A 56832-nucleotide genomic window follows, 5' to 3' on the forward strand; every position below is an offset into this window, starting at 1 on the left:
TAGCGCTGAGGAGTTGCCACAGTGCGAGGAGGAGGGCCGGCCCAGAGGTGCGGCGCAGCCAGCGGGGGAAGCGGACGCGGCGGCTGGAGGAGGGGGCGAGGGTTTCGAGTTCGGGGCCGGGGCCAGGATCGACGCTGAGGCCGGGGTCACCGTCGGCGGTTGAAGTACCGGATATAGGCGAAATGTCGGTCGAGGCATGCGGAGAGGCATGGCTGACGCTCATAGGCGCTCCATGGCAGGTGAAAGGAAGGGAAAGAGTGGAGAGGTGGGGCGTGCGTCCGCGACCCGAGCGAGATCAGGCGAAAGGGGGCGGACCGAACGGCCTACGGAGAGGGGAAAGCGGGTGAGAGGGCGTCAGCAGCCGCGGCGACACGCGGAAGAGGCCACCCGCAGCAGGTCGATGTGACCGCGCGTGGTGAGCAGAGCTGAACGCGACATGCCGCAGAACGTAGCGAGATCGCGTACGCAGGGTCAATGGCGTCTCGAAAGCCGGACGCCCCGTATCGCCCGCTGGGCGGCGGCATGAGAGAGGATGGGGGTATGTCCGATGCGTTCACCACCCGAGTCCTGCGGGTCGCCACCGGTTCGAGCGAGCGGGTCCTCGACCTCACCCGTGACTGCGAGGCCTTTCTGCGTGAGGTCGCGGCCGGCCGCGACGGCCTCCTCAACGTCTTCGTCCCGCACGCCACGGCGGGCATCGCCATCCTGGAGACGGGGGCGGGCAGCGACGACGACCTCCTCGCCGCGCTGCACACCCTGCTCCCCGCCGACGACCGCTGGCAGCACCGGCACGGCAGCCCCGGCCACGGCCGCGACCACGTCCTGCCCGCCCTCGTCCCCCCGCACGCCACGCTGCCGGTGGTGGGCGGCGGCCTGGAGCTCGGCACATGGCAGTCGGTGTGCCTGGTCGACACGAACGTCGACAATCCCGACCGGCAGGTCCGCCTGAGTTTCCTCGGCTGAGCGAGCCCGCGGACGGAGCGGTTCCGCGGGAGTGGGGGGCAAGGGGTGAGGCGCGTCTCACCGAGTCGGCGGCTCTTGTCTATGCAACGAATTGCATAGAAGGATCGGCGCATGGCGCTAGAGCACGCGATCCTCGTCTCGCTGCTGGAGAAGCCGGGCTCCGGCTATGAGCTGGCCCGGCGGTTCGAGCGGTCCATCGGGTACTTCTGGACCGCCACCCACCAGCAGATCTACCGCGTCCTCAAGCGCATGGAGGGCGACGGCTGGATCGACGCCCGTGAGGTGGCGCAGCAGGCGCGGCCGGACAAGAAGGAGTACTCCGTCACCGCCCATGGGCGCTCCGTCCTGTCCGCGTGGCTGCACGAACCCATCGCGCCCGAGAGCGTCCGGCACGAACTCGCGGTGAAGATCCGCGGTGCCGCCTTCGATGACCCGGTCGCGCTGATCCGCGAGGTCGAGCGGCACCGCAAGGAGCACGCCGACCGGCTCGCCCGCTACCTCGCGGGGGAGCGGCGCGACTTCACCGGCCCCGAGGCTCCCACGCCGCCGGACGCCGGGCAGGAGCTCCAGCATGTCGTGCTGCGCGGTGGCATCGCGTACGAACGCATGACGCTCGCCTGGCTCGACGACGTGATCGACACCCTCCACCGGCTCGGCCCCCAGGGCTGAGCCGCACCCGTACCTCGACTCCCTCAGGAATAGGCGAACCCCCATGGCCGACGCGCTGCTGTTCAACCCCCGCACCTACGACCCGACGCACTTCGACCCGGAGACCCGCAGGCTGCTGCGCGCCACCGTCGACTGGTTCGAGGCCCGCGGCAAGCGCAAGCTGATCGAGGACTACCGCTCCCGCGTCTGGCTGGCGGACTTCCTGGAGTTCGCCGCCAAGGAGGGGCTCTTCGCGACCTTCCTCACCCCCGCCTCGGCCGCCGAGGACGGCTCCGACAAGCGCTGGGACACCGCCCGCATCGCCGCCCTCAACGAGATCTTCGGCTTCTACGGGCTCGACTACTGGTACGCCTGGCAGGTCACCGTCCTCGGCCTCGGCCCGGTGTGGCAGAGCGACAACGCGGTGGCGCGTGAACGGGCGGCCGAACTGCTCGCCCAGGGCGAGGTGTTCGCCTTCGGTCTGTCGGAGAAGGCCCATGGCGCCGACATCTACTCGACCGACATGCTCCTTGAACCGGACAGTGACGGTGCCGGCGGCTTCCGGGCCACCGGTTCCAAGTACTACATCGGCAACGGCAACGCCGCCGGGCTCGTCTCCGTCTTCGGCCGCCGCACCGACGTGGAGGGACCCGACGGGTACGTCTTCTTCGCCGCCGACAGCCGCCACGAGGCGTACCACCTGGTCAAGAATGTCGTCGACTCCTCGAAGTACGTGAGTGAGTTCCGCCTGGAGGACTATCCGGTCGGCCCCCAGGACGTCCTGCACACCGGCCGCGCCGCCTTCGACGCCGCGCTGAACACGGTCAACGTCGGGAAGTTCAACCTCTGCACCGCCTCGATCGGCATCTGCGAGCACGCGATGTACGAGGCCGTGACCCACGCCCACCACCGCATCCTCTACGGGCGCCCCGTCACCGCCTTCCCGCACGTGCGCCGCGAGCTGACCGACGCGTACGTCCGTCTCGTCGGAATGAAGCTGTTCAGCGACCGCGCCGTCGACTACTTCCGCTCCGCCGGGCCCGACGACCGCCGCTACCTCCTCTTCAACCCGATGACGAAGATGAAGGTGACCACCGAGGGCGAGAAGGTCATCGACCTGATGTGGGACGTCATCGCCGCCAAGGGGTTCGAGAAGGACAACTACTTCGCCCAGGCCGCGATCGAGATCCGGGGGCTGCCCAAGCTGGAGGGCACGGTCCACGTCAACCTCGCGCTGATCCTCAAGTTCATGCGCAACCACCTGCTCGACCCGGCCGAGTACGCCCCCGTGCCGACCCGTCTCGACGCGGCCGACGACGCGTTCCTCTTCCGGCAGGGACCGGCCCGCGGGCTCGGCTCCGTGCGCTTCCACGATTGGCGCGCCGCCTACGACGCGTACGCCTCGGTGGCGAACGTGGCCCGCTTCCGGGAGCAGGCGGACGCCCTGTGCGAGTTCGTCACGACCGCCGCCCCCGACGAGGAGCAGAGCCGGGACCTGGACCTCCTCCTCGCCGTCGGTCAGCTGTTCGCGCTGGTCGTGCACGGCCAGCTCATCCTGGAGCAGGCGCGTCTGACCGGGCTCGACGAGGACGTCCTCGACGAACTGTTCGCCGTCCTCGTACGCGACTTCTCCGCGCACGCCGTCGAACTGCACGGCAAGGACTCCGCCACCGAGGAGCAGCAGCGCTGGGCCCTGGGCGCGGTGCGCCGTCCGGTCGTCGACGAGGCCCGGTCGGCGCGGGTGTGGGAGACCGTCGAGTCGCTGGCCGGGGCGTACGAGATGGCGCCGTAACGGAACCGGGGTGCGCCCGCGCTTCAGGCGCGGGCGCAGTCCGGGCAGTGGCCCCGGTACGTCACCTCGACGTCGGAGACGGTGAAGCCGAACCTCTCCGAATCCGGCAGCGCGCTCAGCGGATCGCCGGTGGGGTGGACGTCCCGGATCGCGCCGCAGTCCGAGCAGATCAGATGCTGGTGGGGGCGGTGGGCGTTCGGGTCGTAGCGCTTGGCACGGCCGTCCGTGGCCACCTCGAGGACCTCGCCCAGCGAGACCAGTTCGCCGAGGGTGTTGTAAACCGTGGCCCGGGAGATCTCCGGCAGCCGGTCGGTGGCACGCGCGAGCACCTCGTCGGCGGTGAGATGGACATGGTCGCCGTTGAGCACCTCCGCGACCACCCGGCGCTGAGCGGTCAGCCGCCAGCCGCGCCCCCGCAGCCGTTCCAGCAGGTCACTCATTGCCACCAGCCTTAGTGTGCGTCGTCCGACAACTGACTTCTCATGGGCTTGTCTGCCGTATTGACTTGGACTTGGTCCATCGTAGGATCGGTTCCGGCCGTAGCCAAGGGACAGGGCAACAGCAGGGAAAAGTACGTGACTTCAGGAGCCGGGTCCGTTCGCCGCGGAGCCGGGTACCCCGCTCACGGGCGATCCATGCGGCGAGCAGCCCGCCCCGTCCCGATGACCTGCGACCACCGAGGCTTCCGTGCCGGCGGGGCCGAGGTCAGCCATGGGCCTGTGCTGCGGCGGTGCGACCGTCCGCAGTTCCCGAGCATTGTGATCCGCCCCGTCCGGAAGGATTCCCATGACCGAGAACCACGACGCGATCGTCACCGACCCGAAGCCCGAGGAGGTGACCGGCTGCCCCGTCGCGCACAACCGCGCCCCGCACCCGACCCAGGGCGGCGGAAACCGCCAGTGGTGGCCGGAGCGGCTCAACCTGAAGATCCTCGCCAAGAACCCCGCCGTGGCCAACCCGCTCGGTGAGGAGTTCGACTACGCCGAGGCGTTCAAGTCCCTCGACCTGCCGGCCGTCAAGCGGGACATCGCGGAGGTCCTCACGACCTCGCAGGACTGGTGGCCCGCCGACTTCGGCCACTACGGCCCGTTCATGATCCGCATGGCCTGGCACAGCGCGGGCACCTACCGGATCAGCGACGGCCGCGGCGGCGCGGGCGCCGGTCAGCAGCGCTTCGCGCCCCTCAACAGCTGGCCGGACAACGCGAGCCTCGACAAGGCCCGCCGCCTGCTGTGGCCGGTCAAGAAGAAGTACGGCCAGAGCATTTCGTGGGCCGACCTCATGATCCTCACCGGCAATGTCGCCCTGGAGTCCATGGGCTTCAAGACCTTCGGCTTCGCCGGTGGCCGAGCGGACGTCTGGGAGCCCGACGAGGACGTCTACTGGGGCCCCGAGACCACCTGGCTCGGCGACGAGCGCTACACCGGCGACCGCGAGCTGGAGAACCCCCTCGGCGCCGTCCAGATGGGCCTCATCTACGTCAATCCCGAGGGCCCCAACGGCAACCCCGACCCGCTCGCCGCGGCCCGCGACATCCGCGAGACGTTCCGCCGCATGGCCATGAACGACGAGGAGACCGTCGCCCTGATCGCGGGCGGCCACACCTTCGGCAAGACCCACGGCGCGGGCCCGGCCGATCACGTGGGGCCCGACCCCGAGGCCGCCCCGATCGAGCAGCAGGGCCTCGGCTGGAAGAACACGTACGGCACCGGCAAGGGCGCCGACACGATCACCAGCGGCCTCGAGGGCATCTGGACGAACACCCCGATCACCTGGGACAACAGCTTCTTCGAGATCCTGTTCGGCTATGAGTGGGAGCTCTTCAAGAGCCCGGCGGGCGCGCACCAGTGGCGGCCGAAGGACGGCGCAGGTGCCGGCACTGTCCCCGACGCCCACGACGGGTCGAAGACGCACGCCCCGACGATGCTCACGACGGACCTGTCGCTGCGCTTCGACCCGGCCTACGAGCAGATCTCGCGCCGCTTCCTGGCCAACCCCGACGAGTTCGCGGACGCGTTCGCCCGCGCCTGGTTCAAGCTGACCCACCGCGACATGGGCCCGGTCGCCCGCTACCTCGGCCCCGAGGTCCCGCAGGAGACGCTGGTGTGGCAGGACCCGCTGCCCGCCCGCACCCACGAACTCGTCGACGCGGCGGACGTCGCCGCCCTCAAGGCCCAGATCCTCGCCTCGGACCTGTCGGTGTCCCAGCTGGTGTCGACCGCGTGGGCCGCGGCCTCGTCCTTCCGGGGCAGCGACAAGCGCGGCGGTGCGAACGGCGCCCGCATCCGCCTGGAGCCGCAGAGCGGGTGGGAGGTCAACCAGCCCGACCAGCTGGCCACGGTGCTGCGCACCCTGGAGGGCATCAAGGCCACCTTCGACGCCGCGCAGAGCGGCGGCAAGCGGGTCTCGCTCGCCGACCTGATCGTGCTGGCCGGTGCCGCCGGCGTCGAGCAGGCCGCCAAGGACGCGGGCTTCGACGTCGAAGTGCCCTTCACGCCGGGACGCGTGGACGCCACGCAGGAGCAGACGGACGTGGAGTCGTTCGCCGCGCTGGAGCCGAGCGCCGACGGGTTCCGCAACTACCTCGGCAAGGGCAACCGGCTCCCCGCCGAGTACCTGCTGCTCGACAAGGCGAACCTGCTCACCCTGAGCGCCCCCGAGCTGACGGTCCTCGTCGGTGGCCTGCGCGTCCTCGGCGCGAACCACCAGGGGTCACAGCACGGCGTGTTCACCGCCACGCCCGGGACGTTGACGAACGACTTCTTCGTCAACCTCCTCGACCTCGGTACGGAGTGGAAGTCGACGTCCGAGGCCCAGGACACGTTCGAGGGCCGCGACGTCGCCACGGGCGAGGTGAAGTGGACCGGCACCCGTGCCGACCTCGTCTTCGGCTCGAACTCCGAGCTGCGGGCGGTCGCGGAGGTGTACGCGAGCGATGACGCGCGGGAGAAGTTCGTGAGGGACTTCGTCGCGGCCTGGGACAAGGTCATGAACCTCGACCGGTTCGACCTGGTCTGATCCTGTCTCCGCTCCTCCTCTCCGCTCTTCCTCGGTGACGATGTCCGGGGCGGCCGCCCGGCCGCCCCGGACATCGTCGTCACCTTCACCGGATCTCGACCACACGCGCCCACTCGGGCGGCGCATCCGGCACGTGGTCGGGGTCGTCCTCGTCCCACGCGTCGTCCGCCCCCGGCCGGGGGAACAGGCCCACCACCGTCCGGCACGGCGGCCGGCTGTTCGGCCACGGCGTCTGCCCGTCCGTCAGGACCACGACGACATCGGGGCCCGGACGGACCCCGAGCGCCTTGGCGAAGCCCGTACGGAGATCGGTCCCCCCACCGCCCACCAGCGGGATCCCCTCGCCCCGGCACAGCGGGTGCACGATCCGCGCCGCCGCGTCGCACGGCACCACCGTCACCAGGTCGCGACGGCCGCCCACGGCACGGCCGATCGCGGCGACTTCCAGGAGCGCGCCGCCCAGTTCGGCGTCGCTGACCGAGCCCGACGTGTCGACGACCACGCAGACCCGCGGCGGCCTGCGCCGCAGGCTCGGCAGCACCATGCCGGGCACGCCGGCCGAGCGCCGAGCCGGCCGGCCGTACGTATAGTCCTCGCCCACGCCCGGCCCGGAGGCCGCCGAGCGGACGGCCGCCCCCAGCAGTTCCCGCCACGGCTGCGGCGGATGGAACGCCTCCTCCGCCCACCGCTGCCAGCCCTTCGGGGCGCTCCCGGGCCGCCCGGTGATGCCTCGCGCCACCCGGAACCGGACCGCGTCCCGCTCCTGCGCGCTGAGTCCGTGCGCGCCCTCCGGGCCCAGCTCCCACTCCCTCGCCAGCCCGTCGGCGCCGCTTCCGCAGTCCAGCCAGGCCAAGTGCTGCGTGCGCGGCCCCAGCCGGAACTGGCGCAGATAGTCCTCCATCAGCTGCCCTTCGGGAAGCCGCAGGTCCGCCGGTCCGACGGCTCCTTCGGGGCGTACGAGACCGTCGCCGAACACGTCGTCGTTGATCTCGCAGTCGGCGGCGATGTTCATCCGCAGCCGTTCGCCGGGCCCGGTCAGTCCGCGCTGCCGGGCGACCCGGTCGCTGCGCCCGTGATGGTCACGCAGCAGGTGCGACACCTCGTGCACCCACACCCCGGCGAGCTCCTCCACCGGCGTCCGGTCCACGAACACCGGTGAGACGTAGCACCGCCAGTGCCGGTCCACGCCCATGGTCGGCACCTGCCGGGACTCGACGGTGTGCAGGGCGAAGAGGGCCGTCGCCAGGTAGGGCCGGGCCCGCGCGGCCTGGAGCCGGGCGGCGAAGAGCTTGTCGAGGTCCAGCGCCCCGGACGCGTCCGGGGTCATCGGCCCGCCTTGGCCCTGGTCGCCACCGCGGCCCGGGCCGCCGCGCGGTCGGCCCGCAGGGACAAGGACACCGTTCCGGTGAGCCGTTCGATCGACGCCGGCACGTCCCAGTCCGTGCGACGCAGCGAGGCGAGCGTCGTCGCGGGCACGACGACCAGGTCAGGCGCCCCGGTCTCCACCGCCCGCACCAGGAGCGCCCAAGCCGCGTCCCATCGGTCCTTCGACGGATCCCTGCGCACCGCTTCGACGACCCCGTCGAGCGTGGCCTGGCGCAGATCGCCCCGCTCGGGCAGGGCGGCACCCGCCGGGTCGGCGAGCAGCGCCTCGGGATCGGGGAGGTCCATCCGGTCCAGGCTCGCCAGCAGTTCGAGTCCGGGGCCGTCCCCCACCGCGCCCCGGACGAGCAGGGCAAGCACGTCACGGGAGGAGCCCGCGGCGGTCGCGAAGGCGATCAGGCGCAGCGCCGTCTCCCAGCTGCGGGGGGAGGGCCAGGCACCGCCCCGGCGCGCTTCGTTGCCCGGCATCTGGTGGACGAGCCGGGGGCGGGCGGCGAGGAGTCCGCACACCGCGCGGCGGGCGAAGTCCACGGCCTCGGGCAGCTTCCGCGGGTCCAGCCGCGGCAGGGTCGCGCGGGGCCAGACGCCGCCGAGGCCGCGTACGACGACGTCGTGGTCATGGGTCCACTGGAGATGGACGAACCGGTTGGCCAGGGGCGGGCTCAGCTCCCATCCGTCGGCCGCCGAGGAGCGGGGGTTGGCGGCGGCTACGATGCGCACGCCGGGCGGCAGCCGCAGGGCGCCGATCCGCCGTTCCAGGACGAGGCGGAGCAGGGCGGCCTGGACGGCCGGGGGAGCGGTGGACAATTCGTCGAGGAACAGCAGTCCCCGGCCGGCCCGCACCAGGCGCACCGCCCAGTCCGGCGGCGCCATCGGGACGCCGTGCTCCGCCGGGTCGTCGCCCACGATGGGCAGGCCCGAGAAGTCGGACGGCTCGTGCACGCTGGCGATCACCGTGGTCAGCGGAAGGCCGAGCGACACGGAGAGCTGGGTCAGGGCCGCGGTCTTGCCGATGCCGGGCTCGCCCCACAGGAGCACGGGCAGATCCGCGGCGACGGCCAGGGTCAGCGCCTCCAGCTGGGTGTCGGGACGTGGCTCGGTGGTGGTGTCCCGGAGCAGGTCCAACAGCTCGTCGGCGACGCCGAGTTGAGTGACGGGCCCGGCGTCGGAGGCGGTGTCGGTCGGCGGGGTGTACGTGGGCATGGGTGATCACCTTTGGGTCCGTGATGTGGAGACTCGGCACGGCCGGTGGCCGGCGCCGAGCAGCGGTCAGTTGGCTCGGAGGCCGAAGACCCGCGAGGTCAGAGCTCCGAGCTGAATCGAGTGGCGCGGCCCCGTCGGCGCGTGCGGCGGTCGCGGGGGCGGTGGCGGTCAGCGCGGACCCGGTCGGGGGAGGGGCCCAACAGGCCGGCCCTGTACAGCCCGTAGGTGATCCGCCCGAGCGCGGCCTTCTCCAGTTCGTCCCGCAGGGCGCCGTCGCGCAGCACCGCTTCGGGGCCGAGCAGGTTCTCGACGACGGTCAGCGCTCCGGTGAGGTCGCCGTGGTTCAGGCGTTCGCGGACGTCGGTGAGACAGGCCGGACGACGGTGGGCCGTGTCGATCGCCTGTAGGCAAGGGAGAGGCGTGCCGGTCAACGCGGCCAGCAGATCCTCCCGCCGGACCTCGTCGGCGTCGTGGTCCAGCGCGGTCAACACCCCGCCCACCAGGGCGATGTGGTGCACGGCGCCCCGGCACTCCACCGGCCGTGGCCGCTCCGCCAGGTCCAGAACGGGCGGCGGGCCGGTCGGCGAGCAGTCCGGTACGAGTGCGGAGGCGACCAGCGGGTGCAGCTGTTCGGCCTCGATCGAACCGGAGCGGAGCAGCTCCAGGTCGGGCGGTGTCCACGTCGCCGCGTAGGGCAGGACCGGCAGCGCGGAAGCGGCGGGGTCCCCGCACACCGACGCGCGCCGCGATCCGGGCGGCCGGGCGTCGGCCGCGTCCTCGCCCCCGTCCGCGGCCGGTGTCAGGACCAGCCGCTGCCGGGCACTGATCCGTACCAGGACAGGCTGGTCGGCGGGCCGCTTCTCGGCGCGGAGCAGGAGGTCCGCCTCGGCCGCCCACCGGCCGGTGGCGCACTGTTGCCCTTCGGGCAGCGTCTCCAGAACATCAGCGCCGACCACGACGGGGCGGTTGTCACCGGAGGGCCGGTCGGCCGAGGACCGCAGCCGCAGCTCGTCGGTCCTGCGCGCGTCCCACAGGTGACGGTGCAGGTCGAGACGGAACCGCCGACTCGGCCGCGGGTGCGGGTGGCGCGAGCCCTCGGCCCCGGAGCGGGATCCGTCCCAGAGCGCGAGGCTGATCCGCTGCCCGGACTCCGCCCACGCGGGCGCCGTCCTGGCCACGAGGTGCAGCGAGCGCCTGTCGCCGCGCTCCGGATCGGCGTAACCGGCCAGGGCGATGGTCAGCCCGGGGCGCAACAGCCCGTCGGGTGCGATCCTCGGCATGTGCCAGCGCAGGAGGTCGGGGGCCAGGTGGCGCAGATCGGCCCGGAGGCGGGCGGCGACATCCGCGCCGTACGTGCGTGCCACGGCACGCGGGGCGAAGTCGACGTCGAAGCCCGCGGCGGCGCAGGCCCCCGCCCAGTCGCCCGCACGGCGACGGGCGGTCGCGGACTCGATCATGGAGAGCGGCACGGCGAACCGCCGCGCGCGCAGCCAGAAGGAGAGGCGGGAATTCCCATACGCGGTGTCAGTGAGCATCAGCGCTCACCTTGCGCGGACGGGACCCCCAATCGGTCTACAGAGTGCGTCGAGTGAGACGAGTGAGTGGTCATCGCCGGTGAGCGTAGCGTCCGGAGGCGTGACGGGCGAGGCATTTTCCTCCCGGCTTCCCCCGGCTTCCCCCCGGCCGTGGAGGCCCGGCACCGGCATGGGATACTCATAAGGCTGCCTTATGGGGTCATAAATTCGACCCGGCTACTTACTTAGGTTTGCCTTAGTTTAGGCTTCCCGGCGAGTACCCCCATCACCGCTCGAAGGGAACCTGAACATGCCTCGCCCTCTGCGGGTAGCCATTGTCGGAGCCGGCCCGGCCGGGATCTACGCTGCCGACGCGCTGCTGAAGTCCGCGGTGGCCGTCGAACCCGGTGTGTCGATCGACCTCTTCGAGCGGATGCCGGCCCCCTTCGGCCTGATCCGTTACGGCGTGGCCCCCGACCACCCGCGGATCAAGGGCATCATCACGGCCCTGCACCAGGTGCTCGACAAGCCCCAGATCCGCCTCTTCGGCAACGTCGACTACCCGGGTGACATCAGCCTGGACGACCTGCGGACCTTCTACGACGCGGTGATCTTCTCCACCGGCGCGACCGCCGACCGCGCCCTGGACATACCCGGCATCGACCTCGACGGTTCCCACGGCGCCGCCGACTTCGTCTCCTGGTACGACGGCCACCCCGACGTGCCCCGGACCTGGCCGCTGGAGGCGGAGAAGGTCGCCGTCCTCGGCGTCGGCAACGTCGCGCTCGACGTGGCCCGCATCCTCGCCAAGACCGCCGACGAACTGCTGCCCACCGAGATCCCGGCGAACGTGTACGAGGGCCTGAAGGCCAACAAGGCGCTGGAGGTCCACGTCTTCGGCCGTCGCGGCCCCGCCCAGGCGAAGTTCAGCCCGATGGAGCTGCGGGAACTGGACCACTCCCCGAACATCGAGGTCATCGTCGACCCCGAGGACATCGACTACGACGACGGTTCGATCGCCACGCGGCGCGGCAACAAGCAGGCCGACATGGTCGCCAAGACCCTGGAGAACTGGGCCATCCGCGACGTCGGCGACCGGCCGCACAAGCTGTTCCTGCACTTCTTCGAGTCGCCCGTCGAGATCCTCGGCGAGGACGGCAAGGTCGTCGGCCTGCGCACCGAGCGCACCGCCCTGGACGGCACCGGCAACGTCAAGGGCACCGGCGAGTTCAAGGACTGGGACCTCGGCGCGGTCTACCGCGCCGTGGGCTACCTCTCCGACGAACTGCCCAAGCTGCCCTGGGACGTCGCCTCGGGCACGGTCCCCGACCAGGGGGGCCGGGTCATCCAGGAGACCGGCGAGCACCTGCCGTCGACGTACGTCACGGGCTGGATCCGGCGCGGTCCCGTGGGTCTCATCGGCCACACCAAGGGCGACGCCAACGAGACGGTCGCGAGCCTGATCGACGACCACGAGAACGGCCGTCTGCTCACTCCCGAGGCGCCCGCCCCGGAAGCCGTGGACGCCTTCCTCAACGAGCGGAACATCCGCTTCACCACGTGGGACGGCTGGTACCGCCTCGACGCCGCGGAGAAGGCGCTCGGCGAGCCCCAGGGCCGCGAGCGCGTGAAGATCGTCGAGCGCGAGGACATGCTGGACGCGAGCGGCGCCTGACCTTCCCGGCCCGGGTCGTCAGCCGAGGTGACGTGTGTCGCCGAGGCTGACGACCTGCCGGTTGTGGAAGAAGTCGTCCTCGCGCAGCACCGTGATGCTCCCGCTGGGCGCCCGGAAACTGACCGAGCCCACCGTCTCGTACGGCATCTTGATCCAGGCCGCCACGACGAACGTCAGGGCGAAGCCGTGCGTCACGACGATCTGGTGCGCGCACGGGCGGCGCAGCAGCCCCTCCATGACGTCATAGACGCGCCGCGCGCACTCGCCCCTGGTCTCCGCGCCCGCCACGCCCTCGTGGTGCCCCATCCGGTCCCCGGCCGCCGGTGGCGGGACGAACCGCCGGTCCAGCCACTCCTGCGGGCGGCCCTCCGCCTCGCCGTAGGACTTCTCGCGCAGGCCGCGTTCCACGACCACCGGCACGCCGAAGAGCTCGGCCGCCGCCTGTGCCGTCCGCCGGGCACGGCGCAGATCCGAGGAGATCACCTCCACCTCCTCGCCCTCGGGGATCTGCTTCCGCAACGCCCCGGCGATCGAGGCCGCCGCGCTCAGCCCGGCCGCCGTGAGGTCCGAGTCATGCCAGCCGCCCACCACGCGCTCGACATGGTGGGTCGCCTCCGGGTGGGCGATGACGTACAAGCTGCGCATCGGTTCCCGCCTTTCCTGTAGGCCTCCACTCTGCGTCATGCACGCGGCGCGCATGGCTGGTTCCCGCTGCTCAGCGGAGAGTTGGAGCCGCGCGGACGTACCATGTCCAGTTGATCGGGGGCGAGGCTCGGGGCGAAGGGGCGCAGCAGGGAACAGGGGGACAGGAGACAGGGGGCAGGAGACAGGAGACAGGGAACCGGGGGACAGAGAACAGCGAGCGGGGGCGGTGCGGGGCAGGGACCCATGGAGACGGGCGTGGACACGGACATGCACTTCCGCTTGCTCGGACCGGTCGAGGCGTGGCGCGAGGGCAGACGCCTGGCCCTCGGCGGCCCCAAGCCCCGAGCGCTGCTCGCGGCGCTGCTCCTGGAACCCGGCCGGGTGGTCTCCGCCGACGCCCTGATCGACGCGATCTGGGGCGACAGACCGCCCGACACGGCACGGTCCCTGATCCAGTCGTACGTGTCGGCGCTGCGCCGCGCGCTGTCACCCGACGTCATCGAGACACAGCCGCCCGGCTATCTGATCCACGCGGACGCCGACGTCGTCGACCGTGCCGCGTTCGAGCGGCTCACGGCGCAGGGCCGGCAGGCGGCGGCCGCGGGCGATCACGCTGGTGCCGCCCGGCTCCTGAGCGAGGCCCTCGCCCTCTGGCGCGGCCCCGCGCTCGGCGGCATCGGCGAGACCCTGCGGGCCATGGCCGACCAGCTGGAGGAGGCCCGGCAGGCGGCCCTGGAGGAGCGGATCGCCGCCGACCTCGCCCAGGCGGGCCGCGAGACGGAACTGGTCGCAGAACTCACCGCCCTCGTCGCCACCCACCCCACGCGAGAGCGCCTGCGCGGCCAACTGATGCTCGCCCTCTACCGGTTGGGCCGCCAGGCCGACGCCCTCGCGGTCTACGCGGAGGGTCGCGACGTACTCGCCGAGGAGCTGGGCATCGACCCCGGCCCGGGGCTGCGGGCCATGCACGAGGCGATCCTGCGGGGCGACGAGGAGCTGCTGCCCACCCCCCGGAGCACGCCGGCCGCCGGTGACGTGCCAGTGGCCGGTGGTGAACGCCCGCGCGGCCACGACGTCGGCCCGGCGCCTGCCTCGCCCGCTCCCGCCCTCCTGCCGCCCGCCATCGGTGACTTCACCGGACGCGAGGCGCAGCTGAGCGAGATCAGGGCCGCGCTGACGGATACAGGTACGGGGGCGGGGGCGCGCGAGGCCATGCCCGTCGTCGCCGTGACGGGACCCGGCGGCGTCGGCAAGTCCGTCCTCGGCGTCACCGCCGCGCACCGGGTCGCCGACGTCTATCCCGACGGGCAGCTCTACGCCGAACTGCGCGGCGCCACCGACCCCGTGGCCCCCGGTGAGGTCCTCGGCCGCCTGCTGCGCGCCCTCGGCGCCGACCCGCCCGAGGGCGACGCCGAGCGCAGGGACCTCTTCCGCAGCCTGGTGGCGGGGCGCCGGCTCCTGCTCGTGCTCGACGACGCGGGCAGCGAGTCGCAGGTCCGCCCGCTGCTGCCCGGCAGCGCCACCTGCGGTGTGCTGATCACCGCACGCCCCCGCCTCGCCGCCCTGCCCTGCACGCACCGCACCGACCTCGACGTGCTCGACACGGAGCGCGGCGCCGACCTTCTCGCCCGGGTCGCCGGTGAGCGGCGCGTACGCGACGAGCCGGACGCCGTCCGCCGCATCGTCGAGCTGTGCGGCGGCCTCCCGCTGGCCCTGCGCATCGCCGGGGCCCGCCTCGCGACGCGCAGGCACTGGACGGCACGCACACTCGCCGAACGGCTCGCCGACGAACGCCACCGCCTGGACGAACTCGCCGTCGGCGACCTGGAGGTCCGGGCCGGACTCAGCCTGAGCTACCAGGCCCTGGACGCCCCCGCCCGCACCGCCCTGCGCCGCCTCGGCCTGCTCGCCGCGCCCGACGTCGCCTCCTGGGTGGTCGCGGCCCTGCTCGACGTGAGCGAGACCGAGGCCGAACGCGTCGTGGAGCAGCTCATCGACGCCCAGCTGCTGCACTGCACGGTCGTCGACCGCGCCGGACAGCCCCGCTACCGACCGCACGACCTCGTGCAGGTGTACGCCGCCGAACGCGCCGAGGCCGAGGACACGCCCGCCGAGCGCTCCGGCGCCGTCGGCAGGGCCCTCGGCGCCGGGCTCTGGCTCACCGGCCGCGTCGCGTCCGCCACGCCGTCCGGCGCGGTCGAACTGCACCGCGGCTTCCTGGACTCGGGCGGCCCGGTCAGCGCGGCTTCCGACGCCATGCGCCGGCTCGTGAGGCCCGTCGGGCCCGAGGCCACCCGGCGGGCACTCGCCGACCCCTCCGCCTGGTTCGAGGCCGAGGCCGACGCGTTCGCCGCCGCCGTCGAGCGGGCCGCCGCCTACGACCTGCACACCCTGGCCTGCGAGGCCGCGGCCGCCCTGTGCTCGTCCGCGTACGCCGTCGGCAACCGCTTCGAGGCCTGGTGGCGCAGCCATGACGCCGCCCTGGCCGCCGCCCGGCGTGCCGAGGACCACTCCGGCGAGGCCCTGCTGCTCATCGGCCTCGGTCAACTCCGCTACGAACAGGACCGGTTCGCCGAGTCGCAGGAATACTTCCGCCAGGCGGCCGGGCTCTGCGCCGAGCTCGGTGACGCGCGCGGCCGCGCCGCCGCCCTCGCCGGGCTCGGCAGCGCACTGCGCGAAGCGGGCCGCCTGCGCGCCGCGCTCGACGTGCTCATCCAGGCGGTCGAAGGCTTCCGCGGGCTCCACGACGACCCGGGGCTCGGGCTCTCCTGCCGCTTCGCGGGCACCGTCCACCTCGAACTTGGCGAGCACCGGGAGGCGTTCGGTCTCCTCGACGAATCCCTGCGCGCCTATCGTAGGCTCGGCAGCCGCCGCGGCGAAGCCCTCACGGTGCGCTCCCTCAGCCTCGTGCACCGCGCGCTCGGGGCGTACGAGGAGGCGGAGAGGCTCGCGGACGAAGCGGTGGGTCTGCTGCGCGTCATCGGCGACCCGCTCATGTCGGCGTACGCGGTGCAGGCGCGCGCCAAGTGCCGCTTCCGCCTGGGCCGTTGCGAGGAGGCGGCGGCCGATCTGCGGGACGTCCTCGACACCTGCCGCTCCCACCACGACCGCTTCGGCGAGGCCCTCGCCCTGCGTACCCTCGGCGAGTGCGAGCTGGCCGCGGGCCGCCCCGACACCGCCGAGAAGCACCTGACCGCGGCAGCCGCCCTCTGGGCCGCCCTCGAACTGCCGCTGCCCCGCGCCCGTACCCTGCGCGACCTCGCCGCGGCGCGCGAGGCCGCGGGCGACCGGGAACAGGCCCTCGCGCTGCGCGCCGAGGCACGGGAGGTCTTCACCGCGTACGAGGCACGGGAGCGGGACGAACCGGGCATCTGACGCCCGCCACCGTGGCTGCGGAACACTTGCCGCGGTTTTGCAGAGAACTTGCAGCGCCCCGCGCCATGCTCTACCTGTCGGCGGCACCAAGGGGCCGGCAGCAACGGGGGACCCAACGGGGGAAAGGCCACTGTTGCCTCGCACGGCCCATACGACCGCGACAGTCGGCCGTGTGGGCCGTTGCCGCGTGGAGCCACAGGGAACGACATGGGGCCACTGCACAAGGGGGAGTCCGGGGGCGGGTGGGAGCCCGCCCCCGGCGCTGTGCCCGTCACTCCTGGCACGAAGGGGCCGAGCATGCCGCCGATCATCCTCATGAACGATCCACGGATCGTCGACATCCCGGTCCACGAATGCGGTGAGGCCCTGGTCGACCTGCGCCATCTCCCCTTCGTCGACGTCGACGACCGTCTCGCCGACCCGGCGGGGGCCTACGCCCAGCTGCGCGAGGGCGTCGTCTGGCGCCTGGCCCGCGCCGCCCGGCTGCTGCCCGAGGGGCTGCGGCTGCTGGTCACCGAGGGCTACCGCCCGCTCGACCTGCAGATCAAGTACTTCGAGGAGTACGCCGCCGAACTCAGACGCGCGCACCCCGAGTGGTCGGCCGACCACCTTCGCCGCCAGACGAGCCGTTCCCTCTCGCCGCCCGAAGTGGGCCCCCACGTCGCGGGCGCCGCCGTCGACGTCACCCTGTGCACCACGGCAGGGGACGAACTCGACCTCGGCACACCGGTGAACGCCAGCCCCGAGGAGAGCGACGGCGCCTGCTACACCGACACCGACCGCATCTCCGCGGCGGCCCGCCGCAACCGCCGCACGCTGAGCGCGGCCCTGGTCACGGCGGGCCTGGTCAACTACCCCACCGAGTGGTGGCACTGGTCCTACGGCGACCGCTACTGGGCCCACCAGACCAGCACGCCCGCCGCCCGCTACGGCCCTGCGGCCTTCGCGGCGCGCAACGGCGGCCGGGGCGTCTCCTCCTAGGGCCTGTCTGACAATTCCCGCCTGCCTCGCGACGCCATGCACGCACTCTCGCCGCACCGGGCGCAGAGCCAAGTACATCCAGTACGAGGCCCTACGCCCGGCACGCCGAGAGCACGCACCTGACGCCGCGAGGCCGCCCTCCGGGCGACGACGCGAATTGTCAGACAGGCCCTAGGCCAGGGGCACGTCGAGACGGGCGCGGCGGTGGCTGAACGTGGCGATGGAGTGCGGGCCGTGGTAGCTGCCCATGCCGCTCTCGCCGACGCCGCCGAAGGGCAGGTCGGGCACGCGCAGGTGAGCCATCGGCAGCCCGAAGCCGAGCCCGCCGGACGAAGTCTCGTCCGCGAGGCGCCGCCGGGTGGTCTCGTTCTCCGTGAAGCCGTAGAGGGCCAGCGGCTTGTCGCGGTCGTTGATGAAGGCGATGGCCTCGTCCAGGTCCGCCACCTCCACGATGGGCAGGACGGGGCCGAAGATCTCCTCCCGCATGACCGGGTCGTCCCCCGTCACACCGGTCAGGACGGTCGGCGCGATGTACACGTCGTCGCGGTCCGTCTGTCCGCCGAACGCCACCGTCCCGGAGTCGAGCAGCGCCGCGACGCGGTCGAAGTGCCGCTGGTTCACCATGCGGCCGTAACCCTCGCCGCTCTGCGGGTCCGCGCCGAACATGCCCTCCACGGCTTCGGCGAGGGCGGCCGCGAGGGCGCGGGCGGTGGCCGGGTCGGTCAGGACGTAGTCCGGCGCGACGCAGGTCTGTCCGGCGTTGCGGAACTTGGCGTCGGCCAGGCGCTTGGCGACCGTGGCGACATCGGCGTCCCGGTCCACGAACACCGGTGACTTGCCGCCCAGTTCGAGCGTGACGGGGGTCAGGTGCTCGGCGGCGGCCCGCATCACGATGCGGCCGACCGTGCCGTTGCCGGTGTAGAAGATGTGGTCGAAGCGCTGGGCGAGCAGCTCCGTGGTCTCCGGGACGGCGCCCTCGACGACGGCGACCGCCTCGGGGTCCAGGTAGCGCGGCACGAGGCGGGCCATCAGCGCGGAGGTGGCGGGGGCCAGCTCGCTCGGCTTGAGGACGACGGCGTTGCCCGCGGCGAGCGCGCCCGCCACGGGGACCATGGAGAGCTGGACCGGGTAGTTCCAGGGCGCGATGACCAGGACGGTGCCCAGCGGCTCGTACTGCGTACCGGCCGTGGATCCTTCCGGAAGGCCGGCGAGGGCTTCCCGGTCGAGCGGCGTCGGGGTGAGCCAACGCTCCAGATGGGCCAGCGTGTGGTCGATCTCGCGCACGGGGAAGTCGACCTCGGCGGCGTACGCCTCGGGGCGTGGCTTGCGCAGGTCGCTGTGGAGCGCGTCGGCGATGGCCTCGCGGTTCTCCGTGAACAGCGCGCGCAGCCGGGCCAGCTGCTCCATGCGCCAGGCGAGCGGCCGGGTGCGGCCGGTGGCGAAGGTGGCGCGCAGCCGGGCCACGAGGGCCGCGGTGTCTTCGGTGGGGGTGACGGCGGTGGTCATCAGGGGGTTCCTCGGGGGTTGCTGGGAGTGGGGGGAGGAGTGCGGGAAGCGTGGGGAGCGCCCGGGGCGCCGAGCAGGCCGGTCGCGAGCGTGGCGGTCGCCGGGGCCAGCAGGTCCCGGGCACCGGGCATCGACTCCAGGCCGATGACCATCGCCACACAGATGTCGGCGGCCTCACGTGGCTCGACGCCCTCCGTGGTGCCCGCCTCGGTGAACAGCGAGGTCAGGAGATCACGCAGGCCGGTGGTGAACGCCGTACAGATCTCGCCGAACAGCCGGGCCTTGCCGTCGAGCAGTTCCGTGGCGTGCGGGGAGTCGCCGGCCAGCTGGAGCACCAGGTCGAGCTTGGCGGCCAGTACGCCGTGCAGCCGCTCGTCGTAAGGGGCGTCGGACGCGGCCGCCGCCCGGGCCCGCCGGAGCGCCTCCTCGTGGAGTCGTCCGGCGAGCCGGCGGAAGGCGTCGTCCTTGTTGCGCACGTACTGGTAGACGGCTGACCGGGACACGCCCATGGCGGAGGCGATGTCGTCCATCGTGGTGCGCCGCGCGCCGTACCGCGTGAGGCAGGCGTAGGCGGCGTCGAGGACCTCGTCGAGCCGGTCGGTGCCCATGGCTCAGGCCAGCTTCTTCAGCAGCTCGGTGGCGAGCGGCGCGGAGGAGGCGGGGTTCTGGCCCGTGACGAGGTTGCGGTCGACGACCACCTTCGGGGCCCAGGGCTCGCCCTCCTGGAAGTCGACGCCGGCCTCGACGAGGCGGTCCTGGAGCAGCCACTTGGCCCGCTCGGCGAAGCCCGCCTGGGTCTCCTCGGTGTTGGTGAAGCCGGTCAGGCGGTACCCGGCGAAGGCGTTCGAGCCGTCGTCCTTCGTGGCGGCGAGCAGGGCGGCCGGGGCGTGGCAGACCACGCCGAGCGGCATGCCGATCTCCAGGGCGAGGGCGAGGAGCCTGCCGGAGTCGGCGTTGACGGCGAGGTCCTCCATGGGGCCGTGACCGCCGGGGTAGAAGACGGCGGCGTAGTCCGCGAGGTCCACTTCCGCCAGCTTGACCGGGCCCTGGAGCTCGGTGAAGGCGGCGAGCGAGGCGGCGACCTTGTCGGCGCCCTCCTGGCCGCCGTTGGCCTCGGGGGCGAGGGAGCCGCGGTCGACGGTGGGAACGACGCCGCCCGGGGTGGCGACGACGACCTCGTGCCCGGCGGCCTTGAAGGCCTCGTAGGGGGCCACGGCCTCCTCGGCCCAGAAGCCGGTCGGGTGGCGACTGCCGTCGGCCAGCGTCCAGTGGTCGGCGCCGGTGACAACGAAAAGGATCTTCGACATGGTGTGGTCTCACTCCGAGAGTCCGGGGTCTGACGTTCTGTGCGCAGATCGTCAGTACGGCGACATCTCGAAGGTAGATCGATCGGACATAACTATCCAATGCGGAAACCAATGGGAGGCATCGGAAATCCGATGGGGCCGCGCGGAATACGCCTCCTGAGGGGCTCAGCGCCCGGGAGCGCCGGCCCGCAGTCCGTCCATGACGAGATCCATGAGGCGCCCCGCGCGCGTCTGCCAGTCGCTCTGCGGGTCGATCTGCCAGAGCCCGGCGATGGCGAGCAGGAAGTCGTCGGGGGTCACTCCCGGGCGGATGGTGCCCGCTTCCTCGTTCGCCCTCAGGAGGTGTGCGACGGCCTGGGTCAGCGGGCCGTGGCCCACCCCGGACAGGCTGCCGAGCGCGCTGGTCGCCCGGCGTATGGCGTCGGCCAGGCCCGCCTTGGCCATGGCGTACTGGGCGAGACGGTCCATCCACTCCCGCAGGGCCTGGTCGGGGGTGCGGCAGTGGAGCAACTGGCAGGCCGCGTCGCACACTTGCTGCACTTCGTAGCGGTAGACCTCAAGGACGAGCGCCTCGCGGTTGGGGAAGTTGCGGTAGAAGGTCCCCTGGCCCACACCCGCCTTCTTCGCGATCGCGCTCAACGGCGCGTCGCTCGACCGCGTCAGCTCCATCAGGGCGACTTCCAGGATGCGTTCGCGGTTGCGCTGCGCGTCCGAGCGCATGGGCGCGTCCTTGTGGTGCCCCACTCGCTCTCCTTCCGCGCCTCGCGGCCGATACGGCCTTGCTAAGCGGACAGGTGTCCACTAAGTTCGACGACTGATGGGCAACTGGACAACTGTCCACTTAGGGCAACCATAGCGCCAGATCCGGCCGCTGGGGACAGCCCGCGCCCCGAGACACCCTTCTCCTTCTCCTGTACAGCGCCACCGTCTCCCGAACCTCCCGCCGGGACCGCCTCGTTCGACGCCATCCGCGAAAGAAGGCTGCTCATGGCTCCATCGACGACCAGTGCCCTCACCCTGAACATCAACGGCGAGAAGCACACACTGTCCGTCGACCACCGCACCACCCTGCTCGACGCGCTGCGCGAGCGGCTCGATCTCACCGGCACCAAGAAGGGCTGCGACCAGGGTCAGTGCGGCGCCTGCACGGTGCTGATCGACGGCCGCCGCGCCGTCTCCTGCCTCCAGCTCGCGGTCGCCGCCGAGGGGCGTGAGATCACCACCATCGAGGGCGTCGCCGACGGCGACCGGCTCCACCCCGTGCAGCAGGCCTTCCTCGACCTCGACGGCTTCCAGTGCGGGTACTGCACCCCCGGACAGATCTGTTCGGCCCTCGCCATGATCGAGGAGCACGCGGCGGGCTGGCCGAGCGCCGCCACCGAGGAGGTGCGGCCCGAAGCGGGCGTGCCCGAGCTCACCGCGGAGGAGATCCGCGAGCGGATGAGCGGCAACCTCTGCCGCTGCGGTGCCTACGTGTCCATCGTGCAGGCCGTCGCGAAGGCCGCCCGCGCAGAAGAGGAAGCGATATGAGGGACTTCGCGTACCAGCGCGCCCACGACGTGAGCGGCGCGGTCGCCCTGCTCGGCGCCGACCCCGAGGCCCGCTACCTCGGTGGCGGCACCAACCTCGTCGACCTGATGAAGACCGGCGTCGAGCGGCCCGCGCGCCTGGTCGACGTACGCGAACTGCCCCTGGACGGCATCGAGTCCACCGCCGAAGGCGGCCTGCGCATCGGCGCGACCGTCACCAACAGCGACCTCGCCGCCCACCCCGAGGTCCGCCGCCGCTACCCCGCGCTGGCGCAGGCCGTCCTCGCGGGCGCCTCCGGTCAGCTGCGCAACATGGCCACCGTCGGCGGCAACCTCCTCCAGCGCACCCGCTGCGGCTACTTCACCGACCTGAGCAAGCCGTGCAACAAGCGCGCCCCCGGCACCGGCTGCTCGGCCATCGAGGGCGAGCACCACAACCACGCCATCCTCGGCGCCACCGAGCACTGCGTGGCAACCAATCCCTCCGACATGGCGGTGGCGCTCGCCGCCTTCGACGCCGTCGTCACGTACGAATCGGCCGACGGCACCGGTCAGTTGCCGCTCGCGGAGTTCTACCTCCCGGTGGGCGACACCCCGCACCTGGAGACCGCGCTGCCGGCCGGCGCGCTGATCACCGGCATCATCCTGCCGCCCGCCCCGGTCGCCGCCCACTCCCGCTACCGCAAGGTGCGCGAGCGTGCCTCCTACGCCTTCGCCATCGGCTCCATCGCCGGCGCGCTCGACGTCCATGACGGTGTCGTACGTGAGGTGCGCCTCGCCTTCGGGGCGGTCGCGTCCCGGCCGTGGCGTGCGCGGGAGGCCGAGCGGGTCCTGACCGGGGGCCCGGCGGACGCCGAGGCGTTCGCCGCCGCCGCGGACGCCGAACTGGCCGCCGCGCGGACGCTGCCCCACAACGCGTACAAGGTGACGCTGCTGCGCAACCTCGTCGTGGCCCTGCTGACCGAACTCACCGAGGAGGCTGCCCGATGACCACGACGACCGGACCCACCGCGGTGACGGGCTCCGTCGGCACCGCGCACACCCGCATCGAGGGCCTCGACAAGGTCACCGGCGCGGCGCGCTACGCCGGCGAGATCCCCTTCACCGACCTCGCCCACGGTTGGCTTGTGCTGTCCACGATCGCCCGCGGCCGTATCCGCTCCGTCGACACCGAGCCCGTCCTCGCGATGCCCGGCGTCCTGACCGTCCTGCACCACGGCAACGCGCCGCGCGTCGACATCGACTACGAAGGCATGCTGGGCCGCCCCGACCCGCTCATCGCGGTCTTCCAGCACGACCAGGTGCCCTTCGCGGGCTGGCCCGTGGCGCTCGTCGTCGCCGAGACCTCCGAACAGGCGCGGGAGGCCGCAGAGGCCCTGGTCGTCCACTACGACCAGGAACAGCACGACATAGAGTTCTCCCACGGACGCCCCGGCACGTACACGCCGGACACCGACGGCATGCTGGTGGAGAAGGGCGACCTGGAGGCCGAACTGGCCGCCTCCACGCACGTCGTGGACGCCGAGTACACCACGCCGGAGGAGCACCACAGCCCGATGGAGCCGCACGCGGCGACCGCGCGGTGGGACAGCGGCCGTCTCGACGTGGTCGACTCCAACCAGGGCAGCACCTGGATCGTGGACGAGCTGGCGAAGCTGTTCTCCCTCGACCCGGCCTCGGTGCGCGTGCGCTCCGAGCACGTCGGAGGCGCCTTCGGCTCCAAGGGGCTGCGGGTCCACCAGGTCTGCGCCGCGATGGCGGCGACCGTCCTGGACCGCCCCGTCCGTGTCGTGCTGACCCGTCGTCAGATGTTCTCCCTCGTCGGCTACCGCAGCCCCACCGCGCAGCGCGTGCGGCTCGGCGCGGAGCCCGACGGGCGGCTGCGCGCCTTCGACCACCAGGGCCAGAGCCTGACCTCGACCATCTACGAGTTCGTCGAGGCCAGCGCCGGTTTCGGCCGTCCGATGTACGCCGCCGACGCACACCGCAGCGTCAACCGCGTCGTACGCCTGGACGTGCCGACGCCGACCTATATGCGCGCGCCCGGCGAGGCCCCCGGGTCCTTCGCGCTGGAGTCCGCGCTCGACGAACTCGCCGAGAAGTGCGGTATGGACCCCATCGCGCTGCGGGCCCGCAACGAACCCGCGGTGGGACCCGTCTCCGGGCTGCCGTTCAGCAGCCGCAACCTCACCGCCTGCTTCGACGAGGGCGCCCGCAGATTCGGCTGGGCCGGCCGCGACCCGCGCCCCCGCGCGCGCCGCGAGGGCCGCTGGCTGATCGGCACCGGCACGGCCGCCGCCACGTTCCCGGTGCTCGTCGGCCCGGCCACGGCGGCCGTGACGGCGCAGGCCGACGGGACGTTCACGGTGCGCATCACCGCGGCGGACGTCGGCACCGGCGCGCGGACCGCGCTCACGCTGATCGCCGCCGACGCCCTGGAGGTGGCGCCGGACCGCGTCAAGGTTCACATCGCCGACAGCGACTTCGGCCCCGCCATGATCGCGGGCGGTTCCATGGGCACCCGGTCCTGGGGCTGGGCGGTCACGGGCGCGGCGCGCGAGCTGCGCGAGAAGCTGGTCCCCGGCGGCGACATCCCGGCGGAGGGCATCACCGCGCGCTTCGACACCGGCGCCCTCCTCGGCACACTGTCGCAGAAGGAACGTCACTCCTACGGCGCGCAGTTCGCCGAGGTCGCCGTGGACGTCACCACCGGCGAGGTCCGCGTACGGCGCATGCTCGGCATCTTCGCCGCCGGCCGCATCATCAACCCGCTGACCGCGCGCAGCCAGCTGGTCGGCGGCATGACGTGGGGCCTGTCCATGGCGCTGCACGAGGAGGCGGTCAGGGACCGGGCATCGGGCGCTCCCGTCGGCCCCGACCTCGCGGGCTACCACGTCGCCGCGCACGCCGATGTGCCGCACATCGAGGCGGACTGGGTGGATGACCCCGACCCCGAGGACCCCGTGGGGATCAAGGGTATCGGCGAGATCGGCATCGTCGGCGCCGCCGCGGCGATCGCCAACGCGGTCTGGCACGCGACCGGCGTCCGCCACCGGAACCTGCCGATCCGCCCCGACCGCGTGATCGAGGACGGCCGGCCCGAGGGGGCTGTGACCGAGGCGGGCGGCAGCGGTGCTTGACATCGCCGCCGACCTGCACCAATGGGTTCAGGAGGGCCGGGACTTCGCGGTCGCCACCGTCGTGGACGTCGGCGGCAGCGCACCGCGCGGTCCCGGCGCCGCCCTCGCCGTCGACAGCGAGGGCACGGCGATCGGCTCGGTCTCCGGCGGCTGCGTGGAGGGAGCGGTGTACGACCTGTGCGCCGAGGCCCTCCAGGACGGCACGGCCACGGTCGAACGGTTCGGCTACAGCGACGAGGACGCCTTCGCGGTCGGCCTCACCTGCGGCGGCGTCATCGAGGTGCTCGTCACCCCGGTGACCCGGGACGCGCCGCACAGGGCGGTGTTCGCCGCCGCCCTGTCGGCCGCCGCCCACGGTGAGCCGGCCGCCCTGGCCCGGATCACCCGGGGCCCCGCCGACCTCCTCGGCAAGGCGCTCCTGGTCCGGGCCGACGGGACGTACGAGGGCAGCCTCGACGGGCACCAGGAACTGGACCGCACGGCGGCGGGGGAGTCCCGCGCCCTCCTGGCGGCCGGCCGCACCGGGGAGTTCACCGTCTCGGAGAGCGGCTCGCGCTGCGGGAGCGCGCTGACCTTCCTGGTCGAGTCGAGCGTGCCGCCGCCCCGCATGATCGTGTTCGGAGCCGTCGACTTCGCGGCGGCCCTGGTCCGCGCCGGGAAGTTCCTCGGCTACCACGTCACGGTCTGCGATGCCCGCCCCGTCTTCGCCACGCGGCTGCGCTTCCCCGAGGCGGACGACATCGTGGTCGAGTGGCCGCACCGCTACCTGGAGCGGACCGGGACGGACGAGCGCACGGTGCTGTGCGTGCTCACCCACGACGCCAAGTTCGACGTGCCGCTGCTCGCCGCGGCGCTGCGGCTGCCCGTCGCGTACGTCGGCGCGATGGGTTCGCGCCGCACCCACGAGGACCGCGACCGCAGGCTCCGCGATGTCGGCGTCACCGAGGAGGAACGCTTGCGGCTGCGCTCGCCGATCGGCCTCGACCTCGGCGCCCGCACGCCCGAGGAGACCGCCCTGTCCATCGCGGCGGAGATCGTCGCGGCCAGACAGGGCGGCACGGGTCTGCCGCTCACCGGTTCACGGACGCCGATCCACCACGAGGCGCCCGTGAACCGCCCTCAGCGGGTGGTCAGTTCGTAGCCAGTTCGTAGAACCCCCTGCCGAACGTGGCCGCCAGCAGGCGCCGGTGCCCGGCGTCGTACTCGATGTCGTCCACGGGGACCGCGGGCATGCCCCGGCCGAGGCGCGACCACACCGGCTTGCCGGAACGGGAGGTGAACACGCCCTGGTCGGTGCCGATGTGCAGCCGCCCGCCGTGCCCGAGGACGAGATCGTTGACGGGTGCGTCCGGGAGGTCGCCGGACAGGTTCCGCCAGGTCCTGCCGCCGTCCGAACTGCCGTACACATGGGCTTTGTCGGACCCTGAGCGGTAGGCGGAGTGGGTGGTGTACACGCGGTCGGGGTCATGCGGGTCGACCACCACGCGGGTCACCCAGGAGCGGCCCTCCACCAGCTTCGTCCAGTGCGCGCCGAGGTCCTTGGTGACCCACACCCGGCCGTCGTCGGTGCCCGCGTAGAGCGTGCGGCCGTCGCCCGCGGGCGCGATCGAGGTGATCGTGCCGTAGTTGGTGTAGAGCGGGTCGGGGCCCGGGCCGCCGGACAGGTCGGGGCTGATGGGCTGCCAGGTCACGCCGCCGTCCGTGGAGCGGTTGACCACCTCGGAGCCGTAGTAGAGGACGCTCGGGTCCTTCGGGTCGAAGACGACGGGCGTGAACCAGTTGCGGCGCTTGAACGTCGTCTTGTCGGCGAAGTAGGTGAGCGTGTCGCCGCCGTCCGTGGAGCGGAAGCAGTTGCCGTACTGGTAGCAGGCGAAGACCTTGTTCACGTCCGTCGGGTCGATGAGGTTCTCCTCGCCGTCGCCGCCGAGGTATTCGTTGAAGCGGGGCCCGCCCCAGGAGCGCAGTGAGCCGTTGTCCTGGGAGCCGCCCGAGATCCGGCCGGTGTCCTGCGGGGTGAGGGCCGCGCTGTACAGCTGGGTGTACGGCTCGTGCCGTGCCTTGGTCCAGCCGCCGTCGCCGTTCGCCTCGGAGCGGTAGACGCCGCCGTCGTTGCCGAGGTAGACGCGGCCCGGCCTGCGCGGGTCCCACACCATCGCGTGCTGGTCGACGTGGATGCTCGTGTCGTCGGCGCTCCAGGTGGCGCCGCCGTCCTTCGTGGTCAGCAGAGGAACGCCCGCCACATGGACGTGGTCCGCGTCCTTCGGGTCGGTCCACACCTTGCCGAACCACCAGCCGAACGACGACTGCGAGTCGGTCAGCCTCTGGTCGGCCGGGGTGCGCCGCCAGTGGTCGCCGCCGTCGGTGGACGCGTAGAAGCCCTCGAAGGAGCCGCTGGTCTTGTTGACGATCGCGTACGCCTTCTCGCCCGCGACCGCGAGGCCTATCCGGCCCACGTCCGGCCCCTGTTCGGGCAGTCCGCCGCCGAGCCGCCGCCAGCTCTTGCCGTCGTCGTCGCTGCGGAAGATCCCGGAGCCCACGCCGCCGTAGGTGCGCAGCTCCGGCGTACGGCGGTGGTCCCACAGCACGGCGTACAGCCGCTTGCCCCGGATGACGATCTCGGTGGCCCCGGTGAACTCGTTGGCGCCGGACAGGATCCGCCGCCAGGTCTTCCCCCCGTTCTCCGAGCGGTAGACGCCGCGGTCACCGCCGCCGTTGTAGAGGGAACCCGCCGCGGCCACGTAGATGCGGCGCGGGTTGCGGGGATCCACCGTGATCGCGCTGATGGCACCGGAGTCCCGCAGCCCGATCCGCCGCCAGTTCCTGCCCCCGTCGGCGCTGCGATAGAGACCGGTGCCCTCGTACGTGATGCTGCCGCCGCCGGGATTGGGCTCGCCGGTGCCCGCGTACAAGGCGCCGTCCGGCCCGGTGGCGACCGCGCCCATGGCCTGGGTCCAGCTGTCGGGCCAGGCGGACTTGAAGGTGCGGCCCGCGTCCGTGCTGCGCCAGATACCGCCGCTGGCCGCGGCGGCGTACAGGGTGTCGGCCCGCTTCGGGTCCAGGGCGAGCGACACGATCCGGCCGCCGATGTTGGTGGGGCCGAGCGCCTTCCAGCGGCCGCCCGTGGTGGGCAGCTCGCGTGCCTGCGCGGCGGCGTTCTCGTGGGCGTGCCGGGGGATCGGCTCGCCCGGCACGGTCTTCTGCAGGTAGCGGTACTCGGCCGGTGCGGCGGGGCCGCGGACCGGGCGGTAGACATCGCCCGGTCCTGGCGGCGCCGCGCCCGCCGGTGGAGTTGCCAGGAGGACGACGCCCGCGAGCGGGGCGAGGACCAGATGAAGCAGGCGTCTGCGCATGGGCACCCTCTTCTTCGTCATGGCCAGAACAAGCCGTGCTGACGTTACGAGAGGGTACGAAGGAGCAGAAGAGCGGAAGTTGGCCTTTGTGACGGGCCCGGGCACCTATGGTCCGGGGATCTCATGGCTCAGGGCCTAATGGCTCGGGGCTTTATGGCTCGGGGGACCTTATGAGCCGGGCAGCTCCCGGGGCTCCAGCGGACGCGTCGCGGGCCCCTGGAGGACCTCGCCGTCGGTGCCGAAGCGGGAGCCGTGGCAGGGGCACTCCCACGTGGTCTCCGCCTCGTTGAACGCGACCAGGCAGCCCATGTGGGTGCAGCGGGCCGAGACGGCGTGGAGCGCACCGTCCACGTCGCGGTGCACCGCGCAGCGGCGCCCCTCGACCCGGACCACGGCGCCCGAGCCGGCGGGGATCTCGTCCACCGAATCGACGTGACTGCGCAGCCGGTCGCCGACGAAGTGCTTGGCGACCTCGGCCTGCTGGCCCAGCAGCGCGGGCACCTCCCGGACGGTGGTCAGCAGCCGTCGCGGGTCGTACAGGTCGGCCCAGGGGGACTTCTCGCCCTGGATCAGCCGGGCGAGCAGGGTGCCGGCCATGACACCGCCGCTCATCCCCCAGCCGCCGAACCCGGTCGCCACGTAGGTGTGGCGGGCGCCGGGGTGGAAGGGGCCCACCATCGGCACTCCGTCGGTCACGGAGTTGTCCTGGGCCGCCCAGCGGTAGGCCGTCTCCCCGACGTCGAAGCGCTCCCGCATCCACGCGTCGAGTGCCCGGAATCCGGCGGCGGCGTCACCCGTGCCGGGGGTGAAGCCCTCGCCCGTGACGATGAGCAGCCGCCCGCCGTCGTCGCCGTACGGCGCGGTGCGCACCGAACGCTTGCCCTCCTCCTGCGTGATGTACATGCCGCCGGGGTCCTGCCCGGGGGCCAGCGGAGCGGCGACGACGAGCTCGCGCTGGGCCGACAGCCGGGCGAAGAGCAGGGCGCGGTCGAAGACGGGGTAGTGCGTGGCGACAACGACGGACTTCGCGGTCACCGTGTGCCCGGACTCGGCGGTCACCCGGCACGGCGAGCCTTCGCGCAGGCCGGTCACGCGGGTCCGCTCGTGGATGACGCCGCCCTGCGCGAGCAGGTCCGCGGCGAGCGCGAGGAGATAGGCGCGGGGATGGAACTGCGCCTGGTCCTCCACGCGCACCGCGCCCGCCACGTCGAAGGGCAGACCGGTGACCTCGGTGTACTCGGCGGGCAGCCCCGCCTCACGGGCCGCCGCGGCCTCGGCCCGCAGTTCGTCGGTGTCCTCGGGGCGGACGGTGTAGGTGTAGGCGGGCGCGCGCTCCAAGTGGCAGTCGATGCCGACCTCCGCGCAGACGGCCGCGACATGGTCCACCGCCTCCTGCTGGGAGCGGGCGTACAGATGGGCGGCCTCCGCCCCGCGCGTACCGCGCAGCCGCTCGTACACCAGGGTGTGCAGGGCGGACAGCTTGGCGGTGGTGTAGCCGGTCACCCCGGCGGCGATGCGGTCGGCTTCCAGGACCGCGACCGTCCGCCCGGTGCGGGCCACCTCCCAGGCAGTGCTGAGCCCGGCGATGCCGCCGCCCACCACGGCGGCGTCCACCTCGATGTCCTCGGCCAGCGGCGGGTAGGACGTCGGCCCGGTGCTGTCCATCCAGTAGGACTCCGGCCGGCCCGGCAGCGGCCCGGTACGAGGTGTGACAGCCATGGCGGCTCCCTGTTCTCATGGTTCTCATGCTCGGTGTTCGTCGATCCTGCGGGTTCCCCCGCCCCACCGGGTCAATCCGGTGGGGCGGCCGGGCTGCGGATCTTGCCCACAGGCTACGCAAAAGGTGCATAACGCGCCCGTGGGGTGAGGGTGACCGGCCCGCTAGAGCCAGTCCCGGGGCACGGTCTCGTTCCACGTCCGGGAGAAGACGCGGCGTTCCCCCTCATAGCCGTCGAGCGTCGCGTCGACGAGGAAACCGTCCTCGTCGCAGCGCAGCACCGTGCGGGTGCGCACGCTCACGTCCCAGTCGTCCCGCGCGAAGCTCATGGTCCAGGCCGACTCACCGGTCACCGACGTGAAGTCCTCGCCCGTGGACGTGTACCGCTCGAAGGCGCGGCAGCCGACGTCGAGCCCGATGTCCTCGTACCGCACGGTCCCGCGGTCCTTGACGATCTCCAGCGCGGAGTTGTAGCCGATCAGGTCCCGCCTGACCTCCCAGCGCTGGTCAGGCTGCGTCAGCCGGGTGGTGGCCAGCGGCTCCGCGCCCTCGGGCTCGCCGAAGGGGCGCAGCGGCGCGTTGTCCGGCTCGGAGACCGGCCGCACCGGCAGCCGCAGCGCGCTGGTGCCCTCGTACACGCTGAGCAGGACCGGCCGGGGCGGTGGCCAGGCGAGCGGCCAGTACGACGTGGACAGCGAGAGCCGGATGCGGTGGCCCGGCGGGAAGCACTGGGCCACGCCGTTGAGCTGGAGCGTCGCGCGGTAGCGGCGCCCCGGCTCCAAGGGCTCGGGCTCGCCCGTGCCGTCCCTGCGGGTGAGGTTGAGCACGCCGTACGTCACACGGGTGGCCCGCCCGTCGGGGGCCACGTCGGAGATCCGGGCCGCGACCGTGGCCACCGGCTCGCTGACCGACAGGTCGAGGTCGATGGCGGGGGAGCCGAGGATCTCCACCGGCTCGGTCAGCCGCGGGGAGTCGAAGACCAGCGAGCCGCCGTCCTCCTCGCGCTGGTCGTAGGGCAGGTCGGGCGGTGCGTTGTAGGAGGCCCACTTGCCCGCGAACTGGCCGACCGACAGCGGGGACTGCACGGTCATGGCCTCACCGGAGCCGGAGCCGTCCTTGTCGGCCACCTCCCCGTCCCAGGCGATGCGGTGCCGGGTCAGGGGACGGCTGACCTCCTCGATGTGCGGCGACGGCCAGTCCGGCTCACCGACCCAGCGGCCCGGGCGCTCCTCGTACGCCGTTGAGGGCGGCACGCTGTCCTGCATCCAGGCCCGCAGCATCGGGCCCTCCATGACGCCGTTGTCCTCGCCCTTGAGCCAGTGGTCCCACCAGCGCACCACTTCCTGGAGATAGCCGATGGCGGGGCCCGGCTCACCCAGATGCGGATACTTGTGCGACCAGGGGCCGATCAGCCCCTTGCGCGGCACGTCCAGATTGCCGAGCAGCCGGGTCACGGCGTTGGAGTAGCCGTCCGCCCAGCCGCTGGAGGCGAGGACGGGGCAGCGTACGTCCTGGTAGTTCTCGCAGACCGAGGCGTGCTTCCAGTAGTCGTCGCGCCGCTGGTGGCGCAGCCACTCCAGGACCCAGGGGCGCGCGTTCTCAAGACGCTCGTGCCACATCTCGCGCCAGCGGTCGCCGACCACGGCCGGATCGGGGGGACAGGTGGCGTACGCGAACATGGTCCCCGCCTCGGCGAGGTTGTCCGACAGCATCGCGCCACCCATGTAGTGCATGTCGTCGGCGTACCGGTCGTCCGTGAACGACGAGATGACGATGGCCTTCAGGCTCGGCGGCCGTCGCGCGGCGACCTGGAGCGCGGCGAACGCCCCCCAGGAGATGCCCATCATGCCGGTGGAGCCGTCGCACCAGGGCTGCTCGGCCAGCCAGGCGAGCACCTCCTCGGCGTCGGTCTGCTCCACCTCCAGATATTCGTCCCGCAGGACGCCCTCGGACTCGCCCGTGCCGCGCACGTCCACGCGTACGCACGCGTAGCCGTGCCCCGCGATGTAGGGGTGGTGGATCGAGTCGCGCACGGAACTCAGATCGCGCTTGCGGTACGGGATGTACTCGAGGACGGCCGGTACCGGCGCGTCGTCCGAGGACGCGGGGCGCCAGACGCGCGCCGACAGCCGGACGCCGTCGGACATCGGGATGAGGACGTGTTCTTCCTCTTTTGTCGCGTACGGGAGATTGCCCACGTAACGCATGGGGCCGTGCCATCCTCTCGGTCGGTTCTCTGGTGCCTGTGTCGCGTCGGCCGTGCTAGTCGTTGGTGACGTCGCGGCCGCCGGGCTCCGTCTCGTCGAAGGTGAGGCCGAGCGCGGCCACGCACCGGTCGTACTTGCGCCGCAGGTCCTCCTCGTCGTCGCCTCCGATGGAGAAGTGGGCCAGCTCGTAGCTGTAGCTGTCCTGGTGACCGGCGTCGGACAGCCGCTGGCCCTCCTCGACCAGCACGTCGATCCGGACGTCGCCGATCTCGCGCTCGATGCGGTCGAGCTCCTCGCGCGTCGGCACGTCGTGCACCACGCCGTCGGCGAACCACCGGTAGTACCACTTGGCAGCCGTCGCGCAGGGCCCCTCGCGGTGGGGGAGCTTCGGGTCCTCGCCGAAGGCGAGGCTGACCATGCAGTGGTGGTTCGGGACACCGTCGACGTACTCGAACAGCTCCGCGTGCGACTGGGAGTGCCGGGGGTTGATCTCCAGCAGGTTCAGCTCGTCCGTACCGGGGTCGTAGAAGTACTCGATGCTGAACGTCGCGTCGTCCATGCCGATCTGTCGCATCACCCGCTCCGACACGTCGTGCAGGCGCCGCACCACCGGCTCCGGCAGCGTCGAGGGGTACTGATGGCGCAGGAAGCACGAGGAGTCCGGGTAATTGATGGAGTCGAGGACGCCGTAGACGGTGACCTCACCCCGGTGGACGTATCCCTCGACCGCGACCTGGATGCCGGAGAGCGCCTCCTCGGCGAGACAGACCTGCGCGCCGATGCCCGCCATCTCCTCGGGCACCTCGATCTGGTCGAGTATGTGCTCGAAGGGCCGGCCGACCGTGCCGATGCCCTCCTTGATCCTGGCCACGGCCGCGTCGAACTCCTCCTCGTTCTTCACGCTGTACGCGAGCTTGGAGGAATACGACAGGGCGGGCTTGAGCCACATCGGGAAGCGCACGCCCTCCGGCGGCTTCGGCGTACTCGCCTCCAGGTCGACCCGGCCGAAGCGCGGATGCTCCTCGATCACCTTCTGCTGCTCCAGGCGGCTCCAGTACTTGTGCTCGCACTTGACGACCGACTCCAGGCTGGTGCTGCGGGTGCCGTACCGGTCGCCCAGCATCGCGACCATCGTGCTGACCGGGAAGTCCCAGTAACCGACGATCGCGTCGATGCTGCCGTCGAACGCGTCGAGGGTCTTCTGCGCCTTCTCCATCAGCTCCGGTACGGAGACCTCGCCGCCCTGGAGCTCCTCGATCGTGAGCAGCGGGTGGAAGCGGTAGTCCTGCGCGTGCGGGACGGCGTGCAACGTGGGGAGGTTGGCCTCGTCCAGACCGATCACGAACACGTTCTTCTGGCGTACAGCCACAATTGCTCCTTCTGCCGGGGTCAGAGCGGCTGTGTACCCGCAGGCCAGAGGTGCACACGTCGGCCATCATGGGCAGGGAGCATCCCGACCGTGCAGACCGTGCACCATGAGGAGAACCATGGCCGACCGAAGCCGCCGCGCCCCCTCCGTCGTCCGGGCGCTGCTCGACGCCCACGGCAGCACCTACGCCGAGGACGCCGGCATCCGGCTGCGGGACACGCCGCAGCCGCTGTACCAGCTGCTCGTCCTGTCGGTCCTGCTGAGCGCCCGCATCCGCGCCACCGTGGCGGTCGCCGCGGCCAGGGAACTCTTCGACGCCGGAATGCGCGACGCGCGGCGCATGGCCGACGCGTCGTGGCAGGCCCGCGTCGACGCGCTCGGCCGGGGCGGCTACCGGCGCTACGACGAGCGCACCTCCACGCAGCTCGGGGAGGGCGCCGAGCTGGTCCTGCGGGACTACGGAGGCGATCTGCGCCGCCTGCGGGACGCGGCGGGCGACGACGAGAAGGAGCTGAGCCGCCAACTCCAGAAGGTGCCAGGCCTCGGCCCCATGGGCGCCGACATCTTCCTGCGCGAGGCGCAGCGGGTATGGCCGGGCGTGGCGCCGCGCCTCGGCGACAAGGCCTTGCAGGGCGCGCGGCGGCTCGGCCTGCCCGACGACCCGGACGAACTGGTGCGCCTCGCCGGGGACAGCGACCCCGCGGCCCTGGCGGCGGCCCTCGTACGCGCCGCCCTGGACAAGAGCATCGCCGAGGAACTGCTCGCGGACCCCGACAGGTCATGACTCCGGGCTCGTGGGAAGGCTTCGGCGTCACACCGGCAGCAGCCGCGCGATCAGCTCGCCGAGCTGCCGGGCGTTGCGGCATTCGTGCATCTCGACCAGCTCCGCGTACGCGTACGCGGCCGAGTCACCCGTCGACCACTGCGAGCGCGGCTCGGGGTTGAGCCAGTACACCCGGCGGGCCCGCCCGGCGATCCGCCGCAGCGCCGGGACGTTCGGGTCGCTCATGTTCGTACGGGCGTCCCCGAGGACGAAGACCGTGGACCGCGGGCCGACCGCGTCGAAGTGACGCTCGGCGAACTCCCCGAGGGACGTGCCGTAGTCGCTGCCGGCGTGCCATCCGGTGACCACCGCCTCACCGAGGATGCGGGCACCGAGGCCCGCCGGGTCCGTGGAGCCGTGCGTCAGCAGCCCGGTGACCTCGTCCGCCCGATTGACGAACGCGAACACCCGCACCTTGCTGAACTGGTCGTGCAGCGCCTGCACCAACAGCATCGTGAAGCTCGCGAAACCCGCCACCGAGCCGGACACATCGCAGAGCAGCACCAGCTCGGGACGCGCGGGTCGGCGGCGGCGCAGCACCGGCCGCATCGGCACACCGCCCGTCGAGAGGGAGCCGCGCAGCGTGCGACGCAGATCGACGGCGCCGTGCGCGGCGCGCCTGCGGCGGGCGGCCAGGCGGGTCGCGAGCTTGCGGGCCAGCGGGTGCACGGTCCTGCGCAGCTCGTCCAGGTGGGCGCGGCCCGCGACGAGGAAGTCGACGCGGTCGGCGGTGGTCGCCACGGCCCGGCGGGCGATCTCCTCCGTGCCCCGCCGCTCGGCGACCCGGCGGCGCGCCTCGGTCCGGACCCGCTCACGGAACCCTTCGATGCGGCGCCGGATCTCGTCGGCCTCCAGACGGTCCGTGAACGCGGCGTCCCCGGCCGCGGCGGGGCCCGCGCGAAGGGCGGCGAGTACGCGCGCGAGGAGCGTCTCCGGCCGCAGCCGGCTCAGGGTCTGGTGGGAGGACCAGCCGTCCGAGCCGCCCTGCCCCGAGCCGTACCCGCCGAAGCCGGCCACCGCCTCGCGCGCCAACTGTTCCAGCAGCGCCCGGTCGTCGGTGGCGAGCGCGGCGACCAGGCGCTCGCGCAGCGCGTCCCGATCGGGCTCGGCGTCGCCGCCCCCGGTGGTCGTACCCTCGGGCGCGCCGACGCCCAGCGGAAAGTAGAGGTCGAAGACCGGGTCGAACACCGCCCGCTGGCCCTCCTGGTGGAGCAGCGCGGCGGCCAGCCCCTCCCTGACCCGCTCACGGTCGGCGAGGCCGAGCGCCTCCAGGGCCGCCGCCGCGTCGACCGTCTCGCCCGTGCCGATGCGCAGCCCGTGGGAGCGCAACGTCTGGACGAGACCGGTGAGCCGGCCGCTGAGCCCCTCCTCGGTGACCGGCCGGGCGAAGCCGTCGGGGAGCGCGGTCACACGGCGTCCAGGTCCAGCTTGGCCGCCGCCTTCACCACGTCGTCCTGATGCTTGAGGAGGACGCCGAGGGTGTCGCGCACGACCGCTTCGTCCAGGCTCCGGGCGCCGAGCGCGAGCAGGGTGCGCGCCCAGTCGATGGTCTCGGCGACCGAGGGCACCTTCCGCAGGTCCATCGCGCGCAGCGCGCCCACGACCCGCACCACCGACTCGGCGAGTGCCTCGTCCAGGCCCGGCACCTTCGCCCGGACGATGCGGCGCTCCAACTCCTCCTCGGGGAAGCCGATGTGCAGGAACAGGCAGCGGCGGCGCAGCGCCTCGGACAGCTCCCGGCTCGCGTTGGAGGTGAGGACGACGAAGGGGCGGCGCTCCGCGCTGATGGTGCCCAGCTCCGGCACCGTGACCTGGAAGTCGCTGAGGACTTCGAGCAGCAGGCCCTCCACCTCGACGTCGGCCTTGTCGGTCTCGTCGATCAGCAGCACCTTCGGGTCGCCGCCGCGGATCGCCGTGAGCAGCGGGCGCGAGAGCAGGAACTCCTCGCCGAAGATGTCCGTGCGCGTCTCGTCCCACGACTCGTCGCGCCCGGCGGTGATGCGGAGCAGCTGCTTGGCGTGGTTCCACTCGTACAGCGCCCGGGACTCATCGACGCCCTCGTAGCACTGGAGGCGGACCAGCCGGGCCCCCGCGACCTCGGCGACGGCCTTGGCCAGCTCCGTCTTGCCGACGCCGGCCGGTCCCTCCACCAGCAGGGGCTTGCCGAGCCGGTCGGCGAGGAAGACGGTGGTGGCGACCGCGGGGGAGGCCAGATAGCCGCTCCCGGCGAGCCGGGCCGCGACATCGTCGACGGAGGCGAAGTACCCGGTCGTCATGGGGAGTTCTCCTGGTCCTGGTGGTCTTGGCCCTCGTGGTTCTGGTGGCCTGGTCGTCTTGGTGGTCCTCGCCTTGATCCGTCACCGGTACCCGATCAGTTCCGGCCGCCGCCGACAACAGGCACACACTGTTTGCGGTGCACGTCACGTTCCCCTCACCGCGCGGCCGGACTGCTGGGTCTCATCGTGAGACCTTCGTACGCCGGCGTCATGAGGCGTACCTCCTTCGCGAACTGGCCCTGCTCCATCGCCCGCAACACCCTGACCGACCGGCTGCGCCGCCTCGTGGACGAAGGGCTCCTGGAGAAGCGGGCCTACCAGCGCGACCCGATGCGCTACGACTACGTCCTCACGGAGAAGGGCCGCGACTTCTTCGGCGTCCTCGCGGCCATGAGCAGCTGGGGCGACCGCTGGCTCAGCGGCGACGAGGGCGCCCCGGTCGTCTTCCACCACGACCGATGCGGCCACGACAGCCACGCCGAAGTCGTCTGCGCCGACTGCAAGGAACCGATGACGGCGTCGAACACGACCGCGCGCCTCGGCCCCGGCTACCCGCCGCACCTCGCCGAACGCCCGGACGTACGGGCGCGGTTCGACGCCTGACGCTCCGCCGGCACGGCCGCCACGGTCGACGCGATCAAGCGGCTGGCCGAGGGCGCGCCGAGACGGACGGCTTCGTCACCGAGGCCGAGAAGCTCGGCATGGACATCTGCTGGGTGGCGGAGGCCTGGGGCTCCGGAGCGCCCTCGCCCCTCGGCTGCCTGGCCGCCCGCACCGAGCGGATGCTGCTCGGCTCGGGGATCATCCAGCTCGCCACCCGCAGCCCGGTCGCGTCGACACGGTCCGCCTCTATCCGGCGGGCGGCACGCTCGACGCGCGGCTCACGGCGCTGGGCCGGGTGATCGAGCTGGTGCGCGAGGTGGACGCGGCCTGACCGGATCCGGGGGACCGCCCACCCCGCGCGCGAACGACAGAAGTAAAAGACTTACGCTTATGTCGTTGATCTCCGCGCGTCCAGAGGAGCAAGGCATGCAGATCCCTTCGAGCCCGACCCACGCCGACCCGCGGTCCCGTGCCGCACACCTGCTGGGGCGGCCCTTCACGCTCGGCGGCCTGACGCTGCGCAACCGCATCGCGATGGCCGCCGTGACCCGGCGCTTCTCGCCGGACGGTGTGCCCGGCGAGGACGTCGCCGCGTACTACGCGCGGCGCGCCGAGGGAGGCGCCGGGCTGATCGTCACGGAGGGCACCTACATCGGCCGGGACGCGGCCGCCGCCTACGACCGTGTGCCGCACTTCCATGGCGCGCGAGCACTGGCCGGCTGGGCGCGGGTGGCCGAGCGGGTGCACGCGGCGGGCGGCCGGATCATGCCGCAGCTCTGGCACACGGGCGTGGTCCGCACCGACGCCGTCCCGCCGCTCGGCGTCCCCGCGGAGGGCCCCTCGGGGGTCGGCCTCGACGGGCGCCCGCACGGCAGGGCCATGACGCTCGACGACATCGACGCGGTCGTGGAGGCCTTCGCCGAAGCCGCCGCGGCCGCCGAACGCATCGGCTTCGACGGAGTAGAACTGCACGGCGCCCACGGCTATCTGATCGACGCCTTCCTGTGGCACGGCACCAACACCCGCACCGACTCCTACGGCGGCGGCCACGCCTCCCGCGCCCGGTTCGCCGCCGAGATCGTCGCCGCCGTACGCGCCGCGGTCTCGCCCGGCTTCCCGGTCCTGTTCCGCCTCTCGCAGTGGAAGACCGACCACTACGACGCGCGCGTCGCCGAGGACCCGGGTGAACTGGAGCAGCTGCTCGCGCCCCTCGCGGCAGCGGGCGTGGACGCCTTCCACGCCTCCACGCGGCGCTACTGGCTCCCCGAGTTCGACGGCAGCGACCTGAACCTCGCGGGCTGGACGAAGAAGTTGACCGGCCGGCCGTCGATCACCGTGGGTTCCGTCGGCCTCGACCAGCAGTTCGCTGGGGCGCCTGGGCGCACCCAGCGGTCCGGCGTCACCGGCATCGACCCGCTGCTCGACCGCCTGGAGCGCGACGAGTTCGACGTCGTCGCCGTCGCCCGCGCGCTGGTCGCCGACCCCGACTGGCCGGCCAAGGCGCTCACCGGGCGCCTGCACGAGGCGCTGCCGTATGACGCCTCGCTTCTCGACGCGCTGGTGTGAGAGCCCTGGTGTGAGAGCCCTGATGTGAGAGCCCCGGTGCGAGAGTCCCGGTGTGAGGCCCCTGGCGTGAGAGGGGGCGCGGCCCCGCGTGAAAGAGTGGGCGGCGTCCCCCTCGATCCCCGGAGAGTGATCCACCATGACCTGGTCCGCGACCGCCCGGTACCGCCTGGAGCCCGCTCCCGGAGGCCTCGGACTCGTCCAGGACCTGCTCAACACCGTCTCCGCCGGCTCGCCCCCCTGGCCCGACCTGCTCGACGGACTGCCGGAGGCGCGGGCCTGGGCGGACGAGGCGGTCGCCGAGTGGGCGACGGCGACCGGGCAGCCCGCGCCGCGCGTCACCCTCGACGCCAAGGGCCTGCGTGAACTGCGATCGTTCCGCGAGGCGCTCGACGGGCTCGCCGCACCGGAGGGGAAGGGTGACACGGAGGCTCCCGGGCCGGTCGCGCCGTACTCCGGGGAAGCCGCGCTGCGGCTCGGGGAGGACGGCGTCGTACGCCTGGAGCCGCACGGCACCGGCTGGCGCCACCTCGTGGCGCTGACCCTCTCCGCGGTGTACGAAGGGCAGCGCGCGGACACCGCCCGCCGTCTCAAGACCTGCCGCAACCCGCTCTGCCGGGTCGCCTTCTACGACCGCTCCCGCAACAACAGCGGCGTCTGGCACGACGTGAAGACCTGCGGGAACGCGGCGAACCTCCGGGCGTACCGCGCGCGCCGCCGCGAACAGGAAGAAGCCTGACGCGACGGCTCGCGGTAGCGTCAGGCTTCGATGGGCGTCAGGACGAAGAGCGGGATCTCACGGGTCGTCTTCTTCTGGTAGTCGCCGTAGTCCGGCCACACCGCGACCGCCCGCTCCCACCAGAGCTGCCGCTCCGCGCCGGTGACGACCCGCGCGCGATAGTCCTTCTTCACCGGACCGTCCTGCAACTCCACGTGCGGATGCGCCACGAGGTTGTGGTACCAGGACGGGTTCGCGGGATCACCTCCCTTGGAGGCCACCACCGCGTACTCCCCTTCGTGTTCGACGCGCATCAGGGGGTTCTTGCGCAGCTTTCCGCTCTTGGCGCCGAGCGACGTGAGCACGATGACGGGCTTGCCCATCAACGTCGTGCCCTCGGTGCCGCCGGAGCTCTCGTACAGCTCGGCCTGCTTGCTCGCCCAGTCCCACGTACCGGGTTCGTAATCTCCAGTCAGAGGCATGCCGTACCCAACCACGCGCGGGCGCGGATTGTTCCGTGTCCCTCGGCTTCCCCGTCATGCGTTAGAAAGGCATCAACGATTCATCAAGGTGACAGGGGCAGGCATGGCTGAGCAGGACATACCGGAGGAGTATCTCGACGGCTATGCCCGCATCCTCGCCGCCGCCTCGTCGACGGGGCGGCGGCTGACCCGCGAGGAGTTGGACTCGCGGCGCGCGCTCGGCGAGCGCGCGGCGGACGCGGGGCACGGTCTGCGGTCCCTGGTCGGCGCACACCTCGCGGCCACCCGCGCCCACTGGCCCGCCTCGCGGACGGTCTCCGCCGACAGCGTGCTGGCCGCCGCCGAACAGGCCGTGGACGCCTTCGCCGAAGGGTACGAACGCGCCCAGCGGCTCGCCGTCCGCCAAGAGGAGGCCGTCCGGCGGGAGTTCATCGACGACCTGCTCTACGGCCGCAGTGACCTCGGCCTGCTCGCCGAGCGCGCGGAACGCTTCGGGCTGCGCCTGTCCTACGAGCACGCGGTCGCCGTCGCGGAGGGCCCGAGCGGCTACGAGGAAGGGCACCCCGTGCCCCGCGAGGTCGAGCGCGCCCTGATCGGCCGGTTCGGCGACCGCAGCATCCTGCTGACCACCAAGGACGGCCGCCTGGTGTGCGTCGCCCCCGGTGACCAGGACGAGGTCCTGACGTTCTTCGCCAAGCAGGCGTACGCCGCCACCGACGGCGGACGCGTCGCCATCGGCCGCCCGCAGCCGGGCCCCGGCGGCGTCGTCCAGTCGTACGAGGAAGCGCTGAACGCCCTGGACCTCGCCGCGCGCCTGGAGATCGACGAGCCCGTACTGCGCGCCGCCGACCTGCTCGTCTATCCCGTCCTGACCCGCGACCGGCAGGCCATGGCCGACCTGGTGGTGAACACCCTCGGCCCGCTGTGCGAGGCCCGGGGCGGCGCGCAGCCGCTCATCGACACGCTGGCCGCCTACTTCGACTCGGGCTGCGTCGCGACGGAGGCCGCCCGCCGGCTGGCGCTGAGCGTGCGCGCGCTGACCTACCGTCTGGCACGCATCCACCGGCTCACGGGCGCCAACCCGACGGACCCCGTGCACCGTTACACGCTTCAGACGGCGGTGATCGGCGCGCGCCTGCTCGACTGGCCCGCGAAGCCGTTCTGAACCCCGGCCGCGTGGGCCCGGCTCCTAGGGCCTGTCTGACAATTCCCGCCTGCCTCGCGACGCCATGCACGCACTCTCGCCGCACCGGGCGCAGAGCCAAGTACATCCAGTACGAGGCCCTACGCCCGGCACGCCGAGAGCACGCACCTGACGCCGCGAGGCCGCCCTCCGGGCGACGACGGGAATTGTCAGACAGGCCCTAGCCGAGCCGCGGAATCTCGATGGCCGGGCAGCGGTCCATGACCATGTCCAGGCCCGCCGCGCGCGTGCGCCCGTACGCCGCCTCGTCGATCACGCCGAGCTGGAACCAGACCGCGGCGGCCCCGGCCGCCACGGCCTCGTCGGCGACCTGGCCCGCCAGGCCGCTGTTGACGAACACGTCGACCACATCGACCTTGAACGGCACGGCGGACAGGGACGGATAGCCCTGCTCGCCGTGGACCGTCTCGGCCTTGGGGTGGATCGGCACGACGCGCTTGCCGAAGCGCTGGAGGACGGCCGCGACGCCGTACGCCGCCCGGTCGCGGTTGGCGGACAGGCCCACGACGGCCCAGGTGTCGCCCAGCTCCGTCAGGATCTTGCGCACCGTCTCCTGGTCGCCGTACATGACCTGCCTCCTCAGAAGTCGCGGCCGGATGCCGTCAGGGACTTCGGTCAGACGTTCACGCCGAAGTCCGACGCGATGCCCCGCAGTCCACTGGCATAACCCTGGCCGACCGCGCGGAATTTCCACTCCGCGCCATGGCGGTAGAGCTCGCCGAAGACCATGGCGGTCTCCGTCGACGCGTCCTCGGAGAGGTCGTAGCGCGCGAGCTCTACGCCGTCCGCCTGGTTCACGACGCGGATGAAGGCGTTGCGGACCTGGCCGAAGCTCTGGCCGCGGTTCTCCGCGTCGTGGATCGACACCGGGAAGACGATCTTCTTGATCTCGGCGGGCACCCGCGCGAGGTCCACCTTCACGGCCTCGTCGTCGCCCTCGCCCTCACCGGTGAGGTTGTCGCCGGTGTGCTCGACCGAACCGTCCGGGCTCGTGAGGTTGTTGTAGAAGACGAAGTGCTGGTCGGAGACGACCTTCCCGGAGTCGTCACAGAGCAGCGCGCTGGCGTCCAGGTCGTGGTCCGTGCCGGTCGTGGTGCGCACATCCCAGCCCAGGCCGACCAGCACGGCGGTGAGGCCCGGGGCCTCCTTGCTGAGCGAGACATTGCCGCCCTTGGCCAGGGAAACTCCCACGATGTCCTCCTGATGTTCGAGTTCTCGGTGTGCCGGGTGCCGGGTACCGGGTGCCGGTTCCGTAAAATCTACAGGAATGTAGAAGAGGGTGGGGCGGGTCGGGCCCGTTACGATGTGGCGCTCCCGGCCGCCGCGGAGCACCAGGAGGCTGGAGGGAGCCCGGGGATGGAGCAGCACGACGACCGCGAGGAGCGCCGGCCACGGCTGCGCCGCCGCGCGCAGGGCGAACTGGAGCAGCAGGTTCTCGCCGCGCTGCACACCGCGCGCGGCCCGGTCAGCGCCGCCTGGGTGCAGGAGCGGATCGGCGGCGACCTCGCGTACACGACCGTGATGACGATCCTGACCCGCCTCCTCGCCAAGGACGTGGTGACCCGGGAGCGCGCGGGCCGGTCCTTCGCGTGGACCCCTGCCTCCGACGAAGCGGGGCTCGCGGCGTTCCGCATGCGCAAGGTGCTCGACGGCGAGAGCGACCGCGAGGCCGTCCTCGCCAGCTTCGTCACGACGCTGACGCCCGACGACGAGCAGCTCCTGCGCGAGCTGCTCGGGCGGGCGGGCGCCGAGTCGGACGACTGACGCCGATGGGAGCTCCTGCCTGATGGGCGTCTTCGTCTTCCTGCCCCTCGTGTTGCCGCTGACCGCCTGGCCCGTGGCCCGCCTCGCCGAGCAGCACCTCCACCCGCGTACCGCCACGCGCGTGCTCACCGCCGTCGCCGGCGTGATGGCTGTGTGCAGCACGCTCTGCCTGGCGCTCCTCATGGTCGTCGGGACCGCCCAACTGCCGGGAAATCCCCTGCCGGACGGCTGGTCCGACCCCGAGGTGCGGGCCGCCGTCCCTTACGACGAGGTCGCCGGGAAGGCCGCGATCCCCGCGCTGCTCGCCGTGTGCGCCGCGGCCGCGCGCACCCTCTGGCGGCACGCGCGCGTACGCCACCGGGGCCGCCGCGCCCTCGCGAAGCTGCCCGGCACGTCCGTCGCCGTGCTCCGCGACGAGGCGTCGTACGCCTACGCCCTGCCCATGCGGGGCGGCGGCCGGGTCGTGGTCACCACCGGCATGCTGGACCGGCTCGCGGCGCCGGAGCGCCGCGCGCTGTTCGCCCACGAGCGGGCCCATCTGGCAGCGCGGCACCACCGGCATCTGCTGGTCACGCAGTTGGCGGCCCGCGCCAATCCGTTCCTGCGGCCGCTGCGCACCTCCGTCGCCTTCACGGCGGAGCGGTGGGCCGACGAGGCGGCGGCGCGGGCCGTGCGGGACCGCCGGGTCGTCGCCCGCGCGATCGGCAAGGCGGCCCTGGTCTCGCGGGGCGTCCCCGCGCCGACCTTCGCGGGGCTCGCCGCGCCGGGACCGGTGCCGCGCCGCGTCGCCGCGCTGCTCGCCCCGGCGCCCGCGGCCCGCACCCGGCCCTCCCTGTTCACGGCGGTGGGGCTGGCCCTGTGGTGCGCGGCGTTCGGCACCGTGGTCTCGGCGATGTCGTCGGCGAACTCCGCGGTCACGATGGTCCTCATCCTGCGCGCGGCGACGCCACTCTGAGCTGCCGCGCGGCTCCGGGCCGCCCCCGCCTCGGGCTAGAGGTCGAACTCGTGCGGCGGCAGGTCGAGCGCGAAGCATGCCTCGCGGACCACGGCCTGCTCGTCCTTGTCGAAGTCGCCGTCGGCGCCGCCGATGACGATGCCGATCTGGATGACCGCGCGGGCCTCCGCCGGCTTCTTCTTCGCCTTGGCGACCTCCTGGAGGACGCTCACCTTGCCGAACGCGAAATCGGCGGTCAGCTTGTCCACGTAGGCGTCGAAGCGGCTGCGCAGGTCGTCCGCCGGGAAGTTCTGCAACACCTCGTTCGTGCCGATGAGCTGGGCCACGCGCTGCCGCTCGGCCGGGTCCACGGTGCCGTCGGCGGCCGCCACCAGGGCGCACATCGCCATGCTCGCGTCGCGGAAGGCACCGCTCTTGAGGTCGTTCTTCTTCGCCATCAGCTGGGTCTGCATCGTCGATGCCGATTCCTTGACGCGGTCCCACAGGGCCATTTCAGGACTCCATAAACGTATCGATGTATCGGGTGTACCAGGGTGTCGGCGCGGGTCCCGGACGCCTTGCGCGCGTCCGTGGCCTCGCCAATTTCTACAACAGAGTAGAAACTAGCAGTCGGACCGAGAAGTTCCCGCCCAGCGGAAGGTGCGCGCGATGACGCCGACGGCACATGAACTCCTGCGGAGCACGGCCGCCCGGCTCGCTCTGGACCCCGAGGCGAACCCGCTCGTCCCGCGCATCGCGGACGGCACGGCCGCGCTCCGCACCCTCGCGGTTCTCGCCCTGGAGCAGCGCCACGTGATTCCCGCCGACCGGCGCTCCTTCCAGCACCTGGCCCGGCGGGCGGAGGAGGCCAAGGACCCGGAGTCCGCCGCCTTCTTCGACGCCTTGGCCGACGGCGAGGCGCTCGCGCGGGAACGCCTCGTCCCGCTGCTCGCCGCCTGCGGGGTGAGCCGGGACGAGGCGGCGGCGTACGAGCCGCAGGCCGGCTGTCAGGCCTACCCGGCCTACGCGGCCTGGCTCGCACTGAACGGCGAACCGGCCGACGTCGTCCTCGCGCTCACCGCCAACTTCGCCTCCTGGGGCCAATGTTGCGCCACGATCGCCGAGGCGCTGCGCGACCGCTACGGCTTCGGCGACGAGGCCCGCGGGTTCTTCGAACTCTTCGCCGAGCCCGCCCCCGACCTGGACCGGCAGGCGCTCGCCGCGGTGCAGGCGGGCCTCGACCGGGGCCGGGTCACGGCCGCTCACCTGCGCTATGGACGGCTGGTGCAGCGCTACGAGGAGATGTTCTGGCAGACATTGGCGAGCGGGGACGAGGCGGCGCGGGGTGGGTGAGGGGGGTGGCGGTGCGGGGCAAGGCACCGGCCGGCCGAGCCCGCAGTTCGTTCAACTGCGCGACAAGGCCCCGCACCAGCGCGTCGAGCCCCGAGGCGAAGGCCTGCTCCGCGCGCGCCGCCTTGCTGCCGTGGTGCGCGGCGCGCACGGCCGCGGCGAGGACCGGCACCCGCGGGGCGCGTGACCCGAGGGGGCGACCGTCAGCGGGAGACCGGCGAGGTCGAGCGCGGAGCCGAGGAGGAAGGACTCGACGCTCGTGACCACCACCAGGCGCTCGGCCGGCCGACCGCCGAGCGCCTCCACCACCGATCCCCGGCCACCCTCGCGATGTACGAGGCGAACGCGTCGCGGTACGAACGCGCCCACGCGGCGAGGGCGTCGGGCGAGGACAGCACGGCGAACGCGGAGACGTCGATCTCCTCGAAGGCGTACGGCGAGGCGGTCCTCGCGCCGAGCCGCCCGGCGAGTCGCGGCAGGCTGAAGGCCCCCGCGCCCCCGGCCCACCCCCTCGCGACCTCTCCTCATGCCCTCTCCAGGGCCCTCTTCCCAGACGCTTCTCCCGCAGAGTACGGTCCTGCCAGCTCGGACCAGAGGGTTTGGTTTTCCGCGATTTCGGCCTGCGGCCTGCCTGCTCGGCGATCGCGTCTCGGGCCCGTCGGCGTCTGTGACCTCGGGAGTACGCGCGTGACCGCACCCCCTTCCTCCGTACCGCCCCCACGTCCCGCTCCCCCCTCCCACGGCCTCAGCGACGGCGCCGTGGGCACCGGAGACCTGGTCTTCTTCGTCGTGGCCGCGGCCGCGCCACTGACGGTCATGGCGGGCGTCGCCCCGCTGGCCATCGGCATGGCGGGCCGGGCGGCCCCGCTCGGCTACCTGCTCTCGGGGTTGCTGCTCGTCGTCTTCGCGGCGGGCTTCACCGCGATGAGCCGGTTCGTGCGCAACGCCGGCGCCTTCTACGCCTACATCGGCAGAGGCCTCGGCCGCCCCGCGGGAGCGGGCGCCGCGTACGTCGCGCTCTTCTCGTACAACGCGATCGAGGTCGGCCTGCTCACGGCCTTCGGGTGGTTCACGGAGTCCGGCTTCCAGGGCCTGACCGGGGCTCACGTGCCCTGGTGGCTCTGGGCGTCGGCCGGCCTGGCCGCCATCGGGGTGCTCGGCTATCTCAAGGTCACCCTGAGCGCCAAGGTCCTCGGCGTCGCCCTGGTCCTGGAGGTCCTGGTGCTGCTCGCCTTCGAGGCGGGCGTCCTCGCGCATGGCGGCGGCCCCGAGGGCCTCGACCTCGGCGCGCTCTCGCCCGCCCATCTCGGCGAGTCGGGGGTCGGCGGCATGTTCGTCCTCGCCATCGGTGCCTTCGTCGGCTTCGAGGCGACCGCGATCTACGCGGAAGAGGCCCGCCGACCCGAGCGGACCGTGCCGCGCGCCACCTGCGTAGCCGTGGCGTTCCTCGCGCTCTTCTACACCTTCACCGTCTGGATGATCAGCAACGCGTACGGCGGCGGACGCGCCCAGGAGGTCGCGAACGGGCAGGGCGGCGCCGACATGGTGTTCGCCGCCACCGAACGTTTCACCGGGGCGTGGGCAGCCGACTGCATGCACGTGCTGATCATCACCAGCGCCTTCGCCGCCACGCTGGCCTTCCACAACGGCGCGGCCCGCTACTTCTACGCGCTCGGCCGGGAGGGCCTGTTGCCGGCCCGCCTCGGCACCGTCTCCGCGAGGACGCGAGCGCCCGCCGCCGCGGTCGTCGCCCAGTCGGCCATCGCGCTCGCCGTGATCGTCGTGACGGTGATCAGCGGCGCCGATCCCTACAGCGTCACGTTCCTGTGGAGCAGCGGCTCCGGCATCCTCGGCGTGATGCTCATGCAGGCGCTCGCCGCGCTCGCCGTGTACGGCTTCTTCCGCCGCGACCGGCGCGCCATGCCGGCCTGGCGGGTCGTCGCCGCGCCTGTGCTCGCCTGCGGGGGACTCGCGGTCATGATCGTCCTGGTCTGCGTCCACCTCGATCTCCTCACCGGAGCTTCGGCGGGCGTGAACGCCGCCCTGATCCTGCCGCTGCCGGTGCTGTTCGGGGCGGGCATGGGACTGGCGCTGCGGGTCAAGGGGCAGGATCCGGCGGCGTACGAGCGGCTGACGACCGTGGACGCCGAGCGCGTCTGAGACCCCGGCGCGCCGACACCGCGCAGCCCCGCCACGCGGCGCGGCGTCCTGGCGAACACCCACGATGAAGCGCACGCGAGAAGGAGAAGGCGACAGCATGGCCATGATGGCGACGACGACCCTGGTCTTCCTCGGCACGATCCGCACCGGGAGCGACCCCCGGGCGGACACCACGGCACTCGCCGTGCGCGACGGCCGGATCCTCGCGATCGGCGACGAGGCCCGAAGCCTCGCCGCCACGGCGGACGAGGTCGTCGACATCGGGGACGGCCTGCTGATGGCCGCCTTCGGAGACGGCCACGCCCACCCCCTCTTCGGCGGCCTGGAGAGCTTCGGGCCGCAGATCAAGGAGCTGGAATCCGTCGACGCGATCGTCTCCGAGGTCGGACGGTGGGCGGACGCGCACCCGGAGGCGGAGTGGATCGTCGGCGCCTCCTACGACCCCGCGCTCGCCCCCGAGGGGGAGTTCGACGCGCGCTGGCTGGACGCCGCGGTGCCCGACCGGCCCGTCGTCCTGCGCGCTTACGACTACCACACCGTTTGGTGCAACACCGAGGCCCTGCACAGGGCCGGCGTGACGGAGACGACCCCGGAACCCCGCCTCGGCTGGATCGTGCGCCGTCCCGACGGCTCGCCCCTCGGCACGCTGCGCGAATGGCATGCCTGCGATCTCGTGCTCGACCAGGTCCCCTCGCGCTCGGTGGACGAACTCGTCGAGGCGCTGCGCCGCGCCGGCCACGCGTACGCGCGCGCGGGCATCACCTGGGTCCAGGACGCCTGGGTGGAACCGGAGATGGTGGACGCGTACCTCGCCGCCGCCCGGCGCGACGCCCTGGCCGTCCGCGCCGACCTCGCCCAGCGCGCCGACCCCGACCGGTGGCGCGCGCAGCTCAAGCCGTTCGCCGAGGCACGCGCGCGTGTGTCCGCGGAGGGCGGGGACCTGCTGTCCGCGCGGACGGTGAAGTTCTTCAGTGACGGTGTCATCGAAGGCGGTACGGCCGCCATGCTCGCCCCGTACCTGGACGCGCCGCACAGCTGCGGCATGCCCGTGTGGGAGCCGCAGGCGCTCGCCGAGGCCGTGCGCGCCTTCGACGCCGCGGGCTTCCGGACCCACATCCACGCGATCGGCGACGCGGGCGTACGGGCGGCGCTCGACGCCATCGAGTCCGCGGTCGTCGGCAACCCCGCGTGGGATCGGCGCCCGGTGATCACGCACGTCCAACTGGTCGACCCCGCCGACCTGCCCCGCTTCGCCGCGCTGGGCGTCATCGCCAACTTCGAGCCCCTGTGGGCCCAGCCGGACCCGCTCCAGACCGAGCTGTCCATTCCGCGGATCGGCGCACACCGGGCGGGCTTGCAGTACCCCATGGGCGAGCTGGCACGGGACGGCGTGCGCCTCTCCTTCGGCAGCGACTGGCCGGTCAGTTCCCACATCCCCCTGGAGGGCATCCAAGTCGCCGTCACCAGGCGTACGTTCACGGGTGAGCCGGAAGAGGGCTGGATCCCCCACCAGCGGCTCACCGTCGAACAGGCACTGACGGCGGCCACCTCCGGAGTGGCCCACCAGGCGGGTGCCGACGACCGGTTGCACGTGGCGCCGGGCGCTCCCGCGGACCTGGTCCTGCTCTCCGCCGACCCCCGCGCGGTCGATCCGATGGCGATCCGCCACGCGCGCGTACGGGGCACGTGGTTGGGCGGCCGGCCCACGTACAGGGCGGGGGCCGACCCGGTGGGGTGATACCGGCGCGCATCTGAGTGATCGGCGAGCGGTTTGAGGCGCGGTTCGGTGCCGGATCCGATGAGCGATGACTATAGGGTGGCTCGTGGAGGTGACCTCTGTGTCCACTGAGAACGATCTCTTCGGCGCCGTCGACGCGCTGCTGGAGCAAGTCGCGCAGGACGAGCTGCCACCCCCCGCGGAACGCAAGCGACTGCGCGAGGCGGCGGGGCTGAGCCAGGCGCAGGTCGCCCAGGCGCTGGACGCGCGTCGCGAGGCGGTGGGGAACTGGGAGAGCGGCAGGACCGAGCCGCGGCCGCCGAAGCGGGCCGCCTACGCACGGTTGTTGGAGGGCCTCGCGGCCCGCTTCCCGGCACCTGCCGCCGACGAGCCCGCCGCGGCCCCCGCGCCCCCGGAACCGCTTCCGGCACCCTCGGTCGTACCGGCTTCCCGCTCCGCGGCGGCGAGCGACACCACCGGGCCGGCTGCGGCGCCGCGACGCGCTCCTGCGAAGAAGACCCTCGCGAAGACAGCCTCGAAGAAGACCGGGGCGGCCGCCGTCGACCCCCGCTTCGAGAACGGCCCGCTCGCCGTCATCGACTGCGACCAGGACGGCCACGTCTCGGCGTACTGCGTCGGCGGCCTTGTCCTGGACGTACCCGCCAAGTCCATCCCGGCCCTCGTCGAGTGGACGTTGAAGGAGGCGCGCCTCGGGCAGCCGCGGCTGCACCGCAACGGCAAGGACGCCGACCCGGTCCTGGTCCTGATGCCGTCCGCGCTGGAGCGCTACGGCCTGCCCGCCGCCTTGTCGGAGGAGGAGCGGAGGGCCGGCCGTCTCCCGGCCGGGCACGCGGTCCTCAAGCAGCTGGAGCGTGCCGAGTGGCAGCTCACCCAGCGCGGATTCGGTCCGTGGGCGAGGATCTTCCGCCCGGCCGAAGGGGCGAAGCGCAACTGCGTCCAGCTGTGCGTCCCGGCCTGGAACGCCCTGGACGTCCGCGAATGGGACGACCGCGAGGCTCCGCTGCTGCCCACGATGAGCGCGGCCGACCTGGCCAGGTTCCTCGGTACGTACGCGACACGCGTGATGACACCGCGCGGCACCACCGCCGTCACGGGCCTTGAGCTGATGGTGGCGCTGCACCCGCCGACCAGGGCCGTGAGGGACGAGAGGACGGGGGAGTGGCACAGCGCCCCCGCGCCGGGCGCGCTGACAGCCGTGTACGAGCCGGTGGAGTGCGAGGTCCCCGACGGGCACCCCGTCCTCAAGGGCAAGTTCCCGCGCCACCATCAGCGCACGCCCGCCGAGATGCTGATGGAGGAGTCGTACGACTGGTGCCGGCCGCTGACGGACGCGGAGTGCATGAAGCCGTACGTCGTCGGCATCGACGTCAACATGGCGTTCGCCGCCGCCGCGAACCGGCTCACCGTCGGCCTCGGCGGACCCACCCACCTCCGACGCCCGGTGTTCGACCCGAAGTTGCCGGGGTCCTGGCTGGTCGACCTCTCCCACATCGCCCTGGACGAGCGCCTGCCGTCGCCGTTCACGGCCAGGGGAGAGCGCCCGGAGGGCCCGGCCTGGTACGCCACGCCCACGGTGGCGTACGCGGTGGAGCTCGGCTTCGAGGTGCGGCCCGTCGAGGCGTACGTCCGCCACGAGCACGGCGGCTACCTCGATGCCTGGTACCAGCGGCTGCGCGACGCCTACATGGAGACGATGGCCGACCTCGGCGTGGTCTCCGGCATGGAGGAGCACGCGTTCCTGGAGGCGATGGCCGCCTCCAAGAGCGTCGACCCGGAGATGGCGCTCGTACTGAAGGCCATCAAGGCGACCGCGAAGGGCGGCATCGGCAAGCTGCGCGAACGCCCGCGCGGCACACCGATGTTCGAGCCGTGGCCGGCCCTGGGGCGCAAGGAGTGGCGCCCCGACATCCGGGCCGCCGTGCTGGCGACGACCCGCGTCAACATGCACCGCAAGATGATGAAGGTCGCGGCCGCCGCCGACATCTACCCGGTCGCGATCGGCACGGACTGCGTCGTCTACCCCTCGCCCGGGCCGAGTCCGCTGGACTTCCTGCCGCGCACCCCGGACGGCAAGCCGGTGCCCGGCGGCTTCCGGCTCGGCGTCAGCCCCGGGATGGTCAAGCACGAGGGCACCCAGACCACCCTGTGGGCCGAGGAGCAGTACGAGAAGCACGGCCTGGTGAACATCGCCCGCATCATCAAGGACGGCGGCAGGACCGCCGACGACGGGGAGTAGACGATGCCGGACAAGCTCGGGGACAGCCTGGACCGGGCGGTGGAGAGCGCGTTCACCCGGCCGGTCCCGAAGTCCGCGCAGGCGCAGATGAAGTATTTGGTCAAGCAGTTCAAGGGTACGAAGGCCGCCGCCCAGGCGCTCGGGGTGACCCAGCGGACCGTGGAGCGGTACGTCGTCGGAAAGCTCAAGCGGCCCCGCAAGGAGCTCGCCGCCCGCATGGAGCACGAGGTCAAGAAGCGATGGCAGCCGCAGGTCAGAGCCAGGGCGAAGAAGCAGGCCGCGACCACTGACGGCATCGTCGTCTCCACCAGGGCGCGCTTCGGGTTCACCGCGGCCCCCGGCACCACCGACGACGCCCGTATCCGGCACATCACCCAGGCCCTGCCACCGCGGTGGGCCCAGCAGCTCTTCGACGCCCGCGACCAAGGCGCCACCGAACAGCAGCTCCTGGACATCGCCGCCCAGGGCCTGGGCCAGATGTACTTCCGCGACGACGGCCGCCGCGCGCGGGACCTGATGGTGGAGTTCACCGACGTGGAGGAGATCGAGATCGAGCTGTAGGGACGGGTGGCGGCGAGCACGGTATTCGGGCCAGGCCGTGCTCCGGGGTGTTTCCGAGGGCACAGGGAGGCAGCCGTTCGGCCCTTCGGGCTGCCCTGACGCCTCTGGTGCCGGTACCGCTCGCCCTGTATCCAGGGAGAGAAGAGATCCGCCGTCAGATGGGGAACACGTGCACGACCGTGACAGGGCGCGGACGACCGCCGCCGATACGAGCCGAGCGTCCCAGCAGCCCGCCGGACCACGGGCGGCTCCGGGGAGCCTCACGGCTCTCCAGGCGGCTGCCGGGAACGAGGCCGTGGTGCAGATGCTGCGCCAGGCCGGGCACCTGTCCGCGGAGCAGCACCAACACGGTGCCGGCTGTGGGCACCAGCAGCCCGAGGTGCAGCGGTCAGCCGTCCATGACGTGCTGCGTGCCCCTGGACGTCCCCTGGACGAGGCCACCCGTGCCGACATGGAGGCCCGGCTCGGCGCCGACTTCTCCGACGTACGGATCCACAGCGACTCGGCGGCCCGGTCCTCCGCGGCCGAGGTGGGAGCGCGGGCGTACACCTCGGGCAGTCACGTCGTCGTCGGGGACGGCGGCGCGGACCGGCACACCCTGGCCCATGAGCTCGTGCATGTGATCCAGCAGCGCCGGGGCCCCGTCGCCGGGACCGACAACGGGACCGGTCTGAAGGTCTCCGACCCCGCCGACCGGTTCGAACGGGAGGCCGAGGCCACCGCGCGGCGCGTCATGACGGGGCAGGCGACCGCGGTGCACGACGCCGGTTCCCCCGCGCGCGCGGGGGCCGGTGGGCCGGCCGCCGTGCAGCGGATCGTCAAGGTCACTCCCGGCATGTATATGCGGGGAGTGGACGCCACCGAAGAGACCTTCACCGTGGCCCAGCTCATGCGGTATCTGGCGATCGCCGTGCAGGACGAGGTGAGCCGCGCCCAGAACCTCAGCCCCAAGAGCGAGTTCCAGACGAAACTCAACAAGATCAAGCGAGGGCTCAAGGGCACCACCCTCGGGATGCCGGAGGCCCTCCGGCTGACCACCGCACTCGTCAGTGAGGTGAACACCTTCCTGGAGAGCCAGGAGACCTACGTCTCCGACCACAACCCGCCGGACCACGCGGAGGGGCCGGGCGCCATGGTTCCGGTGCCGAACGCCGCCACCCGGTACGCGACGGCGCCGAGCACCGAGGAAACCGGGTACTACCACACGTCCCTCTCCGGCCAGACGGAGCCGTACTGGGGGAACGACGACACGATGAGGGAGAAGACCGGCCGGGCACTCGGCCCGGTCGTCGCCGCGGGCGCCCCGCAGGAGCAGCCGAGGCTCCAGAACCATGCCCGGGGCGGGGCGAACCTGCCGCTGACGCGGCTCACGCTGAGGCAGGCCGTCGAGATGCTGCCGCGCCCGCTGCTCAACCTCATCTTCGATGTGCGCTACCAGTTGGAGACACCGGACACGGGACAGCGGCAACCGGTGATCGACGAGCGGACCGAGGCCCAGAAGGCGGTCCGCGACAAGAGCCCCAACCAGCCGGGCACGCTGCGCAGTTGGCACCAGGACGACTACGGCAGGCTCCCCGACAACCAGTTCGACCCCGCGGCCGTCCCCGCGCATGCCCAGCCGCTGCACGCCCACTACACCGCTCACTCGCAGTCCGGCGCGGGCTCCTCGGTCCAGAACGCGGCCACGGCCCCCCGCGGCTTCGCCGAGTACACCGGCACGGGCAGCGACTGGGAGCACAATGTCAAGGTGGTGCTTGACTACATCAACAAGCGTGTCTACCTCACTCTGACGCACTACCAGTACTGGGCGCTGATCCCGTCCGAGAGCGGTGGCGGGCCGTACACGTTCTGGCAGGGACCGGGCCAGAACCTGCAAGTCGCCCAGGCGGAGCTGCAGGAGCAGCCGCGCGGCGCGACCGGAACCATGATGAGTCCCTGGCTGGAGATCGTCCTGTCCTGACCGGGGGGACCTCGCACCGCGGTCATCTCGCCGTCATGGCCATGCTCATGGCGTGACCTCTACCAGGCGGGGGGCGGCAAAGCACCAGCGCAGCCACAGCACGGACTCGATGTCCCAGAACGGTGCCGCCGCGAGGCCGTCCCGCACCGGGATACGGAACCCCTGGACCGCGACGATCGCACGCAGCGTCATGTGCACCCCGGCGTAGTCCCGGGCCACCCCGGCCCAGTCGGGGTGGACGTCGTCGCCGTGGGCGAGGGGATAGCGCCCGACGAAAGCCGCCCAGTCGCCCGCGCCGTTGATCTCGAGGACGGCGGCGGGAGCGGTGACCGGCAGGTGCCACGTCTGCCAGGGCCGGGGGTGGAGGCTCGACCCGAGGTCGAGGTAGATGCGCCACATGCCGGGACCGTCACGCCGTGCCGTGGACGTGAAGAGCCCCAGATGGAACGGTTTCGTACTGGGCGGACCAGGATGCTCGCCGGGCGCGGTGAACCGATCCGGGTGCAGGGCGGGCCGCCGGTCCGGTACCAGGGTGTGTGGACTGGTGCCGATCCAGTGCTGGCGGCCCCGGTCGAGCGGCCCGCGGACCAGGCTCTCCTCGTCCCGGCGGAGCCGGTCCAGCAGGCGGCAGCCGTCGGCCATCTCGTCCGCCTCCTTGGTCTCGGAGGGAGCAAGGATCGCGGGCCCGCCCGCCAGGGCCGCCATTTCGGGCTCGGTCCAGCTAGTCATGACGGAGGTGAAATGGCGCAGCGCGGCGTCGGTGCCGGTGGTCAGGTCGTCGGCCGCGTCGAGCTGCTTCACTCGCCGGCTCAGAATCCGGGCTGAGGTGGGGCGCACGCTGGAACTCCTTCCCCGGCGGCGCCCCGTGCGGCGGGCGCCGCTCTTCCGACGCGGCCGCGGATCAGCAGGAGAGAGCCACCTCCTGGCCGAAGCCGTTGGAGGACCCGGTCGGCGGCCGGTAACCGGGCGGGAAGACGACCTTGAAGTACATCCAGCCGCGGTAGTTGCCGGGGCTGCACCTCACGGCCGCGTTGTTCTGGCCGCCTCGGGTGTTCCTCTGCGTCCTCAGCCGGGACTGATTGACGAGCCGTCCGTTCTTGTAGAGGGCCGCCCGCGTGGTGATCTCCGGCACCGCGCCTGTGCACGAGACCGTCACGACCACGTTGACCGTGCCGGGTACGTGCGTGGAGTTGTGCGGACGCTGCACCTGCCCCTCGCACCGGATCACCGCCGAGGCGTCGGCATCCGAGCCGGACCGCCCCGCTTCCACTCGGCCATCGCTCGGCCCCTGCCCGGCGGGCACCGCGGCCGGAGCGGACGGGTCGGGCCCCGCCCCTCGTGCCGCCCCGGGCGACGTACTGCCGATGAGTGCCAGAACCGTCATCGACGCCGCGGCGAGCGTCGTCTTCCACATCCGCACGTCTGCTCCTCCGTGTTCACCTGCTCCGGGAGGTGCGCTTGCACCGAACACGAGAGACTACAGCATGTAATCATGCCGCTACATACGGCGACCTATTTGGGGTCGATGGTCGGCAGGTAGCGCGGTGCTCGCCAGGCCTTGAGGCGGTGCTCCACCGCCGCCCCGAGGGACAGGAGTTCGGCGTCCTGGTGGTCGCCGGCCATCAGGAGCAGGCCGACCGGCAGTTCGTTCACGGTCCCGGCGGGCACCGAGAGCGACGGGTACCCGGCGACCGCCGCTGGTGTGGAGGACGGGATGACGTCGTTGTCGCCGCGTGCGCAGTCGGTCGTCCAGGCGGGCGGGTTCGTGGGGGCGGCGATGGCGTCCAGGCGGTGGGCGGTCATGGTCTCGTCGATGGAGCGTCGGGAGAGGTCCTTCAGTTCGGCGCGCATCGCCCGGTAGCCGGGATCGGTGGTGGGCGGTGCGGCGAGGGCTTGTTCGAAGAGTTCCTGGCCGGTGAAGCAGCTCTGTTCCTCGGGGTGGGCGCGGGTGAACTCGATCAGTTCGGCGAGGTCTCGGGGGCCCTCGCGTGTGCTGAGGTAGGCGTCGAGGTCCCGGTGGAACTCGCTGAGCAGCGCCGGGAATTCGAGTTCGGCGAGCCGTGCCTGGTACGGGGGTGTCACCTCGACGACCACGGCTCCGGCCTTGCGGAGCTTCTTCGCCGTACGGGTCATCACCGCGTCCACATCGGGCCCGAGCGAGGGCAGGCGCCACAGGCCGATCCGCTTGCCGCGCAGACTGGTGCCCCACCGGTCCGCCGCCGTGCCCTTGGCCGGGAGGCCCGACAGACCGGGGCGGCTCTGGAGGCCCGGGAGACCTTGCGGGCCGCCAGGGCGGGCGCCGCCACCACGCGAGCCCTCGCGGCCGCTCAGCACCGACAGCGTGAGCGCGGTGTCGGTCACGTTGCGCGCCATGGGGCCGGCCGTGTCCTGCTCGGCGGAGATCGGCACCACGCCCGACCCGCTGACCAGGCCGAGGCTGGGCTTGTGGCCGACGACGCCGTTCATCCCTGCCGGGCACACGATGGAGCCGTCCGTCTCGGTGCCGATCGCCACCTGCGCCAGTGACGCGGCCAGCGCGGCGCCGGAGCCCGACGACGAGCCGCACGGATTCCGGTCGAGGACGTAGGGGTTGTTGGTCTGCCCACCTACCGCCGACCACCCCGATGTCGGCTTCGCGGCCCGGAAGTTGGCCCATTCGGACAGGTTGGTCTTGCCGAGGATCACCGCTCCCGCCTCGCGTAGCCGGGTCACCAGCGCGGCATCGGTGCTCGGCGGGCTCCCGGCGAGCGCGAGCGATCCTGCCGTCGTCGGCATGTCACGGGTGTTCACGTTGTCCTTGAGCAGAACGGGGATCCCGTCCAGTGGCCCAAGGGTCGTGCCACGCCGGTGCCTGGCATCGCTGGCGGCGGCCTGACGCAGCGCGGTCGGGCTGGTACGCAGCACCGAGCGGATCTTCGGGTCGATGTCCTTGATCCGCCGCAGGTAGCCCCGGGTCAGCGCCGACGAGGTCAGCGAACCGTCCGCCATGCGCGCCTGTAACTCCGGAATCGTCACCGTGTCCAGGTCGACCCCCGGAACCAGCGGTGGCCCGGTCACCGGCGACGAGCTGTCGGTGCGATGCCCGGCGACTTGGGCACCGGCATGCGGTACGACCGTCAGAAGGGACCCCGCGACAAG

The 56832-nt window shown here is 72.4% G+C and carries 48 protein-coding genes and 1 pseudogene (1 of these 49 cut by a window edge); 25 read left to right on the forward strand and 24 right to left on the reverse strand.

The genetic code is table 11. From position 1 onward, the window contains the following. Both ACF062_RS18455 and ACF062_RS18460 read right to left on the reverse strand, forming a co-directional pair. Positions 1–223: the 5' end (the start) of an ABC transporter permease gene (locus ACF062_RS18455; RefSeq protein WP_392139328.1), read on the reverse strand. It extends 689 nt beyond the left edge of the window; only the first 223 of its 912 coding nucleotides appear in the window; it begins with the start codon at positions 221–223; its stop codon lies off the left edge, out of view. Positions 224–354: 131 nt separating this feature from the next. Next, positions 355–438, reverse strand: coding sequence for a putative leader peptide (locus ACF062_RS18460; protein ID WP_358229513.1), 84 nt, complete (start codon positions 436–438; stop codon positions 355–357). A 102-nt stretch (positions 439–540) separates the two neighbouring features. On the opposite strand from ACF062_RS18460, the gene ACF062_RS18465 reads away from it, so the two are divergent. The 3 genes from ACF062_RS18465 to ACF062_RS18475 all read left to right on the forward strand — a co-directional run bounded on the left by ACF062_RS18465 (position 541) and on the right by ACF062_RS18475 (position 3403). After that, complete coding sequence (locus tag ACF062_RS18465) at positions 541–963, forward strand: YjbQ family protein (RefSeq protein WP_392139330.1); 423 nt, start codon at positions 541–543, stop codon at positions 961–963. A gap of 111 nt (positions 964–1074) precedes the next feature. Then, positions 1075–1632 carry a PadR family transcriptional regulator gene (locus tag ACF062_RS18470; protein WP_392139332.1) on the forward strand — a complete coding sequence of 186 codons (558 nt, stop codon included), beginning with the start codon at positions 1075–1077 and terminating at the stop codon, positions 1630–1632. A 43-nt stretch (positions 1633–1675) separates the two neighbouring features. Beyond that, positions 1676–3403, forward strand: coding sequence for an acyl-CoA dehydrogenase family protein (locus ACF062_RS18475; protein WP_392139334.1), 1728 nt, complete (start codon positions 1676–1678; stop codon positions 3401–3403). Between the two features lie 23 nt (positions 3404–3426). Here the strand turns inward: ACF062_RS18475 and ACF062_RS18480 are convergent, their stop codons facing one another. Beyond that, a complete protein-coding gene (locus ACF062_RS18480) occupies positions 3427–3843 on the reverse strand; it encodes a Fur family transcriptional regulator (RefSeq protein ID WP_223772920.1) in 417 nt (138 codons plus the stop codon). A gap of 346 nt (positions 3844–4189) precedes the next feature. On the opposite strand from ACF062_RS18480, the gene katG reads away from it, so the two are divergent. After that, positions 4190–6421 (forward strand): catalase/peroxidase HPI, encoded by a 2232-nt coding sequence (katG, locus tag ACF062_RS18485; RefSeq protein WP_392139336.1) that lies wholly within the window; start codon positions 4190–4192, stop codon positions 6419–6421. An 85-nt stretch (positions 6422–6506) separates the two neighbouring features. Here the strand turns inward: katG and ACF062_RS18490 are convergent, their stop codons facing one another. The 3 genes from ACF062_RS18490 to ACF062_RS18500 form a co-directional block, all read right to left on the reverse strand. Continuing rightward, complete coding sequence (locus tag ACF062_RS18490; protein ID WP_392139338.1) at positions 6507–7748, reverse strand: VWA-like domain-containing protein; 1242 nt, start codon at positions 7746–7748, stop codon at positions 6507–6509. Then, positions 7745–9007: an AAA family ATPase gene (locus ACF062_RS18495; protein ID WP_392139340.1), complete on the reverse strand. Its 1263-nt coding sequence runs from the start codon at positions 9005–9007 to the stop codon at positions 7745–7747. The genes ACF062_RS18490 and ACF062_RS18495 overlap by 4 nt, the downstream gene beginning before the upstream one ends. A gap of 98 nt (positions 9008–9105) precedes the next feature. Then, a complete protein-coding gene (locus tag ACF062_RS18500) occupies positions 9106–10542 on the reverse strand; it encodes a hypothetical protein (protein WP_392139342.1) in 1437 nt (478 codons plus the stop codon). A gap of 289 nt (positions 10543–10831) precedes the next feature. Here ACF062_RS18500 and ACF062_RS18505 point away from each other — a divergent pair, with 289 nt between their 5' ends. After that, positions 10832–12196 carry an FAD-dependent oxidoreductase gene (locus ACF062_RS18505; RefSeq protein ID WP_392139344.1) on the forward strand — a complete coding sequence of 455 codons (1365 nt, stop codon included), beginning with the start codon at positions 10832–10834 and terminating at the stop codon, positions 12194–12196. Between the two features lie 18 nt (positions 12197–12214). On the opposite strand, the gene ACF062_RS18510 is transcribed toward ACF062_RS18505, so the two are convergent. Continuing rightward, entirely contained in the window at positions 12215–12841 is a 627-nt protein-coding gene (locus tag ACF062_RS18510) for a histidine phosphatase family protein (RefSeq protein WP_392139345.1), read from the reverse strand. A gap of 255 nt (positions 12842–13096) precedes the next feature. On the opposite strand from ACF062_RS18510, the gene ACF062_RS18515 reads away from it, so the two are divergent. Continuing rightward, positions 13097–16216: a BTAD domain-containing putative transcriptional regulator gene (locus tag ACF062_RS18515; RefSeq protein ID WP_392139347.1), complete on the forward strand. Its 3120-nt coding sequence runs from the start codon at positions 13097–13099 to the stop codon at positions 16214–16216. Positions 16217–16513: 297 nt separating this feature from the next. Next, positions 16514–17197: a M15 family metallopeptidase gene (locus ACF062_RS18520; protein WP_392139348.1), complete on the forward strand. Its 684-nt coding sequence runs from the start codon at positions 16514–16516 to the stop codon at positions 17195–17197. Positions 17198–17368: 171 nt separating this feature from the next. On the opposite strand, the gene ACF062_RS18525 is transcribed toward ACF062_RS18520, so the two are convergent. From ACF062_RS18525 to ACF062_RS18540, 4 genes are all read right to left on the reverse strand, one after another. Further along, entirely contained in the window at positions 17369–18703 is a 1335-nt protein-coding gene (locus ACF062_RS18525; protein ID WP_392139350.1) for an aldehyde dehydrogenase family protein, read from the reverse strand. Then, a complete protein-coding gene (locus tag ACF062_RS18530) occupies positions 18703–19311 on the reverse strand; it encodes a TetR/AcrR family transcriptional regulator (RefSeq protein ID WP_392139352.1) in 609 nt (202 codons plus the stop codon). Before ACF062_RS18530 ends, ACF062_RS18525 begins: the two co-directional genes overlap by 1 nt. A gap of 3 nt (positions 19312–19314) precedes the next feature. Continuing rightward, positions 19315–20010 carry a type 1 glutamine amidotransferase domain-containing protein gene (locus ACF062_RS18535; RefSeq protein WP_392139354.1) on the reverse strand — a complete coding sequence of 232 codons (696 nt, stop codon included), beginning with the start codon at positions 20008–20010 and terminating at the stop codon, positions 19315–19317. Positions 20011–20175: 165 nt separating this feature from the next. Then, positions 20176–20730: a TetR/AcrR family transcriptional regulator gene (locus tag ACF062_RS18540; RefSeq protein ID WP_392140235.1), complete on the reverse strand. Its 555-nt coding sequence runs from the start codon at positions 20728–20730 to the stop codon at positions 20176–20178. Between the two features lie 267 nt (positions 20731–20997). On the opposite strand from ACF062_RS18540, the gene ACF062_RS18545 reads away from it, so the two are divergent. The 4 genes from ACF062_RS18545 to ACF062_RS18560 are packed head-to-tail and all read left to right on the forward strand — an operon-like array spanning position 20998 to position 25820. After that, positions 20998–21540, forward strand: coding sequence for a (2Fe-2S)-binding protein (locus ACF062_RS18545; protein WP_392139355.1), 543 nt, complete (start codon positions 20998–21000; stop codon positions 21538–21540). Beyond that, positions 21537–22529, forward strand: coding sequence for an FAD binding domain-containing protein (locus tag ACF062_RS18550; protein ID WP_392139357.1), 993 nt, complete (start codon positions 21537–21539; stop codon positions 22527–22529). The genes ACF062_RS18545 and ACF062_RS18550 overlap by 4 nt, the downstream gene beginning before the upstream one ends. Further along, positions 22526–24679, forward strand: a complete 2154-nt coding sequence (locus ACF062_RS18555; protein WP_392139359.1) for a xanthine dehydrogenase family protein molybdopterin-binding subunit — start codon at positions 22526–22528, stop codon at positions 24677–24679. The genes ACF062_RS18550 and ACF062_RS18555 overlap by 4 nt, the downstream gene beginning before the upstream one ends. Then, positions 24672–25820, forward strand: a complete 1149-nt coding sequence (locus tag ACF062_RS18560; RefSeq protein ID WP_392139361.1) for an XdhC family protein — start codon at positions 24672–24674, stop codon at positions 25818–25820. The genes ACF062_RS18555 and ACF062_RS18560 overlap by 8 nt, the downstream gene beginning before the upstream one ends. Here the strand turns inward: ACF062_RS18560 and ACF062_RS18565 are convergent. The 4 genes from ACF062_RS18565 to ACF062_RS18580 all read right to left on the reverse strand — a co-directional run bounded on the left by ACF062_RS18565 (position 25810) and on the right by ACF062_RS18580 (position 33322). Next, entirely contained in the window at positions 25810–28029 is a 2220-nt protein-coding gene (locus ACF062_RS18565; RefSeq protein ID WP_392139363.1) for a WD40/YVTN/BNR-like repeat-containing protein, read from the reverse strand. The genes ACF062_RS18560 and ACF062_RS18565 overlap by 11 nt on opposite strands. Positions 28030–28197: 168 nt before the next feature. Continuing rightward, positions 28198–29748, reverse strand: coding sequence for an FAD-dependent oxidoreductase (locus ACF062_RS18570; protein ID WP_392139365.1), 1551 nt, complete (start codon positions 29746–29748; stop codon positions 28198–28200). A 162-nt stretch (positions 29749–29910) separates the two neighbouring features. Then, complete coding sequence (locus ACF062_RS18575; protein WP_392139367.1) at positions 29911–31953, reverse strand: CocE/NonD family hydrolase; 2043 nt, start codon at positions 31951–31953, stop codon at positions 29911–29913. A gap of 55 nt (positions 31954–32008) precedes the next feature. Then, on the reverse strand, positions 32009–33322 hold the full coding sequence (locus tag ACF062_RS18580) for an acetyl-CoA carboxylase biotin carboxylase subunit family protein (protein ID WP_392139369.1): 1314 nt from the start codon (positions 33320–33322) through the stop codon (positions 32009–32011). A 118-nt stretch (positions 33323–33440) separates the two neighbouring features. Between ACF062_RS18580 and ACF062_RS18585 the strand changes: the two genes are divergently transcribed. Beyond that, positions 33441–34106 (forward strand): endonuclease, encoded by a 666-nt coding sequence (locus ACF062_RS18585; RefSeq protein ID WP_392139371.1) that lies wholly within the window; start codon positions 33441–33443, stop codon positions 34104–34106. A gap of 27 nt (positions 34107–34133) precedes the next feature. On the opposite strand, the gene ACF062_RS18590 is transcribed toward ACF062_RS18585, so the two are convergent. Both ACF062_RS18590 and ACF062_RS18595 read right to left on the reverse strand, forming a co-directional pair. Then, positions 34134–35555 carry a VWA domain-containing protein gene (locus ACF062_RS18590; RefSeq protein ID WP_392139373.1) on the reverse strand — a complete coding sequence of 474 codons (1422 nt, stop codon included), beginning with the start codon at positions 35553–35555 and terminating at the stop codon, positions 34134–34136. Then, the gene (locus ACF062_RS18595; protein WP_392139375.1) at positions 35552–36421 is read right to left on the reverse strand and encodes an AAA family ATPase; all 870 of its coding nucleotides are present in this window, start codon (positions 36419–36421) and stop codon (positions 35552–35554) included. The genes ACF062_RS18590 and ACF062_RS18595 overlap by 4 nt, the downstream gene beginning before the upstream one ends. A gap of 186 nt (positions 36422–36607) precedes the next feature. Here ACF062_RS18595 and ACF062_RS18600 point away from each other — a divergent pair, with 186 nt between their 5' ends. From ACF062_RS18600 to ACF062_RS18615, 4 genes and pseudogenes are all read left to right on the forward strand, one after another. Next, complete coding sequence (locus ACF062_RS18600) at positions 36608–37024, forward strand: winged helix-turn-helix transcriptional regulator (RefSeq protein ID WP_392139377.1); 417 nt, start codon at positions 36608–36610, stop codon at positions 37022–37024. Continuing rightward, positions 37021–37269: pseudogene (locus tag ACF062_RS18605) on the forward strand (LLM class flavin-dependent oxidoreductase); the annotation flags it as partial. The gene ACF062_RS18600 and the pseudogene ACF062_RS18605, both read left to right, overlap by 4 nt. Before the next feature lie 181 nt (positions 37270–37450). Continuing rightward, entirely contained in the window at positions 37451–38590 is a 1140-nt protein-coding gene (locus ACF062_RS18610) for a 12-oxophytodienoate reductase (protein WP_392139379.1), read from the forward strand. Between the two features lie 136 nt (positions 38591–38726). Further along, positions 38727–39326 (forward strand): CGNR zinc finger domain-containing protein, encoded by a 600-nt coding sequence (locus ACF062_RS18615; protein ID WP_392139381.1) that lies wholly within the window; start codon positions 38727–38729, stop codon positions 39324–39326. 20 nt (positions 39327–39346) lie between these two features. On the opposite strand, the gene ACF062_RS18620 is transcribed toward ACF062_RS18615, so the two are convergent. Then, positions 39347–39787 (reverse strand): nitroreductase family deazaflavin-dependent oxidoreductase, encoded by a 441-nt coding sequence (locus ACF062_RS18620; RefSeq protein ID WP_392139383.1) that lies wholly within the window; start codon positions 39785–39787, stop codon positions 39347–39349. Positions 39788–39890: 103 nt separating this feature from the next. Here ACF062_RS18620 and ACF062_RS18625 point away from each other — a divergent pair, with 103 nt between their 5' ends. Beyond that, positions 39891–40952, forward strand: coding sequence for a PucR family transcriptional regulator (locus ACF062_RS18625; RefSeq protein WP_392139385.1), 1062 nt, complete (start codon positions 39891–39893; stop codon positions 40950–40952). A 199-nt stretch (positions 40953–41151) separates the two neighbouring features. On the opposite strand, the gene ACF062_RS18630 is transcribed toward ACF062_RS18625, so the two are convergent. After that, positions 41152–41559: a CoA-binding protein gene (locus ACF062_RS18630; protein WP_392139387.1), complete on the reverse strand. Its 408-nt coding sequence runs from the start codon at positions 41557–41559 to the stop codon at positions 41152–41154. A gap of 47 nt (positions 41560–41606) precedes the next feature. Next, complete coding sequence (locus ACF062_RS18635; protein ID WP_356571046.1) at positions 41607–42182, reverse strand: TerD family protein; 576 nt, start codon at positions 42180–42182, stop codon at positions 41607–41609. Between the two features lie 165 nt (positions 42183–42347). Between ACF062_RS18635 and ACF062_RS18640 the strand changes: the two genes are divergently transcribed. Continuing rightward, a complete protein-coding gene (locus ACF062_RS18640) occupies positions 42348–42755 on the forward strand; it encodes a BlaI/MecI/CopY family transcriptional regulator (protein WP_223772895.1) in 408 nt (135 codons plus the stop codon). A gap of 22 nt (positions 42756–42777) precedes the next feature. Next, complete coding sequence (locus ACF062_RS18645; protein WP_392139390.1) at positions 42778–43710, forward strand: M56 family metallopeptidase; 933 nt, start codon at positions 42778–42780, stop codon at positions 43708–43710. A gap of 35 nt (positions 43711–43745) precedes the next feature. Here ACF062_RS18645 and ACF062_RS18650 read toward each other — a convergent pair whose 3' ends face one another. After that, entirely contained in the window at positions 43746–44201 is a 456-nt protein-coding gene (locus tag ACF062_RS18650; protein WP_223772894.1) for a tellurite resistance TerB family protein, read from the reverse strand. A gap of 157 nt (positions 44202–44358) precedes the next feature. On the opposite strand from ACF062_RS18650, the gene ACF062_RS18655 reads away from it, so the two are divergent. From ACF062_RS18655 to ACF062_RS18680, 6 genes are all read left to right on the forward strand, one after another. Further along, positions 44359–45042 (forward strand): transcriptional regulator, encoded by a 684-nt coding sequence (locus tag ACF062_RS18655; protein WP_392139392.1) that lies wholly within the window; start codon positions 44359–44361, stop codon positions 45040–45042. Positions 45043–45726: 684 nt separating this feature from the next. Next, positions 45727–47199: an APC family permease gene (locus ACF062_RS18660; protein WP_392139394.1), complete on the forward strand. Its 1473-nt coding sequence runs from the start codon at positions 45727–45729 to the stop codon at positions 47197–47199. 97 nt (positions 47200–47296) lie between these two features. After that, the gene (locus ACF062_RS18665; RefSeq protein ID WP_392139396.1) at positions 47297–48937 is read left to right on the forward strand and encodes an amidohydrolase; all 1641 of its coding nucleotides are present in this window, start codon (positions 47297–47299) and stop codon (positions 48935–48937) included. 100 nt (positions 48938–49037) lie between these two features. Next, positions 49038–51173, forward strand: a complete 2136-nt coding sequence (gene tap / locus ACF062_RS18670) for a telomere-associated protein Tap (RefSeq protein WP_392139398.1) — start codon at positions 49038–49040, stop codon at positions 51171–51173. A 3-nt stretch (positions 51174–51176) separates the two neighbouring features. Then, positions 51177–51734, forward strand: coding sequence for a telomere-protecting terminal protein Tpg (gene tpg / locus ACF062_RS18675; RefSeq protein ID WP_392139400.1), 558 nt, complete (start codon positions 51177–51179; stop codon positions 51732–51734). Between the two features lie 169 nt (positions 51735–51903). After that, on the forward strand, positions 51904–53694 hold the full coding sequence (locus ACF062_RS18680; RefSeq protein ID WP_392139402.1) for a DUF4157 domain-containing protein: 1791 nt from the start codon (positions 51904–51906) through the stop codon (positions 53692–53694). 45 nt (positions 53695–53739) lie between these two features. Here the strand turns inward: ACF062_RS18680 and ACF062_RS18685 are convergent, their stop codons facing one another. The 3 genes from ACF062_RS18685 to ACF062_RS18695 all read right to left on the reverse strand — a co-directional run bounded on the left by ACF062_RS18685 (position 53740) and on the right by ACF062_RS18695 (position 56682). Continuing rightward, a complete protein-coding gene (locus ACF062_RS18685; protein WP_392139404.1) occupies positions 53740–54531 on the reverse strand; it encodes a hypothetical protein in 792 nt (263 codons plus the stop codon). Between the two features lie 64 nt (positions 54532–54595). Then, positions 54596–55108, reverse strand: a complete 513-nt coding sequence (locus tag ACF062_RS18690) for a hypothetical protein (RefSeq protein ID WP_392139406.1) — start codon at positions 55106–55108, stop codon at positions 54596–54598. A gap of 98 nt (positions 55109–55206) precedes the next feature. Continuing rightward, a complete protein-coding gene (locus ACF062_RS18695) occupies positions 55207–56682 on the reverse strand; it encodes an amidase family protein (RefSeq protein WP_392140237.1) in 1476 nt (491 codons plus the stop codon). Between the last annotated feature and the right edge of the window lie 150 nt (positions 56683–56832).

The organism is Streptomyces sp. NPDC015345, assembly GCF_043078805.1.
GTDB lineage: Bacteria > Actinomycetota > Actinomycetes > Streptomycetales > Streptomycetaceae > Streptomyces.

What these genes read in the sequence shown, in the direction of transcription:
- ACF062_RS18460 (WP_358229513.1), bottom strand. Translation starts at nt 438, where the DNA reads ATGTCGCGTTCAGCTCTGCTCACCACGCGCGGTCACATCGACCTGCTG.
- ACF062_RS18465 (WP_392139330.1), top strand. Translation starts at nt 541, where the DNA reads ATGTCCGATGCGTTCACCACCCGAGTCCTGCGGGTCGCCACCGGTTCG.
- ACF062_RS18470 (WP_392139332.1), top strand. Translation starts at nt 1,075, where the DNA reads ATGGCGCTAGAGCACGCGATCCTCGTCTCGCTGCTGGAGAAGCCGGGC.
- ACF062_RS18475 (WP_392139334.1), top strand. Translation starts at nt 1,676, where the DNA reads ATGGCCGACGCGCTGCTGTTCAACCCCCGCACCTACGACCCGACGCAC.
- ACF062_RS18480 (WP_223772920.1), bottom strand. Translation starts at nt 3,843, where the DNA reads ATGAGTGACCTGCTGGAACGGCTGCGGGGGCGCGGCTGGCGGCTGACC.
- katG (WP_392139336.1), top strand. Translation starts at nt 4,190, where the DNA reads ATGACCGAGAACCACGACGCGATCGTCACCGACCCGAAGCCCGAGGAG.
- ACF062_RS18490 (WP_392139338.1), bottom strand. Translation starts at nt 7,748, where the DNA reads ATGACCCCGGACGCGTCCGGGGCGCTGGACCTCGACAAGCTCTTCGCC.
- ACF062_RS18495 (WP_392139340.1), bottom strand. Translation starts at nt 9,007, where the DNA reads ATGCCCACGTACACCCCGCCGACCGACACCGCCTCCGACGCCGGGCCC.
- ACF062_RS18500 (WP_392139342.1), bottom strand. Translation starts at nt 10,542, where the DNA reads ATGCTCACTGACACCGCGTATGGGAATTCCCGCCTCTCCTTCTGGCTG.
- ACF062_RS18505 (WP_392139344.1), top strand. Translation starts at nt 10,832, where the DNA reads ATGCCTCGCCCTCTGCGGGTAGCCATTGTCGGAGCCGGCCCGGCCGGG.
- ACF062_RS18510 (WP_392139345.1), bottom strand. Translation starts at nt 12,841, where the DNA reads ATGCGCAGCTTGTACGTCATCGCCCACCCGGAGGCGACCCACCATGTC.
- ACF062_RS18520 (WP_392139348.1), top strand. Translation starts at nt 16,514, where the DNA reads ATGCCGCCGATCATCCTCATGAACGATCCACGGATCGTCGACATCCCG.
- ACF062_RS18525 (WP_392139350.1), bottom strand. Translation starts at nt 18,703, where the DNA reads ATGACCACCGCCGTCACCCCCACCGAAGACACCGCGGCCCTCGTGGCC.
- ACF062_RS18530 (WP_392139352.1), bottom strand. Translation starts at nt 19,311, where the DNA reads ATGGGCACCGACCGGCTCGACGAGGTCCTCGACGCCGCCTACGCCTGC.
- ACF062_RS18535 (WP_392139354.1), bottom strand. Translation starts at nt 20,010, where the DNA reads ATGTCGAAGATCCTTTTCGTTGTCACCGGCGCCGACCACTGGACGCTG.
- ACF062_RS18540 (WP_392140235.1), bottom strand. Translation starts at nt 20,730, where the DNA reads ATGCGCTCGGACGCGCAGCGCAACCGCGAACGCATCCTGGAAGTCGCC.
- ACF062_RS18545 (WP_392139355.1), top strand. Translation starts at nt 20,998, where the DNA reads ATGGCTCCATCGACGACCAGTGCCCTCACCCTGAACATCAACGGCGAG.
- ACF062_RS18550 (WP_392139357.1), top strand. Translation starts at nt 21,537, where the DNA reads ATGAGGGACTTCGCGTACCAGCGCGCCCACGACGTGAGCGGCGCGGTC.
- ACF062_RS18555 (WP_392139359.1), top strand. Translation starts at nt 22,526, where the DNA reads ATGACCACGACGACCGGACCCACCGCGGTGACGGGCTCCGTCGGCACC.
- ACF062_RS18565 (WP_392139363.1), bottom strand. Translation starts at nt 28,029, where the DNA reads ATGCGCAGACGCCTGCTTCATCTGGTCCTCGCCCCGCTCGCGGGCGTC.
- ACF062_RS18570 (WP_392139365.1), bottom strand. Translation starts at nt 29,748, where the DNA reads ATGGCTGTCACACCTCGTACCGGGCCGCTGCCGGGCCGGCCGGAGTCC.
- ACF062_RS18575 (WP_392139367.1), bottom strand. Translation starts at nt 31,953, where the DNA reads ATGCGTTACGTGGGCAATCTCCCGTACGCGACAAAAGAGGAAGAACAC.
- ACF062_RS18585 (WP_392139371.1), top strand. Translation starts at nt 33,441, where the DNA reads ATGGCCGACCGAAGCCGCCGCGCCCCCTCCGTCGTCCGGGCGCTGCTC.
- ACF062_RS18595 (WP_392139375.1), bottom strand. Translation starts at nt 36,421, where the DNA reads ATGACGACCGGGTACTTCGCCTCCGTCGACGATGTCGCGGCCCGGCTC.
- ACF062_RS18610 (WP_392139379.1), top strand. Translation starts at nt 37,451, where the DNA reads ATGCAGATCCCTTCGAGCCCGACCCACGCCGACCCGCGGTCCCGTGCC.
- ACF062_RS18615 (WP_392139381.1), top strand. Translation starts at nt 38,727, where the DNA reads ATGACCTGGTCCGCGACCGCCCGGTACCGCCTGGAGCCCGCTCCCGGA.
- ACF062_RS18620 (WP_392139383.1), bottom strand. Translation starts at nt 39,787, where the DNA reads ATGCCTCTGACTGGAGATTACGAACCCGGTACGTGGGACTGGGCGAGC.
- ACF062_RS18625 (WP_392139385.1), top strand. Translation starts at nt 39,891, where the DNA reads ATGGCTGAGCAGGACATACCGGAGGAGTATCTCGACGGCTATGCCCGC.
- ACF062_RS18630 (WP_392139387.1), bottom strand. Translation starts at nt 41,559, where the DNA reads ATGTACGGCGACCAGGAGACGGTGCGCAAGATCCTGACGGAGCTGGGC.
- ACF062_RS18640 (WP_223772895.1), top strand. Translation starts at nt 42,348, where the DNA reads ATGGAGCAGCACGACGACCGCGAGGAGCGCCGGCCACGGCTGCGCCGC.
- ACF062_RS18645 (WP_392139390.1), top strand. Translation starts at nt 42,778, where the DNA reads ATGGGCGTCTTCGTCTTCCTGCCCCTCGTGTTGCCGCTGACCGCCTGG.
- ACF062_RS18650 (WP_223772894.1), bottom strand. Translation starts at nt 44,201, where the DNA reads ATGGCCCTGTGGGACCGCGTCAAGGAATCGGCATCGACGATGCAGACC.
- ACF062_RS18655 (WP_392139392.1), top strand. Translation starts at nt 44,359, where the DNA reads ATGACGCCGACGGCACATGAACTCCTGCGGAGCACGGCCGCCCGGCTC.
- ACF062_RS18665 (WP_392139396.1), top strand. Translation starts at nt 47,297, where the DNA reads ATGGCCATGATGGCGACGACGACCCTGGTCTTCCTCGGCACGATCCGC.
- tpg (WP_392139400.1), top strand. Translation starts at nt 51,177, where the DNA reads ATGCCGGACAAGCTCGGGGACAGCCTGGACCGGGCGGTGGAGAGCGCG.
- ACF062_RS18690 (WP_392139406.1), bottom strand. Translation starts at nt 55,108, where the DNA reads ATGTGGAAGACGACGCTCGCCGCGGCGTCGATGACGGTTCTGGCACTC.
- ACF062_RS18695 (WP_392140237.1), bottom strand. Translation starts at nt 56,682, where the DNA reads ATGGCGGACGGTTCGCTGACCTCGTCGGCGCTGACCCGGGGCTACCTG.